Annotated in this window: 50 protein-coding genes and 1 tRNA gene (2 of these 51 running past the window's edge); 9 read left to right on the forward strand and 42 right to left on the reverse strand. The window is 36.4% G+C overall.

What is annotated here, in order from left to right; genetic code table 11:
* On the reverse strand, positions 1-964 hold the 5' portion of the coding sequence (nadB, locus tag ACMAYS_RS07965; RefSeq protein ID WP_103218746.1) for an L-aspartate oxidase. Its footprint begins 602 nt before the window's first position; 964 of the gene's 1,566 nt are visible here — the first part of the coding sequence; its start codon is at positions 962-964; the stop codon falls past the left edge of the window.
* 4 nt (positions 965-968) lie between these two features.
* Positions 969-1,817 (reverse strand): carboxylating nicotinate-nucleotide diphosphorylase, encoded by an 849-nt coding sequence (nadC, locus tag ACMAYS_RS07970; protein WP_158246921.1) that lies wholly within the window; start codon positions 1,815-1,817, stop codon positions 969-971.
* Between the two features lie 111 nt (positions 1,818-1,928).
* Here nadC and ACMAYS_RS07975 point away from each other — a divergent pair, with 111 nt between their 5' ends.
* Positions 1,929-2,888 carry a ComEC/Rec2 family competence protein gene (locus ACMAYS_RS07975; RefSeq protein WP_412463070.1) on the forward strand — a complete coding sequence of 320 codons (960 nt, stop codon included), beginning with the start codon at positions 1,929-1,931 and terminating at the stop codon, positions 2,886-2,888.
* On the opposite strand, the gene ung is transcribed toward ACMAYS_RS07975, so the two are convergent.
* The 4 genes from ung to ACMAYS_RS07995 all read right to left on the reverse strand — a co-directional run bounded on the left by ung (position 2,823) and on the right by ACMAYS_RS07995 (position 8,116).
* A complete protein-coding gene (gene ung, locus ACMAYS_RS07980; protein ID WP_412463071.1) occupies positions 2,823-3,494 on the reverse strand; it encodes a uracil-DNA glycosylase in 672 nt (223 codons plus the stop codon). The two genes, ACMAYS_RS07975 and ung, sit on opposite strands and share 66 nt — an antisense overlap.
* A gap of 17 nt (positions 3,495-3,511) precedes the next feature.
* Positions 3,512-5,689 carry a thiamine pyrophosphate-dependent enzyme gene (locus ACMAYS_RS07985; RefSeq protein WP_412463072.1) on the reverse strand — a complete coding sequence of 726 codons (2,178 nt, stop codon included), beginning with the start codon at positions 5,687-5,689 and terminating at the stop codon, positions 3,512-3,514.
* A 116-nt stretch (positions 5,690-5,805) separates the two neighbouring features.
* The gene (locus ACMAYS_RS07990) at positions 5,806-6,897 is read right to left on the reverse strand and encodes a hypothetical protein (protein ID WP_103218741.1); all 1,092 of its coding nucleotides are present in this window, start codon (positions 6,895-6,897) and stop codon (positions 5,806-5,808) included.
* 112 nt (positions 6,898-7,009) lie between these two features.
* Entirely contained in the window at positions 7,010-8,116 is a 1,107-nt protein-coding gene (locus ACMAYS_RS07995; protein WP_021265862.1) for a Glu/Leu/Phe/Val dehydrogenase dimerization domain-containing protein, read from the reverse strand.
* Between the two features lie 117 nt (positions 8,117-8,233).
* Here ACMAYS_RS07995 and ACMAYS_RS08000 point away from each other — a divergent pair, with 117 nt between their 5' ends.
* Positions 8,234-8,542: a 2Fe-2S iron-sulfur cluster-binding protein gene (locus tag ACMAYS_RS08000; protein WP_103218740.1), complete on the forward strand. Its 309-nt coding sequence runs from the start codon at positions 8,234-8,236 to the stop codon at positions 8,540-8,542.
* On the opposite strand, the gene ACMAYS_RS08005 is transcribed toward ACMAYS_RS08000, so the two are convergent.
* The 6 genes from ACMAYS_RS08005 to ACMAYS_RS08030 form a co-directional block, all read right to left on the reverse strand.
* Positions 8,520-9,260 (reverse strand): hypothetical protein, encoded by a 741-nt coding sequence (locus ACMAYS_RS08005; RefSeq protein WP_103218739.1) that lies wholly within the window; start codon positions 9,258-9,260, stop codon positions 8,520-8,522. The two genes, ACMAYS_RS08000 and ACMAYS_RS08005, sit on opposite strands and share 23 nt — an antisense overlap.
* A gap of 182 nt (positions 9,261-9,442) precedes the next feature.
* Complete coding sequence (locus ACMAYS_RS08010; protein ID WP_392990522.1) at positions 9,443-10,444, reverse strand: NAD(P)/FAD-dependent oxidoreductase; 1,002 nt, start codon at positions 10,442-10,444, stop codon at positions 9,443-9,445.
* A gap of 102 nt (positions 10,445-10,546) precedes the next feature.
* Positions 10,547-11,893: a hemolysin family protein gene (locus tag ACMAYS_RS08015; protein ID WP_103218737.1), complete on the reverse strand. Its 1,347-nt coding sequence runs from the start codon at positions 11,891-11,893 to the stop codon at positions 10,547-10,549.
* A gap of 207 nt (positions 11,894-12,100) precedes the next feature.
* Entirely contained in the window at positions 12,101-12,580 is a 480-nt protein-coding gene (locus tag ACMAYS_RS08020; RefSeq protein WP_103218736.1) for a hypothetical protein, read from the reverse strand.
* Positions 12,577-13,353, reverse strand: coding sequence for a hypothetical protein (locus tag ACMAYS_RS08025; protein ID WP_103218735.1), 777 nt, complete (start codon positions 13,351-13,353; stop codon positions 12,577-12,579). The genes ACMAYS_RS08020 and ACMAYS_RS08025 overlap by 4 nt, the downstream gene beginning before the upstream one ends.
* Complete coding sequence (locus ACMAYS_RS08030) at positions 13,346-13,759, reverse strand: NUDIX domain-containing protein (RefSeq protein ID WP_412463073.1); 414 nt, start codon at positions 13,757-13,759, stop codon at positions 13,346-13,348. The genes ACMAYS_RS08025 and ACMAYS_RS08030 overlap by 8 nt, the downstream gene beginning before the upstream one ends.
* Before the next feature lie 81 nt (positions 13,760-13,840).
* Here ACMAYS_RS08030 and ACMAYS_RS08035 point away from each other — a divergent pair, with 81 nt between their 5' ends.
* Entirely contained in the window at positions 13,841-14,842 is a 1,002-nt protein-coding gene (locus tag ACMAYS_RS08035; RefSeq protein ID WP_412463074.1) for a tRNA dihydrouridine synthase, read from the forward strand.
* Here the strand turns inward: ACMAYS_RS08035 and ACMAYS_RS08040 are convergent.
* The 5 genes from ACMAYS_RS08040 to ftsY form a co-directional block, all read right to left on the reverse strand.
* A complete protein-coding gene (locus tag ACMAYS_RS08040; protein ID WP_146037893.1) occupies positions 14,760-15,224 on the reverse strand; it encodes a hypothetical protein in 465 nt (154 codons plus the stop codon). The genes ACMAYS_RS08035 and ACMAYS_RS08040 overlap by 83 nt on opposite strands.
* 72 nt (positions 15,225-15,296) lie before the next feature.
* Positions 15,297-16,850, reverse strand: coding sequence for a ribonuclease Y (gene rny / locus ACMAYS_RS08045; protein WP_368667189.1), 1,554 nt, complete (start codon positions 16,848-16,850; stop codon positions 15,297-15,299).
* 15 nt (positions 16,851-16,865) lie between these two features.
* On the reverse strand, positions 16,866-17,471 hold the full coding sequence (locus ACMAYS_RS08050; RefSeq protein ID WP_146037892.1) for a 5-formyltetrahydrofolate cyclo-ligase: 606 nt from the start codon (positions 17,469-17,471) through the stop codon (positions 16,866-16,868).
* The gene (gene zapA, locus ACMAYS_RS08055; RefSeq protein WP_103218729.1) at positions 17,443-17,748 is read right to left on the reverse strand and encodes a cell division protein ZapA; all 306 of its coding nucleotides are present in this window, start codon (positions 17,746-17,748) and stop codon (positions 17,443-17,445) included. The genes ACMAYS_RS08050 and zapA overlap by 29 nt, the downstream gene beginning before the upstream one ends.
* A 42-nt stretch (positions 17,749-17,790) precedes the next feature.
* Entirely contained in the window at positions 17,791-19,011 is a 1,221-nt protein-coding gene (ftsY, locus tag ACMAYS_RS08060; protein WP_412463075.1) for a signal recognition particle-docking protein FtsY, read from the reverse strand.
* A 76-nt stretch (positions 19,012-19,087) separates the two neighbouring features.
* Between ftsY and epmA the strand changes: the two genes are divergently transcribed.
* Positions 19,088-20,056: an EF-P lysine aminoacylase EpmA gene (gene epmA / locus ACMAYS_RS08065; RefSeq protein ID WP_392990509.1), complete on the forward strand. Its 969-nt coding sequence runs from the start codon at positions 19,088-19,090 to the stop codon at positions 20,054-20,056.
* Here the strand turns inward: epmA and ACMAYS_RS08070 are convergent, their stop codons facing one another.
* Entirely contained in the window at positions 20,057-20,833 is a 777-nt protein-coding gene (locus ACMAYS_RS08070) for a hypothetical protein (RefSeq protein WP_103218726.1), read from the reverse strand. It lies immediately after the preceding gene.
* A 206-nt stretch (positions 20,834-21,039) separates the two neighbouring features.
* Here ACMAYS_RS08070 and ACMAYS_RS08075 point away from each other — a divergent pair, with 206 nt between their 5' ends.
* Entirely contained in the window at positions 21,040-24,831 is a 3,792-nt protein-coding gene (locus tag ACMAYS_RS08075; protein ID WP_412463076.1) for a hypothetical protein, read from the forward strand.
* A gap of 4 nt (positions 24,832-24,835) precedes the next feature.
* Here ACMAYS_RS08075 and rimO read toward each other — a convergent pair whose 3' ends face one another.
* Positions 24,836-26,221 carry a 30S ribosomal protein S12 methylthiotransferase RimO gene (gene rimO, locus ACMAYS_RS08080; protein WP_158246919.1) on the reverse strand — a complete coding sequence of 462 codons (1,386 nt, stop codon included), beginning with the start codon at positions 26,219-26,221 and terminating at the stop codon, positions 24,836-24,838.
* A gap of 143 nt (positions 26,222-26,364) precedes the next feature.
* Here rimO and ACMAYS_RS08085 point away from each other — a divergent pair, with 143 nt between their 5' ends.
* On the forward strand, positions 26,365-28,320 hold the full coding sequence (locus ACMAYS_RS08085; protein ID WP_412463077.1) for a transglycosylase SLT domain-containing protein: 1,956 nt from the start codon (positions 26,365-26,367) through the stop codon (positions 28,318-28,320).
* Here ACMAYS_RS08085 and ACMAYS_RS08090 read toward each other — a convergent pair.
* Positions 28,301-28,894: a LolA family protein gene (locus ACMAYS_RS08090; RefSeq protein WP_103218722.1), complete on the reverse strand. Its 594-nt coding sequence runs from the start codon at positions 28,892-28,894 to the stop codon at positions 28,301-28,303. The two genes, ACMAYS_RS08085 and ACMAYS_RS08090, sit on opposite strands and share 20 nt — an antisense overlap.
* Complete coding sequence (smc, locus tag ACMAYS_RS08095; protein ID WP_412463078.1) at positions 28,894-32,577, reverse strand: chromosome segregation protein SMC; 3,684 nt, start codon at positions 32,575-32,577, stop codon at positions 28,894-28,896. Before smc ends, ACMAYS_RS08090 begins: the two co-directional genes overlap by 1 nt.
* A 229-nt stretch (positions 32,578-32,806) precedes the next feature.
* Here smc and ACMAYS_RS08100 point away from each other — a divergent pair, with 229 nt between their 5' ends.
* Positions 32,807-33,940, forward strand: a complete 1,134-nt coding sequence (locus ACMAYS_RS08100) for an HD-GYP domain-containing protein (RefSeq protein ID WP_392990502.1) — start codon at positions 32,807-32,809, stop codon at positions 33,938-33,940.
* 34 nt (positions 33,941-33,974) lie between these two features.
* Here ACMAYS_RS08100 and ACMAYS_RS08105 read toward each other — a convergent pair whose 3' ends face one another.
* Entirely contained in the window at positions 33,975-34,568 is a 594-nt protein-coding gene (locus tag ACMAYS_RS08105; RefSeq protein WP_103218719.1) for a LysE family translocator, read from the reverse strand.
* 74 nt (positions 34,569-34,642) lie between these two features.
* Between ACMAYS_RS08105 and ACMAYS_RS08110 the strand changes: the two genes are divergently transcribed.
* On the forward strand, positions 34,643-35,095 hold the full coding sequence (locus ACMAYS_RS08110; RefSeq protein ID WP_392990498.1) for an Lrp/AsnC family transcriptional regulator: 453 nt from the start codon (positions 34,643-34,645) through the stop codon (positions 35,093-35,095).
* 16 nt (positions 35,096-35,111) lie between these two features.
* Here ACMAYS_RS08110 and ACMAYS_RS08115 read toward each other — a convergent pair.
* From ACMAYS_RS08115 to rph, 3 genes are all read right to left on the reverse strand, one after another.
* Positions 35,112-35,188 (reverse strand) — tRNA-Pro (locus ACMAYS_RS08115).
* Positions 35,189-35,258: 70 nt separating this feature from the next.
* Positions 35,259-35,834 carry an RdgB/HAM1 family non-canonical purine NTP pyrophosphatase gene (gene rdgB / locus ACMAYS_RS08120; protein WP_412463079.1) on the reverse strand — a complete coding sequence of 192 codons (576 nt, stop codon included), beginning with the start codon at positions 35,832-35,834 and terminating at the stop codon, positions 35,259-35,261.
* On the reverse strand, positions 35,834-36,541 hold the full coding sequence (gene rph / locus ACMAYS_RS08125) for a ribonuclease PH (RefSeq protein WP_103219299.1): 708 nt from the start codon (positions 36,539-36,541) through the stop codon (positions 35,834-35,836). Before rph ends, rdgB begins: the two co-directional genes overlap by 1 nt.
* Before the next feature lie 44 nt (positions 36,542-36,585).
* Between rph and ACMAYS_RS08130 the strand changes: the two genes are divergently transcribed.
* Positions 36,586-37,254 carry a biotin--[acetyl-CoA-carboxylase] ligase gene (locus ACMAYS_RS08130; RefSeq protein WP_412463080.1) on the forward strand — a complete coding sequence of 223 codons (669 nt, stop codon included), beginning with the start codon at positions 36,586-36,588 and terminating at the stop codon, positions 37,252-37,254.
* Here ACMAYS_RS08130 and ACMAYS_RS08135 read toward each other — a convergent pair whose 3' ends face one another.
* From ACMAYS_RS08135 to dnaK, 17 genes are all read right to left on the reverse strand, one after another.
* Complete coding sequence (locus ACMAYS_RS08135) at positions 37,255-38,487, reverse strand: response regulator (RefSeq protein ID WP_412463081.1); 1,233 nt, start codon at positions 38,485-38,487, stop codon at positions 37,255-37,257.
* A 73-nt stretch (positions 38,488-38,560) separates the two neighbouring features.
* Complete coding sequence (locus tag ACMAYS_RS08140; protein ID WP_103219296.1) at positions 38,561-39,304, reverse strand: PP2C family protein-serine/threonine phosphatase; 744 nt, start codon at positions 39,302-39,304, stop codon at positions 38,561-38,563.
* A complete protein-coding gene (locus ACMAYS_RS08145) occupies positions 39,301-41,544 on the reverse strand; it encodes an FHA domain-containing protein (protein WP_103219295.1) in 2,244 nt (747 codons plus the stop codon). The genes ACMAYS_RS08140 and ACMAYS_RS08145 overlap by 4 nt, the downstream gene beginning before the upstream one ends.
* On the reverse strand, positions 41,525-42,529 hold the full coding sequence (locus ACMAYS_RS08150) for an FHA domain-containing protein (RefSeq protein ID WP_103219294.1): 1,005 nt from the start codon (positions 42,527-42,529) through the stop codon (positions 41,525-41,527). The genes ACMAYS_RS08145 and ACMAYS_RS08150 overlap by 20 nt, the downstream gene beginning before the upstream one ends.
* 6 nt (positions 42,530-42,535) lie before the next feature.
* Positions 42,536-44,107, reverse strand: coding sequence for an FHA domain-containing protein (locus tag ACMAYS_RS08155; RefSeq protein WP_412463082.1), 1,572 nt, complete (start codon positions 44,105-44,107; stop codon positions 42,536-42,538).
* Positions 44,095-44,433, reverse strand: a complete 339-nt coding sequence (locus ACMAYS_RS08160) for a DUF192 domain-containing protein (RefSeq protein WP_103219292.1) — start codon at positions 44,431-44,433, stop codon at positions 44,095-44,097. Before ACMAYS_RS08160 ends, ACMAYS_RS08155 begins: the two co-directional genes overlap by 13 nt.
* The gene (locus ACMAYS_RS08165) at positions 44,433-45,617 is read right to left on the reverse strand and encodes a type II secretion system F family protein (RefSeq protein WP_158246955.1); all 1,185 of its coding nucleotides are present in this window, start codon (positions 45,615-45,617) and stop codon (positions 44,433-44,435) included. Before ACMAYS_RS08165 ends, ACMAYS_RS08160 begins: the two co-directional genes overlap by 1 nt.
* 97 nt (positions 45,618-45,714) lie before the next feature.
* Complete coding sequence (gene nagZ / locus ACMAYS_RS08170) at positions 45,715-46,776, reverse strand: beta-N-acetylhexosaminidase (protein ID WP_103219290.1); 1,062 nt, start codon at positions 46,774-46,776, stop codon at positions 45,715-45,717.
* Complete coding sequence (locus ACMAYS_RS08175; protein ID WP_103219289.1) at positions 46,777-47,604, reverse strand: ABC transporter permease; 828 nt, start codon at positions 47,602-47,604, stop codon at positions 46,777-46,779.
* Positions 47,604-48,500, reverse strand: a complete 897-nt coding sequence (locus ACMAYS_RS08180) for an ABC transporter permease (protein ID WP_412463083.1) — start codon at positions 48,498-48,500, stop codon at positions 47,604-47,606. Before ACMAYS_RS08180 ends, ACMAYS_RS08175 begins: the two co-directional genes overlap by 1 nt.
* Positions 48,497-49,252 (reverse strand): hypothetical protein, encoded by a 756-nt coding sequence (locus ACMAYS_RS08185; protein ID WP_103219287.1) that lies wholly within the window; start codon positions 49,250-49,252, stop codon positions 48,497-48,499. Before ACMAYS_RS08185 ends, ACMAYS_RS08180 begins: the two co-directional genes overlap by 4 nt.
* Before the next feature lie 3 nt (positions 49,253-49,255).
* Positions 49,256-50,047 (reverse strand): hypothetical protein, encoded by a 792-nt coding sequence (locus ACMAYS_RS08190; RefSeq protein WP_103219286.1) that lies wholly within the window; start codon positions 50,045-50,047, stop codon positions 49,256-49,258.
* Between the two features lie 19 nt (positions 50,048-50,066).
* Complete coding sequence (locus ACMAYS_RS08195) at positions 50,067-51,107, reverse strand: rod shape-determining protein (protein ID WP_021266421.1); 1,041 nt, start codon at positions 51,105-51,107, stop codon at positions 50,067-50,069.
* A 21-nt stretch (positions 51,108-51,128) separates the two neighbouring features.
* Entirely contained in the window at positions 51,129-52,208 is a 1,080-nt protein-coding gene (locus ACMAYS_RS08200) for an AMP nucleosidase (protein ID WP_103219285.1), read from the reverse strand.
* Between the two features lie 318 nt (positions 52,209-52,526).
* Complete coding sequence (locus tag ACMAYS_RS08205) at positions 52,527-54,530, reverse strand: penicillin-binding protein activator (RefSeq protein ID WP_103219284.1); 2,004 nt, start codon at positions 54,528-54,530, stop codon at positions 52,527-52,529.
* 127 nt (positions 54,531-54,657) lie between these two features.
* Positions 54,658-55,803: a molecular chaperone DnaJ gene (dnaJ, locus tag ACMAYS_RS08210; RefSeq protein WP_103219283.1), complete on the reverse strand. Its 1,146-nt coding sequence runs from the start codon at positions 55,801-55,803 to the stop codon at positions 54,658-54,660.
* Between the two features lie 63 nt (positions 55,804-55,866).
* Positions 55,867-57,671, reverse strand: partial view of a molecular chaperone DnaK gene (gene dnaK, locus ACMAYS_RS08215; protein WP_103219282.1) — the 3' portion only. The gene runs 112 nt beyond the window's last position; the window shows 1,805 of its 1,917 coding nt (coding positions 113-1,917); its start codon lies beyond the right edge, outside the window; its stop codon occupies positions 55,867-55,869.

A 57,671-nucleotide genomic window follows, 5' to 3' on the forward strand; every position in this document is an offset into this window, starting at 1 on the left:
CTCCATCTTTATGTGAAATATCGAGATAAACACACTCGTGTCTCGTCTCAATAGTTTCTTCCATTATTGAACGAGCAACAACATCACGTGGAGCAAGTTCCATCTCTGGATGGTATTTGCCCATAAATCTTTCACCATTACAGTTAACAAGAACTCCACCTTCTCCGCGCACAGCTTCTGAAACTAAGAAGCGTCCATGTGAAGATGAATCATAGAATGTTGTTGGATGAAATTGAATAAATTCCATATCAATAATATCTGCACCAGCTCTCTTTGCCATTGCAATCCCATCACCACGACTTGCTCCAGAGTTTGAATGATGAAGATAAAGTGCACCAACTCCACCTGTGGCCAAAACAGTCTTCTTTGCCATGGCCTTAACAACATTACCCTTTTCTTGATTTAATAGATAAGCACCAAGAATTTTTCTTTCCTCATAACGCTGAGAAATTGAAATACCATGATGGGAAGCTGTAATTAAATCAATTGCAGTATGTGCTTCTAAGAAGTGTACTGTTGGATAGCGTTTTTGATCTTTTAGTAAATTTAAAAGACTAATTTGAATTTCCTTACCAGTGTAATCACCACGATAAAGAATTCTCTCAATTGAGTGGGCGGCTTCTTTTGTATATTTTAATGAGTTATTCTCATCTCTTTCAAAATTAGCATTTGCTTTCTCTAATAAGAGTTCATCAATCGCTAACTTTCCAAAATTTCTTAATGTTTCAATCGCTTGCGGATTAGAAGTATTAGAAGATGCTACTTGAATATCTTTTCCTAGAGCATCATCACTTGCATTTGGATAAATGATTCCGCCTTGTGCCCAGTATGTATTCGATACCTGAGGATCCTTTGCACGAGTCACAATTCCTACTTTTAAATTACTCTCTGCAAGCTTTGCAGCAGTAGCAAGACCTGCAATTCCACAACCTAAAATAAGAACATCGAAGTCGTAACTATTCACTTCTCTAACCTCTCGCGTACTTTAGCGATAAATCCACAGCAGGAGCATCGTAAGTAAGAGCGCCTATACTGATAGCGTCGACACCTTTTATCAGATAGCTTTCTAATGTATTTAAACGAACACCACCAGAAACTTCAAAAGTAACACCTTCTGGCTTCTCTTTTACAGCTTCTTTAATCTCTTCAGGAGAGAAGTTATCAAGCATGATATGTCTTACACCTTCACCTAGTGCAATCTGTAGTTCATTAAGATCATGAATCTCAACTTCGATTGGCGTATAAAATGAGTTCTTAGATTTGAAGAAATCAATCGCCTCTTTTACACCACCAAAGAATGACTTGTGATTATCTTTAACCATCCACATATCACTTTGACCGAAGCGGTGGTTATATCCTCCACCAGTTACTACTGCGTACTTCTCAAGTGCACGGTATCCAGGAAGAGTCTTTCTTGTATCGAGAATTCTTACGCCACTATCATGTGCAAGAGTTGTAAATTTATTTGTGTATGTTGCAATTGAAGATGCTCTTTGAATTAAGTTAAGAGCAATTCGCTCTCCTGTTAGAGCAATTGAGAAAGGAAGTTTAAATTCAATTTCGGCCATTTCATCCTTTGTGAATTTTTGACCTTCAAACTTTTTAAAGTTTTCATAATTTAAATTAGCACCTAGGTAGTTAAAGGCTTCAATAAAATAAGGCAGGCCACAAAGAACCATATCATCTTTAATCTTTAACTTACATTGAACTTCATCATTTGGAAGTGATTGAATATAGTTCAGGTTACGACTTAGATCATCCTCTTTGAAATAGATCTCTATCGAATCTTGTAGTGCTTTATTTACTAATAAATTCATTTCTTTCTTACTCCGTTTAGATGTTTTTTCTACCATTTTCAAATGAGAAAAAAAACTCCCGAAACCCCCAAAAATCCTGATAATTGCTCAATTTTGACTTATATAGCTGCAATGCGTTTCAATATTATCTTTCTCTTTGCATTTCTACTCATTAATCCACTTTTCTCAAAAGATGACAACAAGCAATATAATCGTCCCCCAAAAATAAAGCTTCCAATTAAAACGAAGGCAGCTTTTCACAAAAAGTCTGAGTTTTACTTCTACCGTTCAGTTTTAACAGGACAAAAATGGGGACTAGATAAAGAATTCAGAAGAAAGCTATCTCACCTAAATTTGCTTCATCTCATGACTCCCTCAGGACTCCACTTAAGCTCCCTCTTTCTCATTTTTTATCTACTAAGAAGAAAGTATCCAAAGGTATCCAATTTTATTGAACTTGTCCTATGCTTAGGATTCTACTTCTTTCTTCCAGGTTATTATTCATTTAGACGAGTGGCACTAATTCGAAGCTTCTTTATTTTAAATAAGATGAGAGAAACAAACTATTCTAAGTTACAAATTTTTATCTTCTTTCTTGTAACGGATTTCTTTTTTGGAACTTATCGATACTCTCCACTATCATTTTACTTAAGTACACTATTTCTTGCTCTCATCTTTTCAATTAAAGAGTTTCGTCTTTATAAAATGTATCTACTCTTCTTTGTGGCCCAACTTTTTATAGCTCATAAATTTACGGGTATAATCTATCCAGCAACAATCGTTCTCTCACCGTTACTAACAAGTATTTTCACACTCATTTATCCTATTCTCTTTCTTAATTTATTCTTTATTGATTATTTTAATTACGCACAATGGTTCATTTCAGCATATACGGGATTAATAGAGATAAGTTACGATTTAGCGCAAGCACTCGGCTTTATTCATGTAAACTTTCTCATTTTAATTGGAGTAATTATTTACTCTCAAAGAACAAAGAAGCATGCCTTAGCACTAGTAACAATTGGCCTAATTGCGAACTTCCCAAGAGATAGTCTCGCGATTCTTTTGAGCGAGATAGGCATTGGCCTGTGAAAAAGGCTTAGAGCCAAAGAAACCACGATATGAAGATAATGGTGATGGATGAACTGTCTTAATTACTAAGTGTTTTGATTCATCAATATTCTTACCCTTCTTTTGAGCAGGAGAGCCCCACAGAATAAAGACAACATTTTCACAGTGATCATTTACGACTTCGATAATCTTTGCTGTAAACTTCTCCCAACCTTTCTTTTGGTGAGAGCCTGCTTGTGCCTTACGGACACTAAGACAATTGTTAAGAAGTAGAACTCCTTCTTTTGCCCAGTCTTCTAGAAAGCCATGCTGGGGAATTTCAATTCCTAGATCTTCATTTAATTCTTTATAGATATTTCTAAGAGAAGGTGGAATTTTAACTCCCTTCTTTACAGAAAAACTTAGCCCGTGGGCCTGTCCTTCACCGTGATATGGGTCTTGCCCAAGAATCACAACTTTTACCTTATCGAGTGGAGTAAGATTGAGAGCTGCAAAGAATTCATCCTGGGAAGGATAAACGTCACCCTCTTCTGAATCTAAGAATTCAGCGAGCTCTACCATATAATCTTTTTGGAATTCGTTTTCTAAGTGAGAAAGCCAGCTCTTATCATTTAAATAATTAATCATAAGAGCTGGCCTCGGTATTAGTAATTTAAAAGTTTGTTAAGTTGTTCGTATACGTCTGCAACTTGTGGAAGAATGAAATCCTCTGAAGTTGGGCAGTATGCAACGTGAGAGTCTTTTGCAGCAACACGAAGGATTGGAGCATCAAGGGCCTCAAAACATTCTTCGTTAACACATGCAGCGATCTCACCAGCAAAACCAGAAGTCTTAGTTTCTTCGTGACAAATAAGAAGACGATTTGTTTTCTCAAGTGACTTCTTAATTGCATCCATATCAAATGGAGCAAGTGTACGAAGATCGATTACTTCTACAGTCTTACCTGTTTCCGCTTCGATTTTCTTAGCAGCATCAATTGATTTTTGAACAAGTGCACCCCAAGCGACTACAGTTGCATCAGCACCTTGTTTTGCGATACGAGCTTTTCCAAATGGAATCATATACTCTTCACCTGGATCTGCAGTACGGTTATAACCTTGGTAGTAAAGGTGCTTGTGCTCTAGGAACATAACAGGATCATCTGATCTAATTGCAGTTCTTAAAAGCCCAGCTGCGTCCGCCGCATTTGAAGGGAAGACAACTCTAATACCTGGAACGTGAGTAAATAGTGACTCTCCACATTGTGAGTGATAAATCGATCCACCTCTTAGGTATCCACCGATTGGAACACGTACAACCATTGGACACTTGAAGTCTCCACCTGAACGGTAGCGAGTCGTCGCCATCTCATTCTTAAGTTGCATATATGCAGTCCAGATATAGTCAAAGAATTGAATCTCAACAACTGGCTTAAGTCCTCTCATCGCCATACCGATTGCACGACCGATGATATTTGCCTCAGCTAGTGGTGAGTTAAACACTTGTCCTTCTAAAGATGCTCTTTGAACACCTGAAGAAACTTTAAAAACACCACCCTTACCTTTAAGGTCTGGGTTATTAAGTCTTTCAAGATCAGAGAAGTCTGCAACGTCTTCACCAAACATTCTTAGTAATGGGTTCTTAGAGAACTCAGAACGTAGAACAGCATTGATAGCTGACGCCATTGGAACATCATCTTTTCCTTCAAAAGTACCTTGAGTTTCAAAGTCTGAAGAAGTTGGATCAATATCGTGTGAGTATAAGTGATCAAGTGCTGTTTCAGGAGCTGGCCATTCAGTATCAACTGCTTCTTTCATTGCACGTCTAACTTCTAGAGAAACTTCTTCAAGAAGATCATTAACTTCTTTCTCAGTCATCACACCAAGTGCGATAAGAGTTTTTGGATATGAGTTAAATACATCAACTTGTTTTTCCTGCGCTAACTCGTCTTTCGTACGATACATTGATTGATCATCAGAAAGAGAGTGAGAGTATGGACGAGTTACATGAGAATGAAGAAGAACTGGCCCCTTCCCTTCTCTAATATGTTTAGCTGCTTTTTCAGCTGCTTTGTATGATTCAATTGGACAATTACCATCACATTCAATGATTTTTAAACCTGGGAATTCATCAAGTGCTTTTGAAATTGATCCACCTGGTGTTTGCATTGAAGTAATTGTTGAAATGGCATAACCATTATCTTCAACGTGGAAAAGAACTGGAAGCTTATTAGCACAAGCAGTTGTAAGTCCTTCCCAGAACTCACCTTGAGCAATTGTTCCATCACCACATGAAGTATAAACAACTTCAGCATCTTCAACTAAGAATTTTGAAGTATCAAATTTGTGTTTTTCTTTTAGGTCCTTAAGTGCAAGTCCTGCTTCAGCAACACCACATGCTTGAAGGAACTGAGTTCCAGTACATGAAGACTTTTGAACGATATTTAGTTTTACGTTACCCCAGTGAGCAGGCATCTGACGCCCGTGAGTTGCCGTGTCTCCGATATTTCCGTTAGCTTGGCAAAGCATTTCATATGGAGTTACACCAAGACCAGTACAAAGTGCTCTATCACGGTAGTATGGGATAAACCAGTCGTGCGCAGGCTTTAGAACTTTTGCAAGAGCAGATAAAACACCTTCGTGTCCTGCACCAGAAATTTGAAAGAACGCAGTCGACTGCTTCTTCATTGTGATCTCTGCATCGTCTAGTTTTCTTGAAACGAAAACGTTACGAAGCATCCAAATAAGATCTTCTTTCGAAAGATTGTATTTTTTAATAATCTCTTTTTTCTTATCTAAGTTGGTAGAACCCACATTTGATCCTTTTGCAGTTTTATCAAGCATTTAACGCCCCTTTTTAAGTGGAGCTAGATTACCAATTTTAGTGCAAAAGGTGCACATGCTGTGCATTAAATTTTAAAATAATATTTGACGGATTTCAGCTATTTAGAGGTATTTGGCTAGAAGCCACTAGAAATTCCTAAAACATATCGACGATCGACCTTACCTCTGAAGTCAGAATCTGTTGTATCAACAGCATAAGTTGAGAGATCGAACTCCATTTTCTTAGTGCGAATACCAATTCCACCAGAACCGAAGCCATCGCCGTAGCCCATTCTCAAGAAGAAGATACGACGTAGATCAAACTCAAGACCAAGCCCAAGCTTTCTTTTGAAGTCCACTGTATCATGAGCATTTAAAAAATCTTTATAATCTACTTCTAAGTGAACGCGTACAGTTCTACCAAGTTGTGGCGTAATAGAAAGCCCAAGGTCATAACTTTGTTTAACTTTATCAGGGGCTCCAGCACCATTCATTTTTTTAAAACTATCACCTGTTGTATTGTGGCTAACAACAGCAAGCGTAGGGATAAAGGCCGTTGGAAGAGTTATTCTCATTCCAGTTGTTAGATATAGCATTCTTCCGCGATTATAATCATCATCCGCCAATGCTAGTGGAGTATTTGGGTCCGATTGTCCAACAGCTTCTTTACGAAATAAATAAGTAGCAGAAGCACCAAATTTAAAAATTCCTCCAAAGAGAGAAAAGTTAAAGGCTGCATACGGACCAGTATCTGTTCTTTGGGCGTATTCAAATTGGTCACCAACCTGATCACCGATAAATGTTCTTTGCTGAACTGAATACATATAACCAATCGTGAAATATCTAGTCGCAAAATTTGGCATCATTTGAAAACGGCTGTGAGCAACTGTTCCCTTGTTTTGATTAAGTAATTTTCTAGCACCTTCAAGTGATAGGGCCTCAAATAAATCACCTGCATTACCAGTTACATCTCCACCAAAAAGCGTTTCCATCCAACCTTTATTCGTCTCAAATTGGAAGTTAGAAAGATGGAAATGACGGCCTCGATAAGTACCAAGTCCGGCAGGGTTATAGAATGCCGCTGAAGCATCATCGACTTTACCAATAAAGGCATTTCCCATGGCAAGTGCACGGGAAGACGTAATGAGTTCTGGAAAAACTGCATCCTCAAACTGTATTGCAAAAATACTTGAGTGAATTAATAGGCAAAATAAAATCAACTTCTTCACAGGCTAATTTTACCTTAAGAAGCGACTGATTTTAACTCGTGGCACAAAGTGCCTCTAGGCATAAAAAAGGCCCGTAAAAACGGGCCCTTATATCGTAAAATCTTGATTGAAATTAACGCTTTTTTCTACCTGGGAATCTATGTCCAACGTGACCTAGGAATTTCCCTTGGATATTCTTGATTGACTCAATTCTAGATTCAGCAAGGATATCTGTCGCTTGGTAAACTGGAATATCTTGTTCTTCAGAAATATTGAAAACTTCTAGAGTTGTATCATAGATTGAATCAACCATTCTGATTGCTTTATCTTCTGACCAACCTTCAAATTCGATTGAAACGTTCATAACACCACCAGCATTGATTAGATAATCTGGAGCGTATAGAACACCTCTTTCCTTAAGAATTTTACCGTGACGGTTTTCTGCAAGTTGGTTATTTGCAGCACCAGCTACGATTTTACACTGTAGACGATCGATTGTGTCATCGTTGATTGTTGCACCAAGTGCACATGGAGCATAGATATCCATTTTAACGTCATAGATTTCATCGATCCCAACAACTTTTGCATTTGGAACTTTTTCCTTGAAAAGCTCAAGGTTCTTTTCATTGATATCACATACGTAAACTTCTGCACCTTCATTGTATAGGTACTCACCAAGGTAGCGTCCAACAGAACCTGCACCTTGAAGTGCTACTACTTTACCTTTTGGTGAACGGTTTCCATAAACTTTCATACATGCTGCTTCAATACCTCTGAAAACACCACGTGCTGTCCATGGAGATGGGTTACCTGAACCACCGTGGATTTCAGCAACACCAGCTACGTTATTAGTTTCAGTAAATACGTGCTCAATATCATCAACACTAATATTTACGTCTTCTGCAGTAATATAACGACCGTTTAATGACTCCATGAAACGTCCATAAGAACGGAATAGAGCTTCTGACTTATCTTTTTCTGGATCACCGATGATAACAGCTTTACCACCACCAAGGTTTAATCCAGCAACAGCATTCTTATATGTCATACCTCTCGAAAGTCTTAGAACATCGTTAAGTGCTTCTTCTTCTGATTCATATGGCCACATTCTTGTTCCACCTAAAGCTGGTCCAAGTACAGTGTTGTGAATCGCTACGATTGCCTTAAGGTTACAACTTGGATCACTAAAAAAGATAACTTCTTCGTGTCCGTCTTTGTATAATCTCTCAAAACTAGGCATTGTTTTTTCTCCTTAGAAAGTTTGCAATAATTACCTGAATTTACGCAGGAATTAATGATGCTAAAATAGTGCTATTAGAGCTGAAAAGAACAATAAACTTTCAAGGATGAAAACTGTATGCACAGAGTGTCACTAATTGGAAATGATGAGCAAGTAACTGAATTTACAATCGAAGAAGGTCAGACAATTTTTGACGCAATACAGGATCAAGGTCTCACTCTACCCCATGGATGTCTAAGTGGGTCATGCGGCTCATGTCGTATTCAAATTATCGAAGGTAGTTGCAATCTACAAAAGCCAGGAATTATCGAGGAAAACACAATTGAGGCCATCGCTCCCGAGCACACTGAAGTTGCAGAAGGTAATATCCGTCTAGCTTGTCGTGCAAAAGTCACAGGTGATATTAAAATTTCGATTCTAAAATAAGTTGAAGAATTGCACGAAAGTGTTGCTTGCGATCAAATCTCCAAGATTCATTTTCACCTTTTAGAAAGTCCATATTTTTTTGATCTAGCACTGTTGTTAAGTGATCCACGTCGTTAATGATCACATGGCGATAAGGTTTTAGTAATGAAGATCTTAAATCAACCATTCCATCGTTGCGCCCAACTCTTTCAAAAATAAAGTTACGACTAATCTCTAGTGATGTCTCTCTTCCTTCTTGCTCGTTGATGAATGTAATAAATTGAAGAAGGTTAATATTTTCAAGTGCCGCTTCAATTTTAGCAGCATTGGCCTGCATATAATCAGAACGAATTTTTGTTCCAACTGATTCCATTCCGCTAACATCACCACCAAGCAGCGCAAATAGCCACCCCATAACAGTTTTCTTAAACGAGCTCTGAATAAAATAATCCGCTAAGACCGAACCATGATAAGGCGATTGCATTGAAACCCAACCAATAACTCTTTTAGAAACCTGCGGATTATTAATAAGTACATCCAAGAACTCGAGTCCACCTTTAGAATGACTGACGACGAGTATTGGGCCATTTATCTTATCAATCTCATTTTTTATAAATTTTGAATTCTTACTAACTGGATCTTCTGACTCAACGACTATTCTTTTGAATTTTACTTTATGTTCTTTTAATAGATCCATATAGTCGCGAAAGTAATCACCTGTGAAATACGAAAGATTCACGATCTGACCTGAACCCTCTATTGCTGATTGCGAGAGAATTCCAGGAAGGAAAACAACAGTTAGATTTGAAAGATTCTTTAGTTCGGCTTCTGTTAAGCCTTGTTTTGATTGATAAAGACTTCGGTATTGAGTTGTCTTATTTTGTGCCCTGACTACTACTGTAGTCAGGACAATTAATATAATTAAGCTAAACCTTGTGAAGTTAATAACGCTGCCCTTTTCTTTCTTCTGATTTTGGCGTTGATATCATCAAGTGAGTCAACGGCCATATCCCAAGCTGTGTAGATTTGCTTCTTACGGTTGGCCCTTAAATCACCTGCAACATAAAAGTTTTCAATATTTGTTTCACCTTTATCATTAGCTAGAACATAGCCTCTACCGTCAATTTCAGCACCAATAGCTTTGGCAAGTTCATTATAAACGATTGTTCCAAGCGAAACAAAAGAAAAGGCAGACTCTAGCGTTCTTCCGCTAGCAAACTTATAACCCTCGATTATTCCGCTCTTGCGATCACCAAGAATATCAACAATGGCTTCAGTGAACACTTCAATCTTATAGGCTTTGATTAATTTTTGAGTCTCTTCATCAAATTGTGGAGTCTCACCATTTGTTAAGATCGACATTGAAGGCGTGTTGTAGCGTTCTTTAAGCATCACTGCAACCCAGGCTGCACCAGAAGTGTGACCAATAATTGAAGTATGCTTGTCATAAACATGGTGGCCATCACAACGCAGGCAATAGTCAACAGTTTGAGCGTTTGCAAAAGGTAGAATTGGTTTGATGCTATCGTTAAAATGAGGCTGAACATCCATTATTCCAGTACAAAGCACAACATACTCTGCTTGATACTTTTCACCTGCACTATCGATTAACTCAAAACTTCCGTCACTTAACTTTGTTACTTCAGTAACACCCTTTCCCTTAACGAAAGTCAGATTATCTTTAAATTCAGATTGTTCAATCCACTCAAGAGTTTCTTTGTTAGGCTCTTCAATACCTTTTTTATATTTATGAGTACCAGGCATATTTTCAACTTTATATACCCATTTCTCACGAGAACGTTTCTTATCCTTAGGTGTTCCAGGAAAAAGAACAACTGAATCATTATTTAAAACACCGCGTAGAGTGGCCATCATTCCGGCCGCGCCACCACCGATTACTGCAATTTGAAATTTATTAGACATAACTACTCCATGACTAGTTCATATTTAGTATAGTCTATCAGAAAGAGGGAATCTAATAGATTCCCTCTATGTAAGCTTTAGCTAAATTTATGTTAATTTGGATTATTTAACAGGAATTTCTAACAGATCGTCAGTATTCTCAGTGGCCTCTTTGGCTTCTTTCTTAGAGAAGAAGTGCTTCTCCCCATCAACATCTTTAATCTTAACTTGCTTGATTTCATAGTCAAAGACTTCAGTTAATTCAAAGCTATAGCCTTCCCAGATAATAATCTGACCTGCTTCAGGAAAGTTATTCCCAAGCATATCAAGTAAAAAGCCAGCAAGAGTCGAATAATTATCATTAAGTGGTATCTTAATATCGTAATCGTGATCAAGATCTCTTAGATTAGTTGCACCATCGATATCAACACCTTCAATAAGATCACTCTCTTGATAGTCCTTTGTAATTTCATCAATATCATCATCGTGTTCATCTTGAATCTCGCCAAGAATCTCCTCGATAATATCCTCTAGTGTAATGATACCAACAATTAAACCGTTCTCATCTTTTACCAGGGCCATGTGAACTTTCTTACGGTTCATATGGTCGAAAACCGCTTGAATTTTCATGTGCTCATAAACAAAGAATGGGTCTCTTAAGTGGTTAACTAGAGTAAAGTTGTCACGTTCAGACCTCTTTAAAAAAGCAAGCTCTTTGACGTGAAGGAAACCTTCTATATTATCAATCTCACCATCAACAACTGGATAACGTGAGTGAATTGATTCTTCAATTTCACTAATTACATCTTTATATGAGCTATTAACTTGAATACTCTTGATTTCCTTACGAGGAATCATAATGTCTTTTACTTTAATCTTTGGAAATTCAAGGATTGAGTTAAAAAGATCAATTTGCTTATGATCAATCGTATTTTCTTTCTCTGCTTTTTGAATCATAAACTCAAGGTCATCCTTCGTTACAATTCTTCCTGTTAGCTGAGCATTCTCACCAAGAACAGTGTGGATAAGCCAAACCATAATTTTAATAACAGGATAAAGTAGATAATAGAAAATTTGTAGAACACGGATAACAAAAAGAGATAAGCTTTCAGCGTGCGTTCGTGCAAATGTCTTTGGAATAATTTCACCAAAAATTAGAATGACAAAAGTTGTCGCCCCGACTGCAATACCAATGGCATCATCCGCAAATAAACGGGTGGCAAGAACTGTCGTTAATGATGAGGCAAAAATATTGACGACGTTATTTCCAACGAGAATTGTCGTTAGAATCTCACTTGGGCGATCAATCATAAATGCAATTGCTCTTCCCTTTGCACCACCTTCTTGAATAAGCTGGCTAGCACGATCGTGAGGAATCGAAAGTAGGACCGCTTCTGAACCAGAAAAGAAACCTGAGCCAATAAAGCAGATTATTAATAGGACAATCTCAAGGCTGCTTACATCAGTCATTGCCTTGTCCTTGTTTAGTAAATTTCGTTGAGATTTTTTTTAAGAAGTAACAACAATAAAGCGGAGGTTCTATAAGGAGTTTCCTTGTTACGGGTAGGAATCTATATTGAGCTACCCCTTCGTTTAGATATAAATATTTTATCAGTAATTCTGATATGATTCAATACATCATAAACCAACAAATTTCAAGGATTTGAGCCACAAACCCTAGTGATGATCGAGTTGTTCGCCCTTGAAGTCATGATCCGAGTAAACAATACGATCATTCATTTCATGGTTAAAATCATATATCTCATTGATATTACTGACCTTCCTGAAGATTGTATGACACTTATAACAAATAACAACAGGAGGAAGTCTCTTAAATAGTGCAAAATCAAATACATATAAAATAATAAAAGGTGCCACAGAATATGGGGCATATTGAGTTGTTGCCACATATAAAGTCGCTAAGGCAGCAATTACAAAGAGCATTACCCCAATTTTTCGATTAAAGTCTTTTTGTTTGTAAAAATCCTTTCTTTCGCAACATGGGCAATCCTTAAGAATACCCTGTTCGTGCTCTTCATTCATCTTCACAGGAGCTTTGGTATGACAAATTTGACACTCAACTTCTGTCACCTCTTTATTAGGGTGAAAAGAAACAGCTGAACCACATTCTTCACAAGTTAAAGTAATTTCCATCATAGTAGTAACCCATATGTATAAAATAAATAAATCGCAATCATTTCACCAATAAAGACAAAGATTGTCATGGCATAGAAAATCCCTGTCGCACTTTGAATACTTCGCATACTAACAAGCTTCCACCCAAAGACGCTCATTCCAAAAATAACCAAGTATCCCCAAACATCACGCATGATAACCATTAGCCAATTGAAAGCATAACCGCCACCAAGTTCAGTTCCAGTAACTAAGTAAGGCCCAAGTTTAGTATGCTCAAATCCAGACCAAACAAGCTTAACAGCAAGTAGTACCCACATAGCGAGGGTAGCCTTTTTAAGAGGAACTTCCGAAAGCTTTGGTGTAACAAGATACCAGTGACCTAAGATCATGGCATAAGTAATAGCACCAAGATAGTAAACAGAAGAGCCAATATATAGGTAATTCACTAAGTTCTTATCTTGAAAAAGATAGAGAGCGTAAAAGCCAATTAAAGTTGGGATCGCATATAAAATCCAAAGAGCAGTATTCTTCTCATCATAGTGATTATGCAACTGATGATGAAAAAGGATGCATATTGTACTGATATAAAGAAGGATTGCTTCTAAGTCTGTAGCACTATTTCCAGTTACAATATGAGCAATGGCCGCAAAGAATAAACTCACAAGACAAGTCGTTGATAAAAGCTTTTGAAAGCCTCCACCTGTCATTTTAGAATTTGCTACTGGTGCGAAAGTAAAAACTCCAAAGCCCAGGGCCAAGAAGAAGTACTTTGCCATTTCAAATGTATTACTCATTCAAATTACTCTCTCGTATAAAATGCTCAACTAAGCGCATGATAATGATTTTATTTGCTGCTGGAATATTAAGGTTTTCTACAACATTTTGAGCGTTTTCAAAAGGTATCTTTTGACTGATCAGACTCATTTCTTTTGTATATTCAGTAACATAGACATATAAGAAAACACTTCGGTCTGAATATTCATGTTTGAGCTGAGTGAAGAGATTAATTTTATTTAATTCAAAACCAACTTCTTCCATAAACTCACGACGAGCGGCTTCTTCAACACTCTCGCTAGACTCGACCTTTCCCCCTGGGAATTCAATCATGCCATCGAGTGGGCCATCTTCTTTTCTAACTTGTCCCCAAAGAACAAGCCCATCATTTTCAAGTGAATATGGGATTACAATTGCGATTTCCATAAATAAACTTTTACCCTAAAAATTTTGAAATGTTAAAAAAGCAACGTAGCTTTTTGCGCCTTTATTGTTTATAAACCAAGGGTGAGTACATTACCCTTTAAACAAAATTCAATCATATTCGCTCCGATGGAAGGTGTGACGGATGGCCCATATCGTGAGGTCATTCAAAGAATATTTGGCGACTGGGATTATTACTATACTGATTTTTATCGAATACCATCTGTTGGTAATGTTCACGCAAAAACATTAATCAAACACTTTGGTGAGCCTTATCTACAAAAAAAGGCCCATACTAATCAAACGGCTTACCAATTTCTCACTTCTGAAATTGCACAAACTGAGCAGGCCATCTCACTTATCAGCGAATTGAACTATCACCATATCGATTTGAATCTTGGCTGTCCTTCAAAAAAGGTGAATTCAAATAAAGGTGGTGCCTATCTTTTGTCTGACCTCAAGGCCCTTGAAAAAATTATTAAGCAAATTAGAGAAGGTTTTAAAAATACTTTTACAGTTAAAATTAGAATTGGATATCGCGATGATAGTCTCTATCTTGATCTCTTAAAACTTTTTGAAGATTGTGGCGTTGATGGAATCACAATTCATGCTCGTACAAGGGACCAGCTTTATAAAGGCGTAGCTGACTGGAGCTATATCGAAAAGGCCGTCAAAGTTTCCAATCTTCCCATCATTGCCAATGGAGATATTTGGACTATTGAAGATATCAATCGAATCTTTGATCAATGTAATCCATATGCTGTCATGTGTGGTCGAAGCGCACTTAAGACACCATGGCTTGCTTCAATCTATAAAGAGTATCAAGGCAATTTAGATTTCATCAGTGACGAATTTCTATTAAAGGTACGCGCTCAAAATCTAGACCTCTACTTTTATGAGTTAGAAAAAGAATATCGAAAGTATGGTTTTGTCGATTCAACTATTCTTAAAAGATTTAAGGCATTTTGCCGCTATCTATTTGATGACTATGAAAATTTTGAAACTATTCGTGGCCGTTTTCTTCGTGCTCAGAACATTCATGAGTTTCGTGCTCATCTAGATCAATTTGTGGCGAGTTATTCTTAATAAAGAAATAAAATGTTATTTCAAAAAGAAGCACACCAACGACGTAAACAATTCGCGCCTGAGTTGAAATCCCAACAAGACCAACTAGCAAGAAAAATAAGAAACCTGGTAGATGTCTAAGGACGACATTTCCCCAAGTGTTATCAGGAATACGGTCTTCTAAGATCGTATAAAAGTTCATAACCGCATTGGCAAAGTTGAAGCGACTTGTACGTCCTTCAAAGTATTCGTCACGGTTTGGATGGCAGTAAAGACCTGCAAATGAAATGGCCGTAAAGAAACATATATATTCTTCAGTTGAAAAACTAAAAATAGCGGATGCAATAAAGAAAATTATCAATGCCGGAAGAAAATATAAATAATAACGAATTCCAATTTTCATCTCATCTCCAGAAGTTCCAAAAAAGAAAGGCACCATATCGGTGCCTTACTTATATTATAAATGGAAGTTATTTTACTTAGCAACTCCAACTGCTTTTGTCTCACGAACAACTGTAATTTTAATTGTTCCAGGGTAAGACATTTGCTCCTCGATTTGCTTAGCAATATTACGAGATAGCATAACAGTTTCCTCATCCGTAACCTTGTCATTTTCAACAAAGACACGAACTTCACGTCCACCTGAGATTGCGTAAGACTTGCTAACACCTTCAAAAGAATTAACAATTTCTTCAATATCAGTAAGACGAGATACATAAGACTCAGTAAGTGCTTTACGAGCACCTGGTCTTGCTCCAGAAATCGCATCTGCTGCTGCTACAATGTGAGCAAGGATTGATTCTGGTTTTTCGTCATCGTGGTGAGCACGGATTGCGTGAACAACGTCCGCAGACTCTCCATACTTTCTAGCGAAGTCAGCACCGATAACAGCATGTGAACCTTCAGCAGATGCATCAAGTACTTTACCGATATCGTGTAGTAGACCTGCACGGCGAGCTTGTTTAATATTCAGCCCCATCTCAGCTGCCATTGAACCACAGATAAACGCTGCTTCAATTGCATGCTGGTATTGGTTTTGAGTATATGAAGTTCTAAAGTTTAGAGCACCAACAAGCTTAAGGATTTCAGGGTGGATACCATGAACACCAATCTCCATTTGTGCTTTTTCACCTAGAGAAAGAAGCTTCTTCTCAAATTCAGCTTTTGATTTATCGTGGAATTCTTCAATCTTTGCAGGGTGAATACGACCGTCAGCAATTAGCTTCTCAATTGTATCTTTAGCAATCTCACGTCTAACAACGTTGAATGAGGAGATAACAACAATTTCAGGAGTATCATCGATAATTAAGTCAACACCACAGATTTGCTCGAATGCACGGATGTTACGACCTTCACGACCAATTAGTCGACCTTTAACATCATCAGATGGTAGGTCTACAGTTGAGATCGTCTTTTCACCAACGTGCTCACCTGCGTATCTTTGAATTGCAATTCCAACAATTCTCTTCGCACGAGTTTCAGCTTCTTCTTTAGCTTCTTCTTCCATACGAGTGATCATTTTAGAAAAATCTACTTGAGCTTCTTCTTTCATCGTATCAAGTAGTTCATCTTTTGCTTGCTCTTTTGTCATAGCAGCAACTTCAGATAATTTAGTTGCATACTCTTCTTGGCGAACAACAAATTTTTCTTTTTCTTTAAGAGCATCAAGCTCTTTTTCTTTTACGTCTTCTTCACGCTTCTCGACTTTCTTAGTCTTCTCATCAAGTTCATCCATTTTCGATTCAAGCTTTGCTTGTCTCTTATTTAGATCTTTTTCCTGATCGTTAAGTTCGCGCTTCACACGCTCGGCATACTTGTCAGCTTCCTTCTTTTCTTCTTGAGCTGCCTCTTTTGCCTCTTTTCTTGCTTTATAGCTAATGTCTTTTGCCTGTGCCTTGGCCTTTTCAATTATTTCGTCACCCTTCGCTTCTCTTTCAAGCACTTCTTTTTTAGCTTGAAGATTACGGATAACAAAACCAACTGCTAGTCCAACGACAAGGAAAAGAAGTGAAGCTAAGATTAAATCCATACTCATTTCTCTCTCCTATTTATTAACTTTAATCACTTCCCGATCAGTTACGATAAAATCCATTGCTTGATCATGTTCCTCAAAGACAACTTCATCACTTAACTGTTGATTAAAGCAAACTCCTATTTTTATAACTTTCTTCTTATCAATATTAATCAATCTATTAAGGTAAATGTCGTAATAACCTTTACCTCTTCCCAAACGATGGCCTTCATTATCAAAGGCAACCCCTGGAACTAAAATAACTTCAGGAAAAATTATTGAATCACTATCTCTAGGAACTCTAAATTCTTTTCCAAAAGCTTGAACTATTTCAAGTTCATTTATTGGTGTATTTCGAAAACACATCTGTGTTGATTCTTCACCAAACGAAGGGAAACTAAGTATTGCTTTCGCCTTCAAATTTAAACAATTAACTTCACCAGGAATTGGAAAGAAAACCCCTAGGTGCTTAGGATTTAAGTTTTCGGATTTTAAAAGAGAATCGATATTGGAACAGATTTTCTCAGACAGCTGTCTTTGATCATCTAAGCTTAAATTAGCTAATATTTCTAATACCTTTTTTCGAAGCTGTTTCTTTTCAAGACTCATCTTAATGAGTTTTTGGAAGTGCTTCTTCAATCAACTTTAGTGCATTATCAGAAAGAGACTTAACTTCGTTAATCTCACTTCTGTATTCCCTTTCTAAGGATAGCTTTTCTTTTGCCAACTCAAGTGCAACTAGAGCTGCTAGTTGTGAGTTAGAAATTGAAGGCGCCTTTTGGCGAATATTGCTTGCGATTGATTCAACATACTCAACAATTTCAGTTGCTGAAACAACCTCATCTTCATTAGACTCTTTGAGTCTAAAGTTATGACCTAAAATTTGATATTCTTTTACTTCCGTACTTATATCCATAGTTATTTAATTGTAGTCCTACAAAGGATTTCAGTCAATCAATCAATTACCTACTAGTGCGTCAAGATACTCATCTAAATTAAACACACTCAGGTCTTCGACATTTTCTCCAACACCAATATAGGTAATTGGAATTTGTAGACTATCAACAATGGAAATTGCACTTCCGGCTTTTGATGAACCATCACATTTCGTAAATACCAGACCAGTTAAATCAAGTGCCTTATGAAATTCCTCTGCTTGGCGAATTGCGTTTTGACCAGTGATCGCATCAATTACTAAGAGAGTATGGTGTGGCGCATCTGCCATTAGCTTCTTTAGAACATTCTTACTCTTTGTTAACTCTTCCATCAGGTTACCTGCAGTATGAAGACGTCCCGCAGTATCAAGAATACAGTAATCAGCTTTTTCATTAATCGCTGTTTGCAGTGCATCGTATCCAACACCACTTGGATTTGCCCCTTCTTTTGCACGAATCATTGTTGCACCTGCTCTCTCACACCAAACTTGAAGCTGATCAACAGCTGCTGCTCTGAATGTATCGCATGCACCAACAACAACTTTTGCACCCTGCTGAGTAAGTTTTGTTGCTAATTTTCCAATTGTTGTAGTTTTACCTGCACCGTTTACACCTACGATCATAATAACCTTAGGCATTCCCGTTGCATTTCCTTTAAATTCAAAAAGATCACCTTCGTTTCTTGATTGAACGTCGGCCATTTTATTCTTTAAGAATTCTTTGATGTATATTTTAAATTGAGCTTCATCGAAGTCAGCACTCTTTGCTTTCTCTTCAAGAGATTCGATCAGCTCACTTGTTGCCTTTGGCCCAAGATCTGCACCATAAAGAAGTTCTTCAACCTCCTCAAGCGCGTCTTCATCGAGACCACCAGCACCAAATAAACTTCCAATTTTTCCCCAAACACCATTACGTGAACTACTTAAACCCTTTGTTAGTCTTTCTTTCCAAGACTTCTCAGGAACAGGAGTTGGTACTGGTTGCGCCTTCGCTACCTCTTCAGCAACAGCAACTTCTTCGACCGCTTCAACTTCTTTAGTTTCAGAAGTAATCTCTTCTTTGACCTCTCGACCTGGAAGCTTTGATTGTGCCTTTGGCTTAAGAAGATAGAAAATACCAGTAAATCCACTGATACCTAGTGCTGAACATAGCGCGATAAATGCATACGCCATTTCAATAGTTATCGTCATATTTAGCTGGGCCTGATCTGCCCAAGACTGTAAAAGAGCAACGAGTTGCAACATAATATATTCTCCATTTTGTGTGTTTAAGAGATATGATATGTAAGCATAAAAATCAATATTTAAGGCGTAAATTGGCATGAAAATGACAAATAAGATCAAACTATTTCATCTACAACAAGCAATTCGAAACTTTTTCAATAAAGATGGTTTTATGGATGTGCTAACGCCGCCAATTGTTGAAAATCCAGGAATGGAAGTTCATATTCATCCCTTTGCAATTCACTCTGTGCATCAAAATAAAACTCATGACCTCTTTCTACATACTTCTCCAGAATTTCATATGAAGGAGCTACTTCAAGAGGGCCTAGAAAAAGTTTTTACAATGAGCTACTGCTTTCGTGATGAGCCAAATAGCTCAACTCACAGAAAACAATTCATCATGCTCGAATGGTATCGTGCCAATGAGAATTATAAAAAAATCATGGAAGATACAATAGACCTATATCGATTTTGCCACGACTACCTAAAGTCTAAAGGTGTTAGAGTTATCGAGTTAAATGACAAGATAAAGAAAGCAACTGTTCAAGAAATATTTTTAGAAGTTCTTAACATTGATATTTTAGAACTTATGGATCGCGATGAACTTTATCATTTAATTGATAAGAAATTTTCAAAAATAAGCTTATCAGGAAATAAAGATGATTACGCATGGGACGACCTCTTTTTTCTCCTTATGTATAATTATATTGAGCCTGAAATGGAAAAGTATGAATTTCTTATGCTCTATGAATTTCCGGCCCCACTTAGAGCACTCTCTACCATTAAAGAGGATGACTCAAGAGTATGTGAAAGATTTGAAGTTTACTGTCGTGGAATAGAGATTTGCAATTGCTTCAATGAGCTTACTGACTTAAATGAGCAAACTTTACGTTTTGAGAAAGATGCAGCATTAAAACAGGATCTTTATAAATACAATCTTCCTTGGCCTAAAAGATTTTTAAAGCAATTAGAAAACGGTTTACCAAGAAGTGCTGGCATAGCACTAGGAGTAGAGCGCCTCCTAATGTCCTTAACAGGAATGGAAGAAGACGCATTCTTTGATTAACTATTGTTTCTTTTGAAGTCGATTAAATAATAAGTGAGTCTTTAAGATAAATTCTGATTTTACAATATCAGGAGTCATCTTCATGGCCCAACGGTAGTGAACACCACTTTCCTTTGCCGAGCGTAACTTACTATTCCACATTGGAAATTCATTTGCTAACTCAGCAGAATAAACAGCATACCAGCGTGCAAACTCATCTTGCGAACGGGCCAATAATGCATCTTGTACCTCAATTGCATTTTCAACCAAGATTCTTTTCACTGAGTAAATATTTAAAGGATCAAGTTTTTTAATATCTAAATCCTTATTCAAATATTTTTTAAATATTGTAACTGTAATTTCCTTAGCAACTCTTGAAGTTTGTTGGTTATAATTTTCTAAGCGTTGGTAGTATTGCGATAGCACAAGTGAGCGATAAACTCCTTCACGAGTTCCCCCCTGCTCTAGAGTTGCATACCATTTTGATAACTCATCTCTATTTGCATCAAGTTCGCGCGTGGCCTTAATTAACTCATTAATAAATGATAAGTTATATTGAGACATCTGCTCTTTAGTGAAAGGTGATTTGTATTCCTTTTTAGAGTAAACACTTAGATCTTTAGCATCCTTTTTAACAATAGGAATCTCAGGAAGTTCGACTTCATCTCTTTCCCCCCAAATTTTATCGGCCAACGATGTCGATATATTCTTTTCTACAAATGGCCTTAAATTTTGCAAGAATGTTATCTGTGCAAAAGCAGAAGTTGAAATTAAACAAATTAGAATGAATCTCTTCACAAGTCTCCCCTGAAAATTCGAGTATTTATCAATATAAACACCATTATAATGGCGCTTCGAATTTTTAGGAAGTTAGCAAATTTTAGCCAACAAAATTTGTCAATTTTGTGTCTAGGTTCTAGGCAATTAATACCTCTAACTTCCGATAAACACTGACTAAATGAATTTTGGTAAAGATTGTTTAAGAATCATTCGATAATGAAGTTATGAAAACGTTAAAAGGTAAACCGTCTCTACATTTAATATTAATCCTTCTGCTCATCGCAACTTCATGTGTGCCTGATAGCTTAACGAAGTTCAAAGAAGATGGCGCAAGCAGTGATGATGCATCAAGTGCAGTTGGAGAGGTTGTTGATCCTCCAAGTGACTTTATCGACGAGGGCGGTAATGAGATTGATGGAAGTAAGATTACTGACCCGACTTCCGTTTTCTACAACAATGCAAGCAACTACATTTTTATCACTGGTGACTCTAGCTTAGCTAATTCAACGGCCGGTAAGAATATTGTTACATTTATAATTCCAGATGGTGAATTTGGAGATTACAATATTATCGACAATGATGGTTTTTTTACTTTATCAAATGCATCTAAGAATAACTTCCTAGATCCAATCACAAATCCTGGTTTTAATTTTGGTTCAGATATAACTACTACATATGCAGCGCACTTTACGACAAGTAATCAAAGTGGTCTGATCAAGCTAACAAATAGTTCAGTTTCTCCTGTTAGAAGTTTTACACTAGCACCAATTAATTTTAATTTTTATAGCCCTTCTACAGAATCGGCTCAAACATTAACAACAACATCTCAACCGAGAGTTTCAATTCAAGCACCAATTCCTGATAGGCTTACTTTTGAAACACAGCAGTCTTTCAATTGTACAGGTGCGGGAATCGGAACAACTCCTCCAGCAACCCCAACAATTGGTGACGTGTATCTAAGCGCAGGAACATGCTACTATAATTACGATGGAACAAATACAAACACTGTTGCATTTCCTTTTGTAGGACCTGTTTTTGTAGGATTTCAGCTAGATGATAATAGCGGATTCCTTACAAATGGTTTAACAAGCGAGACATTTACAACTGAAAATGGTGCAACAGGAACAATCACTTACAAGGATAGTAGTAACAATATTTACGGTACACTTACTTCAGGTACTCTATATACTGGCGACTTAATTGATAATGCTTTTCCATTTTCAAATAGAGAAGGAACAATTCAAAAAGTTAAATACTTTTTCCAACCAAATTCAAATATCAACTTAAAGTTGATTAATGATACATCAGAAGCTGTCGCAGAACATATCAGTTATAACAACAGTACTGATATTTCAATTACGCCAGACTTACCTTCTACATTAAGGCTCGTAAAAAATGTAGACAGTCCGCTATTTGGATACATTATTGATACATCTGGTGTAGGAGATCATAACTATCAATCTCCTATTGAATATACAATTACCGTTAAAAATGACATTTCAACAAGAACGTTCAAACTTGATCTTGGTATTATTAATCCTCCAGAGGATTTATCGTACTCACAACTTGTTGCGTTCAAAGTAAAAAATCTTGTTCAGACGACTTCAAATTTTACAGAAGGACAAGAAATTTCTGCAGCAACACTTCCACCACTAAGCAATGGTGCAAAAGGTATCATTAAAAGAATTCTTGATATTGATGGGAACGAAAAATACCTAATTGTTCAAGTTATCAGTGGTGAATTTGTGAAGGATATCTCAGTTGATAATTATAAAAACTTCCTAGATGAAGAAGCAGTAATTCAAACAACTCCAGTGTCTCTTACACATATTATGAGTCTTAACTCAACTGCTGCATTTACACCAGCTTACTTAGAAACAAGACCAGCTCTATGTATGAGATTTCCATCTGCACCGACAGACAGGTTTGCACGCGCGGTTGTAACAGGAAATCCAACAGATGCTGGACTAGCAAATATCATCTTTGTTAACCAAACAAAGAATGTTAACGACACTAATTCTAGTGAAGATTTTATTGCATCTAATAATGCACTTGAAGATTGTGGTAATGCTACGGCATACATCCTAAACGAAATTTGGACCCCTGTAATGAGAGCTACATTTACTGATGTATCTTCTCTTGTTAGTGGAATGGATATACTGACAAATACAGGACGAGCGAACCTTGTTGCTTCACAAATTAATAGTAGTGACAATACTGCTTTATTACAAAGTACAAATGGAGTGCCAATTACGATGACACTTCCAGGAGAATCATTCTCATCGGTTAGACCGTATAGTGCAAACGGAGCGACAATCAGTGATTTTCAAACTCTAACGACATTTGAATTACATCGTGGCGTTGATTCAGTCATCAAGTCAACTCTTCCAAAAGGAGAAGACATTGCATATAGCGTAAGCCCAGAACTTCCTCCAGGTTTAACATTAGATGAAGAGACAGGTGATATTATCGGTATTCCTGAAATTGCAGCCTCATCTAAGACGTATACTGTAACTGCTCAAAATATTCTTGGAAGCTTCTCAGCATCATTTGATCTATTGATCGAAGATTACTTTGAAGTAAATGTTGAAGTAGAAAATACTCCGAAGTTCTTCACTCACAAAGATGGTGAAGATAACTTCTTTAATAAGTGTCGAGTAAAGAAAAGAGATATCATCAGCAACCCAAGGGCCTTAGCATCTGATATTGAGGATGTAATCGATATTGATTGTTATGTTGATATTGGTGAAAATAACCTTTACTTTAGAGAGCTTAAGCTACAAGCAAATGTTGGCCCAGGTATTTGTCATAGTATTCGCTATAAGCCATTTTTCTTTTACAAGAAAAGACCAATGATGACACGTAGTTCAAATTCAGACATTGCATACAGTGCAGCTGCTCGCTATATCGTACAAGTTGTAACTGGTACTTCAACAGACGCTGTGGGAGTAGCTCCAGCCGATAATACTGCGACAGATGGGTTAGGAGGTGCAACTCCAGCAAATAGTTATTATGCAGATGGAATTTATGTCAACGGTGTTCTATTCGGTGGTCAACTTGATGATCTATGTTCAGGTAAATACCATGATCTAAATTGTGACAATGGTTCTTTTGAATATGCCGAGCTTGTTTATACATATACAGAAGCAAACGCAGACACTGGAGATCCAGCTTACTATAGAAATACTGTCGAGGTTTTAGAACATCAATGTGAGGGAAATGCATACTTATGTAGAAAGGGTGCAATTGAAGACGTCTTCACAACAGATGAGCTTGAGGATGGTTTTCAGTCGCTTGTTATAGAGGCATTTAGTGGTGCAAATTATGAGAGTATCTTAAAAACTCCACAAAAAAGAGGTGCGAGATCAAACCGTTCAATTGCTTCATTTGCACATGAAAACTCTTGTTATAATTCAATTAATAATACTGAATATTACTCAGAGGGTATAAAGCTTCACGCGGAAAGTGTAAGCCTTTCAGATGATCCAAACCAGATAGTTGATCCATTTATGGGGGCACAGCCTTACTATACATTCTCTTGTCTTGATGAATTCTCAGTTACTCAAGCCAGAATCAACTTACACATTAGAGATTGGGATAATAACTATGAGATGAACAATCTTGATAAGGTTACTATTGCGAGCATGGATGAAGGGACAAACCTAGATGTTTTTGATGAACCTCTAAACGAATTTAGTGATTGGGATGATTACACTAACTCAACAAATTATTCTGCCTGTACAGATGCGACAGCACCGACTTTAGGAAACTCATATACTGCTATTACAACAGGGAGTGGGACAGTTGGGTCACTATACTTTTACACAGTATCATCAAGTGATTTCTACTCAGGTATGAATGTTATTATTGGTGGACAAACTTATATAGTAAAAAGAGTTTACTCAAATGCAGTTCAGCTGACACGTCCGCTACATGCATCTTTTGGTGCAGGAACGGCAATTACTGGACGTCAGCTAATACCGTTCCCTTACAATGACTGGGAAGAAGAACCTTAGTAATCTAAATTACACGTCCAACTAAATCAAAATCTAATACATCGGTGATCTCAACTTTAACGAGGTCACCGATTTTTAAATCTCTCTCATTTAAGTCATTGATAATAACCTTACCATCGATATCAGGTGCCTGACCAAAATGGCGACCAACAATTAGAAGATCAGTATCTTCGTGAGTTCCTTCAACAAGAACTTCAACAGTTTCACCTAGGAATTCTTGATTTAATTCTCTAGCGATTTCTTTTTGAACTTCATAAAGACGATCAAAACGATCATCAATTACTTCTTGCGAATTTTTATCTTTTAAACGGTAAGCAGGTGTTCCTTCTTCATCTGAGTATCTAAAGATACCAAGGTGGTTGAAACGTGCTTGCTTGATACCTTCAAGTAATTTTTCAAAGTCCTCTTCAGATTCACCAGGGAATCCAACGATGATTGAAGTTCTAAGAACAATTCCAGGGATTCTTTCACGAAGCTTAGTGATACGCTCCATGATTTTCTCACCAGTAATCTTTCTATTCATACGCTTAAGTACATAATCTGAGAAATGTTGAACCGGCATATCAAGGTATTTACATACTTTCGAAGAAGTTGCCATTTTTTCAATAACTTCATCAGTAAGTTCATCTGGATAGAAGTAGAATAAACGTACCCAATCTACTCCATCAACAGTCTCAAGACCTGATAGAAGTTCGAATAGATTATTTTCATCACTCAGATCGACTCCATAATCAGAAAGATCTTGAGAAATAAGATTTAGCTCTCTAACACCAGTTGAAGACAATTGCTTTGCTTCCTCAACAAGAGATTCAACAGTACGAGATCTTAGACGTCCACGAAGAGTTGGAATAATACAGAAAGTACAATTTCTATTACAACCTTCAGAGATCTTTAACCATGCCGTATAGAACGGAGAAGTATTAAGTCTTGGATCAAATTCAGTATGAATAAATCTAGGAACTTCAACAAATGACTTCTTCTCTAATTTATTATTTTCAAGAGCAGTTAAAAGTGGAACGATTTTATTGTATTCACCAGTTCCAATGAACATATCAACTTCAGGCAAGCTCTTTTCAAGTTCATCTGAATATCTCTGGGCCATACAACCAGAAACAACCAGTGCCTTACAATTACCAACTTCCTCATCTTTATAGTCTGCAAGATCAAGAATCATCTCAATAGATTCTTGCTTAGCTGCTTCAATGAATGAGCATGTATTTACAACAATAACCTCAGAATCTTGAGGCTCTGTTACAACTTTAAAACCATTTAGTCCCATATGCCCGAGCATAACCTGTGCATCAACGAGGTTCTTTGAACACCCTAGTGAAGTAAAATAAACCGTGCGGTCATTAAATTTTTGGTTAACTTGAGATGAAATCTCAGACATATAATTCTCCATGTATAGCTAAAGTAGCTACTTATAGTGTTAAACCGACGTTTTTTCAATGCCTTATGTAATTTTTTTAGGAACAGAAATGCCTGTTTTCACATACTTGAAGGAAGTTACTTAAAGGCCTATCCTAGTAGTTAATGAGATTTACCTTACTAACTATATTTATTTTGGCCTTGTCTTGTACGAATTTATCAAGACCTCCTAAAACGAAACCACAAGATGGTGCTCTAACAAACTTACTTTCTAAAATTAGTAAGAATAATTCTGTTAGTTGTGACGAGTACCAAAAATTCTTGCATACACAATTTCCATTGTCCCCATGGTTAAGGGCCAATTATCACAAGAATTGTACTAAGAGCATTCAAGAATTAAGTGAAGAGTATAAAAATACAGAAGCGTATCCGTATTGGGCAAGAGAAGAACTAATTGATGCAATTATTTCAAAAACTTACTACACAGATGTCTATGCTAGTGCTGTCTTAAATAAGGTGGACTACCTCAATACTAAAGGTGAAGTTGAAAGGCTCTTACTTGATGCCATGAAGAAATTCGAAGATGGTAGTCAACAACAAGAACGAATCTATCAAAAATTAATTGATGTCTCTCCTCGCTTCATAAAAGAGCCGGAGCGAGAAAATTATCTAGATGTAGCCAAAAGCTTTGAACAAGATCGACAGTTTGTTAAGGCCCGTGAATATTACAAAAAAATAATTCGCGACAAAGATACTGTAAAAGAAGAAAAAGTTGAAGCTTGGTTTAGACTTGCAAACTCATATAAAAGGGAAAGAAAAAACGATAGCTTTAGAGACAATATTAGAAGCCTAGTTCTTTACCTTCAAAAAAACAGAGAAAGCCAAGAGCTAAAAGAAAAACATGCTGAATACACTATTAGGCTTGCTCGAATCTATTGGACAGAAGACAAATTACAAAGGGCGGTAAGAGTTCTAAGGAACCTCCTTCTCTTTAAGGAAGTCCCAACGGAGTATGTCGTTACAACTTACTACACGATTGGTGGTATTTTTGAGGATCTTAGAAAGTATGATCGCTCCATAAAATTCTATAAGAAGGCTTATGCTGCTGTTGAAGGAAAGCATGAACACCTTGAAAGTATTGTGTGGAATGTTGCCTGGACAAACTACAAGGCGGGCAACTATGAAGAAATGATTCAATGGTTTGATCGTTTTGAAGAAAAAAATGATGAGCCAAACTACCGATTTCTTTATTGGAAATTTGTTGGCCTAAAGAAGCTTAACCGCTTCGACGAAGCACAAAAACTTTTACTTAGAATTCAAAAAGAAGATCAATTTGGATACTATGGCCAAATTGCTCACATGAATCACACAAAACTTAAGCATATTGATTACAGAGAAAAGTTTGATATCTCGATTGATGAGCTTGCTTGGGCCGTTTATCTTGGTAACACAGACCTTGCGAAAAAAATTATTGATAGTAATGATAAGGTTAGCTTTAGTGACCTTTACGCTGCAAAATACTACAATATTATGATCTTTAAATTCTTCAGAGAAGATTCTAAGACGCAAGAAAAAATCTTAAAAGAAGATCCACAATTTGCCTTTCCTCTAGCGTTTAAAAAAGAGTTTCTTGAAAATAATAGATCTAAAACAGTAACGACACCACTACTGATGAGCATCGCTCGTCAAGAGTCTGCTTTTAATCAGTATGCGCGCTCACCTGCCGATGCTTTTGGACTACTTCAATTAATTCCAGAGCAAGGAAAGAGACTTTCTCGTCGCTACAAAATTCCATATGAAGGATATGAAGACTTATATAATCCTAATATTAATATTACTTTTTCAAGTCTCTTGTTAAATGAGCTTATGAAGAGAAGGGATAATAACTTTATCGACTTTGTTGCGAGCTATAATGCTGGAGGTACTCCTATTAAAAGATGGAGAAGTCGAATCATCCTTCCGGACTTAGAGTTTATTGAAGAAATTCCGTATAAAGAAACAAGAAAGTACGTAAAGTTAGTCGCACGAAACTACTTGATCTACTCTCGTCTTCTGAGCAATGAACCATTAACGCTAAAAGAAAATTTCTTTCGTGGTGGCTTTATTGATATGACACATTAGCATTCTTTGGAACGTTAAGGATGAAGTGCTTTGCTTGAAAGCTTTCGTTCTTAACGTTGCTAAGCTCAAGCTTAACAACTTTTCCATCAGCATAATTAATGTCAATTGAAGTAATATTAGAGAACTCTTTTTTCCCTTTCTTAAAAGTCAGCTTTGTTTCGACAACGCCTGTCGACTTAACTGAAGTCTCAGAAAAAACAAGTACACTATAATTATCACCGTCTTTAACTTTATAATTCTTATTTGATTTAAGGCCATTCTTTAGTAAATCAAAGAAGTTTGAAAGACCTTTATCACTACCCTTGTGAATAATAATTTCTGCTGGATCACCAGGCATGAAGCCATCTCGACTAATCCAAGTCGTTTTCTCATTTGTCACATAGACAAGAGCATCTGAACCCTTTTGTTCAAGCCTAAGCTTACCAGGGTATTCATAATCAAATCTTCCTGTTGACTCTTTTGGAGTACCAGTAAGCTGATTTTTTACAATTTGCTTATATTGAGTAGAAAAAGACCTTGGGACAAATCCCAAGGCCATATTTGAAATCATTAAAATAGGTAGTAGCTTTTTCATTACTGTAATTGTACCGAAACTGCCTTTGAAACACCAGGCTCCTGCATTGTTACACCATAAAGTGTATCATTTAGCTCCATTGTTTTCTTATTGTGTGTAATAAGAATGAACTGTGATTCAGCACTCATTTCACGAAGAAGTTCATTAAAACGACCAACGTTTGCATCATCAAGTGGAGCATCAACCTCATCCAGTAGACAGAAAGGAGATGGCTTAACTAGGAAGATCGAGAAGATTAGAGAAACCGCAGTCATGGCCTTTTCACCACCAGACATTAGGTTAATATTCTGCATTTTCTTTCCTGGTGGCTTAGCAATAATATCAACACCACATTCAGCATCATCAATATCACCAACGATTTCTAGACGTGCTTCCCCTCCACCAAAGATAATTGGGAATACTTTTCTAAATCTCGTATCAACTTCTTCAAAAGCGATTTTAAATCTTTCTTTTGATTTTTCATCGATATGATCAATTGCATTTTGAAGGTCTTCAAGAGACTTTCTAAGTTCAACTTCTTGAACTTTTAAGAAGTCATAACGAAGTTTTTGTCTATCGTAGTCTTCAATTGCTTGCCAGTTGATTTCACCTAGGCGACCAAATTCAGACTTGTAGTTCTTAAGTTTAAATCCTTGATCTTTAAGATCTTGGCCATACTTACGAACAAATTCATATGATTCTTTTTCAATTTCTTTTGGACCATTTTCTGTTTCCATAAAGTACATTGTCGAAACATCATTAAGTTTTTCAAAATCAGTTTCAGTATACTCAAGGTAGCGTCCAAGAGATTCGCGTAGATCAACACGGTATTTTTCGAAGATATTACGAACATTCTCTTCTTCTTCATTAAGACATCTTTCAAGGCGTACTTCTTTTTCAGCAACCTCTTTATCGGCCTTATTGATATTTTTAGAAAGTTCTTTAACCTGATCTTCTCTTTCTTGCATTGCAAGTAGAAGTTCAGAAAACTCATCTTTCATAATACTAAGAACTTCATCTTTGCTTGCAAGGATATCGGCTTTTTCGTTATTTGAAATTTCAAGTTCTTCGATTTCAACCTGCATATTTTCAAGCTCACCCTCTAGCTTAGTGATAAGCTCAGAGTTTGATTCTTTACGAAGGTTTTGTTTTTCGATTTGCTTTTCAATATCTTCTGATTGAGAACGTAGTGAATTCACACGTTGCTCAAAAGTTTTTGCTTCAACTTGCTTAGAAACATAAACCTCACGGTCTGCTTCATAAACTTCATTCATTTCATTATAACTATCGCGAAGGTCTTGAACTCTTTCACTAATATCAGCAATTGCCTCTTCAACCTCAGACTTATCTTTATTAAAAGATTCTTCTTTTTCTAGAATAGCTAGTCTTAGCTTTGAAGTTTCATCTTTACGATTCTTTAGAATTTCAAGTCTCGTGTTACCAGATTCCATAGATGCTAGCTTAGACTCAAGAGCTGAGTTTTTAGCAGCGAAATCGGCACGAGCTTCACTTAGTGTAAGACGAGCATTCTCTAGCTCATCTACTTTATTTCTTAGTAATTCATTTGAAGCTGTAACGGCTTCTTCAAGGTTTGCTACTTTTTCATTAAGACTTACTAATTCGTTTTCAAGTGCTTCAATTGTGTTATTTCTTTCAATTGCACTTTGCCCTTGTTCACCAGATCCTTTTACATGAAGAACTGTTGCATTTTGGCGATTACGTACTTGAATATTTCCACTGATATCAGAGATTCCACCAAAAGAGATTGAACTCTCTAGTGAAACAACTTTATCAAGATCAAGGCTTTCAACAATAAATAGGCTTGATAAATATGGAGTTAGTTTAGCTTTATATTCTTCTGGAAGTTCAATGATATCACTTAGAGTCGTTAATTCTACCCCAAGCTTTACTTGAATTCTTTCACGTGCCTCAGCAGAAATTACATCTGCAGACTTATCTGCAAGTAAGATCTCAAGTGCATTCTCATCATTTTCAGTTACCCAATTTTTAAGAAGTGAAAGATCACTCTCAGAAGTAACTAGAGACTCTAAGAACTCTCCAAGAAGTGCTGTTACGGCCTTAGTGTACTTATCGTCACATTTAATAATATTACCAAGTACAGTATATTTATCAGATTCTACTTCACTTAAAAATTTAGAAACACCCTCTTTAGCTCCTTCAAGTGAAGAGCGAATTTCTTTTAATGAAGATAGTCTTGATTGCTTAGTAATTTGTTCTTTTGTTAAATTCTTAAGTTCTGTTTCAAGATCACGATCTTTTTGCGTCAGCTCGTTTACCGTTTCCTTAAGTGTAACTTCTGATTCAGTTAACTCTTCCACTAAATTCTTAGCGGCCATAACATCATCTCTTTCCTTTGCAAGTTCACTTGAAACACCTGAGTATTGTTTTTCAATTGCTTCAATTTCAGTCGCAAGGTCTTGAAGAGTTGCAGCATATTCTTCAAGTTTTGAATTATTTTGGAAAGCTTGTTGATCCATTTTAACAAGCTCTTCTTTCTTAATTGATAGCTCTTCTTCAAGCTCACTAATTTGCGCTTGTCTATCTTCTAGCTCAGACTTTAAAGTTTCAAGCTTCTCGCTTGCTGCTTCATAATCGTAATCTTCTTTTGAAGAAGTGATAACATCGTTGATTTCAGTTTCAATTTCTTCTTTTTTAAGAAGTCTTTCTTCGATCTCTTGAGCTAGTTCATCAATCTCTTTTTGTCTTTGCTCTAGTTGCTCTTCTTTATCAGTTAAAGACTTACAAAGTGCATTCAGTCTTTCTTCAGCAGCAGCTAATTTATTTGAAACTTCATTTCTTTCTTTTTGAGACTCATCAATTCTTGCAGTCTTTTCTTCTCTTTCAAAACGCTCTTCTTCAAGAGAGATCTCAAGAGAATCTTTTTTCATGCTCCAAGCTTCAAGATTTGCTTTCTTCTCAAGAAGCTCATTACCTCCATCGCGAAGCTCACGAAGATCTTCGAATACTTTATGTGCAACAACAGAGATTTCAGTACGTTTAATTTTATCCTTAAGCGTACGCGCTCTTTCAGCTTTTTCAGCTTGTTTTTGAAGAGACTTTAGGTTCTTTTCAATTTCAATTGTTAGATCGTTTAGACGGTTAAGGTTTTGCTCAGTTGCCTCAATTTTTCTCATTGATTCTTTCTTACGAACTTTAAATTTCGTAATACCGGCAACCTCTTCAATCATTGTACGACGCTCAACAGGTTTTGCTTGTACAAGTCTATTGATTTCCCCTTGGGCAATAATTGAGTATGACTTTGCACCAGCACCTGTATCCATAAATACTTCTTGGATATCTTTCAAACGAGCCGGCTCACCGTTGATACGATATTCAGTATCACCGTTTCTATAAAGCTTTCTTGTTAATTGAATCTCTGAAGGATTTGCAACTTTCCCACCGATGTGGATATGCTTTCCATGAGTATTCTCAAGGACAAGTGTTGCCTCGGCCCATGCAGCAGGATTATATTTTGAAGAACCAGCAAAAATAAGGTCCTTCATTGAATTCCCTCTTAGGTGTTTAGCTGATTGCTCACCCATAATCCAAAATAAGGCGTCAACAATATTCGATTTACCACATCCGTTTGGCCCAACGATCCCTGTAATACCATCGTCAAAGTTAATAATTGTACGATCTTTAAAGGATTTAAAGCCCTGGATAATTAGTCTTTTCAGTTGCACTTTGATTCACTCCGTCAATTTATCTCTATAATGTGTGTTGTGTAGGCCTTAATGTACCATTTCAAGCACCTAATCGTACACTTTTAAAATTTCAGTTCCGCTAAATAAGAAATGCAATTTCAATAACTTAGACAAAGCAAATCCTAACAAGAACTAACACAATATTTTTACTTGTACGTATTTCGTACTAGGACTTTATCTGAACGGAGATTATGCCGATAAAAGTGCAATGGATAGCAACTCAAAAACAGTTTATTTTACGATCGACTTTCACCTCGTTGTTCGAGAAAAGCCGCTTCTATACAATATCTACATCAACTCTTCTACGATCAAAGGCAAGGATCACTATGTTAAAATAGTGCGACCTGGAGAAGTTCTCACCGATGATGATGTAGAAGGTTTTAAAAAGTATCAAAGGATACATGTTCTTGAATCTGAGCGTGGGCTCTACCTTCAGTCTCTAGCAGAAGATGAGAACATAGAATCGATTGATAAGGTTTCCGTTATCAAAGATTCAGCCGTGAAGCACCTTGATGATATTTTCAATCCAGGGAAAGAATTCAATACAGAAATTCTTGGTGAAGCACTCGATGGTTGTCATGATTCAATGAAGGCCATGGTCGATGTTATCAAAGACTATGATATTAATAGCCTAAAAAAACTAATTGGTGATTTATCATTCCATGATTTTTACACTTACGACCATTCTATTAATGTAAGTATGTACAGTGTTTTAATTTATAAACAATTAAAACCTAAGGCAAGTGAAGCTGATCTTGTTGCAATTGGACTTGGTGGCCTTTTACATGATCTAGGCAAAACAAAAATTTCGACAGAAATATTAAATAAAACAGGCAATCTTACTGATGAAGAATTTGCACAAATAAAAAAGCATCCTGAGCTTGGTGTTGAACTATTTAGAGAGGCAAACCCTGAGTTTCCTGGACTTAAAAAAGAGTCTATTGAAAAAGTAATTATTGAACATCATGAGAATATTGATGGCTCTGGTTACCCAAAAGGAATCAAGGGAGAAGATCATCATATCTTCTCAAAAGTCGTTTCTATCGCCGATTTCTTTGATGCCATCACGACGAAACGATCTTATTCACAGGCACTTCCAATAGAAGATGCTCTAGAAATTATGAAACGAACTGTTGGGAAAAAAATTGATTCAGAAATATTTGATTTCTTCGTTAAGAAAGTTTCTAAGGTCATCCTAACAGGAAAGACAATGATCGAACTACCGGTCGATTTTAATACAGAGATTGCACACGCAGAGCTTCCAATTCAAAAAGTTCAGCCTAAAAAACTTGGTGAGAATTTTACGAAAGCAGATGATAACCCAAATAAAATAACAAAATAAAAAGTAGAGGAAGTTCTTCCTCTACTTTTTAATATTACTTCAAAACTAAAACTGGAAATAAAGAACCAAAAAGTAGCACGGCCAAAATAATATTAAAAATGGCAAGGCGATACCCTTTCTCAAGAAAAGACTTAAGCTTTAAACCTGCAAAGACCCAAACAGAAATTGCCGGAATATCAACAAGACTATAAGCAAGAATAACTGCAACAACACCTAATGTATTACCATTTGTATAAATGGCAACAGCTGAAAGTGCCATTGTCCAAGCCTTTGGATTAATCCACTGAAACATCGCCGCTTCAATGAACGACATTGGTTTTTTAATCTGTGCTTCTTCCTTTGCAAAAGTACTAAATGCAATTTTAAATGCAAGTAATGCTAAATAAGTACCACATGCCATCTGCATAATTTTTTGAATGCCTGGATAAGTTTTAAAAATATCCGAAACTCCAAAACCAATTACCGCAATCATGAAGATAAAACCAAAGTAAACCCCAAGCATATGAGGGACGGTTCTCTTAAAACCATGATTGGCCCCAGAGGCCATTAGAAGAATATTATTTGGTCCCGGCGTTATGGCGGAAACAAAGGCAAAAGCTAAAAGTGCGTATAGATTTGTCGTGCTCATGTGGCACAGTTTACTCGATTTTAAGAATAAATTTATTGCAAAGAATCATGCATTTGAGAGATAATTTGCAACATATGAAGAAAATAGACACTATTGACGAAAGAATATTGCAAGAATTAGAAAATGACGGAAGAATCAGTAATTCTGATTTAGCCTCCATCGTAGGACTTTCACCTTCTGCATGTCTTAGAAGAGTACAAGAGTTAGAGAAATCTAAGGTCATCACTGGCTACCGCGCGCGAATCAATCGAGCAAAATTAGGAACAAGATTTACTGCTTATATTACAGTTGGATTATCTGTTCACACAAAGAAGTCACAAAAAGATTTTGAAATGGCGATTGCTGAATCACCCGAAGTAATCGAGTGTCACAACGTTACGGGAAGCTTTGAATACATTCTAAGAATTGAAACGACTGATCTTGTTTCATATAAAACATTTCACACAGAAGTTCTTGGAACACTTCCACAGGTAAATTCAATATCAACATACGTAGTGCTTGAGTCACCGAAAGATAAAAGAAAATAGAAAGGGATTTTAAAAATGGTCGGAGTAGCAGGATTTGAACCTGCGACCCCTTGCTCCCAAAGCAAGTGCGCTACCAAACTGCGCTATACTCCGACATTGAAATTTTGGGTAGGCTATTTATAAGTGATCTGAACCTTTTTGGCAACCCAGAAATTAAACCTTTTTAAAGTTCTTGAAAAAACTTTATAGCAGACACAACGGCCTTGGCCCTATGGGAGTTCTCGTTTTTCCACTCTTCTAATTGCGCTACAGTCTGATCTGGAAAGGCTTTTGGGCAAAATACAGGATCGTAACCAAAACCTCCTTCACCAATGTAACTATCTGAAATCTCACCTTCCATTCTACCCTCAAAAAAATATATTTCCTCTGGTGATAAATAAAAGCATAAGACACAAGTAAAGTAAGCATTTCGATTCTGCTCACCATTTAACTTATCTAATAATAGCTCGGCCCTTTGGCGATCTGTTAAACCTTCACCACCAAAACGCGCAGAGTATATTCCTAACTCTTGAGGAAGTGCTTCAACAGTAATTCCTGAATCATCTGCGACGACAGGAGTTTTAAACTCTTCAAAATAAGCTTGAGCTTTCTTAAGAGCATTCTCTTGAAAAGTATTTCCATCTTCTACAACATCTAATTTTGCAGAAGCTGCATTAATTGAAATATTCGTCTCTTTGAATAAAACTGCAAATTCTTCGGCTTTATGAGCATTTCCAGTAGCTAGAATAAATTTTTTCATTACTTTCCTAGTGCTTCTTTTTGTTTTGAGAAAACAACCTTAAGAGATTCAGCAGCACAATCCATTAGCGCATCCATTTGCTCTCTTGAGAATGCTTGCCCTTCAGCAGTTCCCTGTACTTCAATAAATTTTCCAGACTCAGTCATAACAATATTCATATCTGTATCGCAGCTCGAATCCTCTTCATAATTTAAGTCAGCAATGATTTTACCTTCGCCGTTAATTCCACAACTAATTGCTGCAAGAGGCTCTATAATTGGGTTCTCAGAAAGCTCACCACTTGCGATTAAACTTTGAATAGCAAGTTCAAGTGCAATAAAACTCCCAGAGATTGAAGTCGTTCTTGTTCCACCGTCTGCAACCATAACGTCACAATCAAGAGTAATCATACGCTCACCTAATTTTTTAAGATCGATAATTGCTCTTAAGCTTCGGCCAATTAAGCGCTGAATTTCTTGAGTACGGCCACCAATTTTTGAACGCTCTCTTCTTGATCTTGTGTGAGTAGAGCTTGGAAGCATTGAATATTCTGCTGTCACCCAACCTTTTCCACTACCTTTCATCCAACCAGGAACGCTTGATTCTATCGAAGCAGTGATATGAACCTTTGTATTACCAAATTCTGCAAGAACTGATCCTGCTGCATACGGGTTGATATTAATAGAAAATTTAACTTCTCTTGGAGTAGAACGTTCGATAAGTGACATATTGAATACCTCTGAATTTATTAGTATTGTTCGATAATAACATAATGAGAAAATCTATGAAACACCTACATTTTAAAGAAATTCCATCGACTCAAACAATTGCCATTGAAGAGGCACGTAATTATGACCAATTACTTATTAGTGCAACTGTACAAACTGAGGCAAGGGGCCGAAGACATAATAAGTGGGAAGATTTACAAGATAGTCTTTGTTTCTCTTGTAAATTAGAGGCAGGCCAAAAGCCAACTCTACTGGCTTTAGAAGTAGCAGTTATACTTAGTAATTATTTTAAAGAGCACAAGCTCCTCCTTAAGTGGCCCAACGATATCTTTAATGAGAATAGTCAAAAAATTATGGGGATCTTAGTTAATAAAGATGATGATAACTATATCGTCGGAATAGGTATTAACTATGGAGGTGTTCCACATGAGACATATGGTGTGCTTAAAGAAGGTACGAAATTAAGTGAGAATGATTTTGAAAGTATTCCGCTAGATATTTACAACTACTTACTAGGCAATCGTCTTACAGAAGAAGAAATTATAAAACAGTGGAATGACAGATGTTATCACCTAAATAAAGAAGTCGAAATCATCGACGAAGATTCTATTATAAAAGGTATTTTCAGAGGAATTGGGAACTTTGGAGAGGCCCTTATTGAGACTCAGGATAAAATAGAGAAAGCCTATACAGGCTCTCTCGTTATTAAATAATTATTCTGAAATTGATGTTAGAACTTGCTTACTGATATTTTTAAGCTCTTTCTTAATTAAGTTCTCGGCCAGATCAGGAACGATTTCCCAAATAATCTTTTCAATATTTTGCTCACAGTACTCGCGTGCAAATTTTTCAATAATTGGTGCAACTTCATTCTTTAGTTCGGCCTTAAGCTCTTCAATATTTACAGCCGGGGCCGTAGTAGCTGGAGCTGTAGAAGTTGCAGTATTAATCGATGCTGTCGTTGATGTACCAAATGAAAAGTCATCATTCATTTGAGTTACTGAAGAAAGATTTATCTCATGCTCATCTTCTTCTGGAGAAGAGAACATTTCACTAGACTCCTCATCAGCGTCCCATAAGTTCTCATCAGAAATCTCTTCAAAGTCATCTGAAAAGTCAGATTCAAAACCACTTTCCTCTGATTCAGTAAACACAGGCTCTACTTCTTCACTTTCTGAGTCCTCAAAATTTTCTTCTATTTCTTCTTCTTGACTAGGAAGCTCAAAGTCATCACCCAGCTCTTCATCAAGATTTCCAAAGTAGTTGCTAACATCGAGTATTGTCGAGCTAGGTTGCTCTTCTTTTGGAGGTAAATTTTCTATAACAGGAGGTAGAGTATCAAATTCTTTTGTTACATCACTTCCCTTTAAATTAGTAGGATCAAATCCCCAACCATCCAATTCTGACTCAAGATTATTATCTGAATCATCGTCATCAGTGAATGAATCGTGTTGACTCAAATCAAATTCTTGAGTCTTATCTTCTTCAGTTTGGGCAATTGAGCTATCAACATCCCAACCAGAGAAATTATCATCTTCAAGCTCATCTTGATTATCATCTGAAAAATCTTGTGTCGTATCTGTTGTTGAAACTTCACTTTCAATCAATTCATTACAAAGTGAAATAAATTTCTCTGTTTCAAATGGCTTAACAACTTTGTCAGAATATCCGCTACTACGTAGCTTATTTTCATCAACGATATCAAATGTTCCTAGCATCGCCAGAACTGGAGTTGTAGGGAACTTCTTACGCGTTTCTTCACCTAATTTATATCCATCATCTGAAAGACCAAAGTCTAATAAGATTAGATCAAAATCGTCATTTTTAGAAAATAATTCAGACTCATCAAGAGCTGAAACAATTTCAAAATCTTGATTTGCGAATGTAATACTAATTACTTTTTGGATTGTCTGACTGTCGTCAGCAACTAATACCTTTTTACTCATATAAAACCTCAATATATTGTTACGCAAAAAATCCAGCTAAGCAAGAGACAGTTTTAATGATTACGGTATGTTTCTATACGATTGAATAGATAATAGCTGACTGATTATCTAGATTACCTCGACGATTTGCACCGTCAAAAAGATTATCAATCTGAATAACTTCATCTTGAGTTGATTCTTGAATAATTCTTTTAATATCATGAAGGCTTAAACTTCCGTAGACACCATCACTTAAGACAATAATACGATCATTTGGTTCTACGTTTAACTCCCAAATTTTAGGGGATAAGTCTTCATAAAGGCCCAAAGCAACGAGAGGAAATGTACTTTTTTGGTGCGAGTTATCAGAAATTGAAATCTGTTTAACACAATCAGGTGTATTAATTAGAGATAAATCCCCATCTCGGTACATAAGAACCAAGCAATTACCACATGAAACGATTGATAAAATATTTTCAGAAAGCATCGTTAAAGCAGCAGAAACCCCACCTTTATCATTAAGAGGTTTACTCTTGTTGATATTTAGTAAGTTTTTATGAGCAATAAACATCGCATTCACTAGAGCATTAGTTTCTAGTACATACTGAGGTGAATAAAAGTAAGGCATTGTAGCATTCGGATCTCCAGACAACTTTGAGAAATAAAGATCAATTGACTGCTTAGCACTTTCTAGATTTCTATCAGAAATTCCAGAACCTCCAAATCCATCAAATATACCAAAAATTTTCTGTTTAAGATTAATAAAGGTATTATCCTCATTTAGATTAAGATATGGCCCTTGATGTGTTCTAGCAAAGAAGCTTTGAATTTCTCTCATAGATTTTTTAGCCTTTCACTCGCTTTAATATAATATTCATTATCCATAGGTGAGATTTGTTGCACCTCTTGAAACTTTTCTCGGGCATCCTCAAATGAACCTAACGATTCAGAGATTAAACCTTGACGATATACCTTACGGGCTCTTCTCGTTAACGTATCATTGATATCATCGAGTTCACTTTGTGCATCTAATTCATTAGGATTATAGCGTAAGACTTCCTTAAAAACTTCATAAGATGCCTTAAGATCTTCTGCTTCTTTAAGTGAACGGGCCTTACCTAAAAGTGGGCCAGTTATATTCTTAAGATTCTGACGTGACTTTTTAAGCATATCAATTGCTTTCTTCATTAGATCTTCATCCATTGATTTTTCACTAATGAATAACTCTAGAGCTCCAATTGCCTTATACCATTCTTCTTGAAGAAATAAAGTTTCACCCGGTTTAAGAGCATCTACCATACGCTGGCGTTCAGCTTTCTTCTGAGCTTCTTCAAGTTCTTTTCGATTTTTTTCCTTAATATAGGAATCCAGTTCTAACTCAAGGTTAGCAACATCATAATTATTAGGATCAAGTTCTTTAATCTGTTGAAATAGTCCACGAGACAAAGTGACATTACGCTCTTTTACCGCTTCAGTAGCTTTATCAAGAAGCGTCTTAACTTTTGCCTGAATTAATTTTCTCTTTTCTTCTGCACGTCTTTCAAGCTCTGCTTTTTCGAGCTCAGCATATTTATCCTTAGCCAACTGATAGAAAGTTTGGGCTTGTTTATAATCTTTTGTGATCATAAATAACCTTTCAAACTCAGTAATTGCTTCCGCAACATTACCCTCATTAGCATAACGTGTTGCTAACTGATATAAAGCTTCCGCTTTTTCTTGTTGCTCTTTTGTTAGCTTCTTATCAACCGAGGTAACAACCTGTTTCTTTTTTTGTTCCTTGGCCTGCTTATCTTTAGCCGTTGGTTTTGGTTTCTCGCCACTATCTGGAAATAAAAACATATAAAGACCCAATAATACAACAGTATAGATTAGGACTTTCTTACGCTTTTCAGGGTCATTAAGAATTCTCTTAATAATAGATTTTTCTTCACTAGCTGAAGGAGCATCAGATAATTCAAGGCCATCAAAATCTTCGTCATCATCAGATACTTCAACAATTTCCTCGACTTCAATTACCTGGTTATCTTCTACAGGCATCAGCATATCTTGCTGACTCTTTATAAAGTCACTAGCGATCTTAACTGTAAAAGTAGTTGAGCCAATAATAAATTCATCACCATTTGTGATCTCTTTTTGATTTATTCGCTTACCATTTAAAATCGTGCCATTGGCCGACTGTAAATCTTCTAATACACAAGTGATCTTATTCTTTTTAATTACCGCATGTACTGAGGAGACTTCAGGATCAGATAAGACAATCTGACATTTACTTGGATCACGACCAATATATGTTTCAGGCAGGTCTAAATTAAAATGATCATAAGGAACATCTTCACCAAATAACTCTAGAACAAAATTTGCAAAGCCAGAGAATACTTGAGTTTTATCCCCAATATCATCGTCTAGTGTATCGATGTCGTAAGATTCATCACCATAGTTGTCATCATAACCATCATCATAATTTTCTTCATAGTTTTCATCGAAGCCTTCTGAGAATCCTTCTTCCTGCTGTCCAAATTCTTCAAAACCACCTTCTTGAGAATCAAGAGGCTCTTCAGTATTAAACTCATTCTCGTTATCAGATGATTCCTCTTCAGTAGGTGCATCAAAAGCTTGAGTTTCTTCTTCAAAGTCAGATCCACCATCTATGATAGATGTTTCTTCTTCAATATCATTTTGTTCAGCGGCTTCAAAATCATCTTCAGGTAACTCTGGCTCAACGTTAACGATTTCTTCAACAGGATCATCACCAACTGGACTTTCAACTTCAAGACTTTCAAAAAGAACTTTAAATTCATTACAAACGAGGTAATAGCCACTCGATACTGGTATTTCCTCTAAAAACATTGGAGCGTTATTAACAAGAACAGTGTCATATGTTGATAATTTATTTAAAGTCCAACTGACACCATTAAAATTAAGGCTTGCTAATCGCCTTGAAATTTGTGGATCATCTAAGTGAACATGAGCTTCATCAGATCGACCAATAAGAAAGCTAGAGCTCTGCCCCATGATCACCTGATCATTAATCTCAATACGATTAAGAATTGTTCCATTTTTAGAAACAGTAATTATCACTCTTTTTCATCCCTAATTTTTCGGCCATATCTTCAACGTTCTTTTTAGCTTCGATAAAGCGCTCATCTGTCTTGTATTCAATTAAAAGTTTATAAATTGAGCAATATGTACCTAAAGCTCTATTATATTTTAAAGAATCTTTATTCTTTGTTGCTTGATTGAACATATCTTTAATTTTTTCATCAAGTCTCTGTTTTGCAATATTTAAGTGATAAGCAGCGTTACCATCATTTGGATCAAGTGTTAGAGCTAGATTAAATTCCTGCATTGCTCTAAAGTAGTTTCCTTCACGTGCTTCTCGTCTACCACGGTGAATATAAGCTTCAACTTTCTCACGTGTTTCAAGATCTTCAACATATTTACGGCCAGTATTACTATTTGAGGAATCAATAATTGAACTTCCTTCTTTTTTTACTGTTGCCTTCTTTGTTTTTGTATCACCACCATCCATAAAAAAGAACAGGCCCATAACTGCTACTGCAATATAGATAAGTTTCTTTCTCTTTTCCTCAGGTGTTGCAGGACCTTTCTTTTTCTTAGCTTTGGCTTTCTTCTTTACCTCTTCCTCTTCTTCCTCATCTTCATCATCTTCGTCTTCTTCAGGGTCCTCATATTCCACGAGGGCCTTTTCCTCTTTTACTTCGATGAATGAGTACTTAAAAACAGTAGAGCCAACAATAATCTTATCACCAGACTTAAGTTTATGTTGAGTCACTTTCAAGTCATTTACCATGACACCATTTTGAGACTTAAGATCGGTAAGAGTATATTCATTATTAACACGAGTTAATTCAATGTGTTCTCTTGAAGCTTGAGTATCAAGAATTTGAATATCATTAGAACTTAGACGACCAAGAACTACTCGATTACCGTTTAAGTAATAACAAATACCTTTATTCTTACCAGTCATACAAATAATACGATGGTACTGCCCAGATGATTCTGGGGAAGATAAATTCTTTGTCATTCTAATTGCGGCAACCATTTATACTTAGTCCTCTTTAATTAGTGTAACATAGAACGCCTTTGCAAAATTATCTCGCCCTATTAAACTCGTAACAAAAATATTATAGAAATGCCCAGAAAGCTCATATTCACCTTTCTGAGACGTTCCTCCATTATCCGCAGAGGCATCACATAACTCAATTATTGTCGCTGCAAATCCCTTTTCACGTGCCACATCTAAGAGGCTCATCCCTTCAGAAGAGCTACCTCTAATCGCCGTGATATCTTCTGCAAGCGTATTAATATGAGAAAGATTCTTTTGTGAATCTAGAACAAGGACAGCTCCCTGTGCCCCTTGCATAAATTCATATAAGCTTGAAACATAGGACTCATCACTTTCCATTTCATCAAAACTCATATCATCGTCAGTTTTCTGCAGCTCTCTAATTCTTTGAATCATGGAATTTATAGATGAACGTAATGGATCAATCTCAGACCATAAATATTCACTATCAACACTTTTTCGATTTCCTCTTAAGGCCTCTTCAATCTGAAACTTCATTTCATCTAGATGTCTAATCGTCATATAATAGACAATGGCAAAAAAGATGATTGAAGCAATAAATGACGTAATTAGTGCCTCGAGGTAAGCAACCCTACTTTTAGATGCCTCATCCGCAATTGATGCTGGTTTAAAACGTATAGCGATTACACCAACAACATCAAGGTTACCTGTCTTAACATTTGTTGCCTTAATCTTTTGACCGATTCCAATTTCACCATTTGACAATCGACTTACCATAGGAAGGTCACTAGAGTTCTTCATTGTTTTTTCGGCCCACTCTCTTACTTGAACAGAGAAAGGATCATCAATGTACATATTTAGCTTTGTTAGCGGTCTAACAATTCGTCCGTCAATATCAAATAGATCATAAGAAACAACACCGTTATTTCCTTGTTCCATAAACTTTGTATCAACACGATCAAGATCTTTTCTAGCTAATGCACCTCTATTTTGTCTTTTAATTTCATCCGCATAATGTGCACCACGCTTAGCAACTTCTAAAAGAAGTAGACTCTGAGACGTTTTCATTACTGGAAAAATAGTTAGAGTTACCGTCACAACAACGAAGATAGAAAGTAAGATACCAGTAAGAACACGCCATTCATATTCTTCATTAATTCCATGAACTAGTGGCATTAATCGATATTTAAAAAGCCAGATGATCTTTCCAAAGATATTCTCTGGCATTTCACCACCAGTGATATATGTTGGTTCATCATCTTCTTCAACAGTTTCAATTCTTTTTTTAATAATCTTCTTTTTCTCTTTTACAAAAACGACTTGAAGAATTGAATCAGGAAGAGCTATCTTGTCTCCATTTTTAACAGTGGCCCTTTTGACTGCTTTACCATTAACAAATGTACCATTTGAACTTCCAAGATCTTTAACAAAAGCTACATCTTGAGTAACAGTAACGGATAAGTGCTTCTTTGAAACACCATTTACAGGAAAGTGAACGCTACAATCCTCTGAGCGCCCTAGGGTATTTTCCCCTTCCTCTAAAATATATTCCTGTCCACGCAGTTTACCTGCAACAACAACTAATTTATACATAACTCTAGAGTATCCCCTTCCTTAATCTCTTGAGGCAATTGTCCATCTGCCAACTCTAGTACACGACTTGCACTAAAAACAATTTGCGTATGTCTCCATGGTTTAAGTCCACGGTATATTTTCTTAATTTCATTCTTACTATTAAAGAAGACAACATCGATTTTATAATTCATAAAACAGGTATGAATTGCATTTGTTCCATAAAAAATCATGCCATCAAAGCCATCCATGCTCTGAGAAAACATCAGCCCCTTTAGTTTCTTATAAAAAGAATCTGCAACAATGGCCTGCTTACATATTTCAATACCATTACAAGAAATCTTCATTAATTCCCTCCAACTAGCTCAACAACGAGTGGAGCAAAGATCATAAGAAGAACTGAAGGTACAATAAAGGCCATCATTGGAAAAAGAATCTTTGTTGCAGCAGTTGCACCTTCTTTTTCAATCTGCGCTGATTTCTTTTGTCTAATCTCAATTGAGAGTGCTTTTAGAATTGGTCCAATTGAAGCACCAACAGAGTCTGCAGCAATTAGAGTTGCACAAAATGACGAAATCTGAATTAAGTCCACTCGCCATGCCATATTTCTTAGTGCTTCTGCACGACTGGCCCCAATTTTAATTTCTTTAAGAAGAATTTCAAATTCTTGTGTAAGTGGACCAGGTTTAGCTTTATCTACAACCTTAGTCATCGCAGCAATGAAGTCTAGTCCTGCTTCAACAGATAGTGCTAGCATATCAACTGAAAAAGGCATTCCGTTGATAATATCTTTTTGGCGTTGTTCAATTTTTCCTTTAATCCAAATGTCCGGATATAAGAATCCAACAATTGCCATTACAGGAATAAGAGAAAGTTTCCAGTCTGCTTCAGTAAATTCTCTGACAGCTAAGAACATAATTGGGAAACCAATAATAAGAAATAACTTAAATGCGAAGAAATCCTCAGGAGTCATATCTTCAGTTAAACCAGCACTTGCTAGCTTTCTTTTATACTTCTCTTTAATCTTCTTCTTATTTTTCATAGAAGAAACAATTGGTGAAATATAGCGTTTAAAAAATGGTCTCGAATATTGAAGAATAAAGCCGTGCTTTTTTACGTTCTCAGCTTTCTTAGAACCACCTTCTTCTAATTTTTGCGCAGCTTGGAAAGATTCATTATCTTGAAACATCATCTGCGTGACAATATAAACAGCAATACCAATAAGAATAATTCCGGCCCACATTAGAAGCTGTGAACTTTCAAATAACTCCGCACCTTTTCGATAATCACAAGCGTTCTGCTCACCATTTTGACAGGCACTAATAATTAGCTTCTTACCTTCGGCAGGATAGTTAATTCCATCTTGCTTAAAGCTTTTATCAGTAAATGTTTGGTAAAGAAGTCCTTGCTCAAAACAACTCGATTGATTTCCTTTTTTACAAGAGACATCAAGTAAATTTGCATGATCGCGCTTTGAATAATTTCCGTAGCTCTGCGCATTTGCATCGAATGCAACGAGCAACGTAAACATATAAAACAATAAGGAAGTTATGAGACCTTTAGTCATAACATAAGAATATCAAAAATAATTGATTTCAAGCAGTTAGAGGCAATATTGGCCCTATGTGCTAACCTTGATTAACCTGCTCAACAATAGATAAATTCTCACGAGTACCAACCTTACCAGCAACATCTGGAATATAAGTAGGTGAGTAATTTGATAGGTATTTTTTCTTAAGCTCTAAGACACGTTCATATTTTTGAGAGATATCAACTTTATCAATATCACCAGCTTCAAAAGCTTGCTTCACATATGTATAGGCTTCACGACAAGCTTCAAAAGAACGATATTCCACTACATCCGCTCCAGCTGTTAGAGCTTTAAGAGCAGCTTCGCCGATTGTAATTTCATCTGAAATGGCCTTCATTTCCATATCATCAGTTATGATAACTTTTTTAAAGCGCAGTTCCTCACGGATTAGTTCATATGCTTTTTTTGAAAATGTACAAATATTTTCTGGATCAATTGCGTCGACTTTTAAGTGGGCCATCATGACAAAGTCCACTCTGGCTTTTACTGCTTTTACAAATGGAATAAATTCACTTTCTCTCAGTTCTTCTAGCGACTTATTAACAACAGGTAATTTAAAGTGCGAATCCTCTAAAGTATCACCATGGCCAGGAAAGTGCTTAGCGCATGACATAATCCCACTAGTTTGCTGACCGCGAATTATGGCCGAAACAAACTTAGTGACTTCGTCGGCGTTATCACCAAATGAGCGATCACCAATAACAGTATTTTTTGGATTCGTGAAAATATCACAAACTGGACCCAGATTAAGATTAACACCACAACTTAGTAACTCATTAGACATTAGCTGAGAGATTTCAAAACATAATTTTGGTGAATCTGTTCTTGCAACATCTAGCATTGGTGGGATTACAGTGAAGCCTTCACGAAATCTCTGTACTCTTCCACCTTCGTGGTCTGTTGCGATAAAGAGTGGATAATTATCTCTTAATGATTGAATATTATTAATTAATTCTGCCAATTGAGCTGGTGACTCATAGTTTTGTTTAAAAAGAATAACTCCACCAATATTTTCTTTTTGAATGAAATTTTCTTCCTCAGTCGTTAACTGTGTACCACTTATACCAGTAATAAATAATTGACCTAATATATTATTCATCTATTTGCCTTTACCTTTAAGTTTTGGATCTAAGTAATCTCTAAGGCCATCGCCAAAAAGATTTAACGAAATAATTAAACCAGTCATTAGTAAGCTCGTCACGATAACAACATGAGGTGCTTCTAATAAAACTAACTTCGCCATAGCAAGGATTGCTCCCCACGAGTATTCACTTGCCCCTAATCCAAGGAATCCTAAACTAGCTTCACTAATTATAACTCCACTTATTCCAAGAACAAAGTGAATGGAAATAACTGGCACAATACTTGGTAAAATTGACTTATAAAATAAACGAAATTCACTTACACCAATTGCTCTAGCACTTTCTACATATCCTAAATTTAAAACACGCATTGTCTCACCGCGAGCAATACGAGCGTAACCAGGCCATGAAGTAAAAATTAAACAAAGTACCAATCCTGTAAATGATTGCCCAGAAAAAGACATAACAAGAATGGCGAGTAAAATACTAGGAAAAATAAAAATTAAATTAGTAAACATATCCATTATTTCGGACACAAACTTTATTTTTATCGCAGAAAGATATCCAATAATTATACCGATTAAACATGCACTTGAACTAATAAGTAATGAAATACCTACTGTATAGATAAGACCGACACTTAGTACTTTAAATAAACTTCTACCATTAATATCAGTACCTAAAAAATAGTCATGTGAAAAAGGCTTAAATAATTCATGAGATATAATACTTGATGGAGTATAATCAAATCCATTCATTAGTAGCCACAAGACTGCCCACATAATATAAATTGATAGAATAAAGCCACCGAAGATCATTTCATTATTTATTTTCTTCTTTCTCATTAACCTATCCTTGGATCAATCTTTTCATTTAAGTAATCAACTAATACATAAACGAGCATATAGATAACTGTAGAGTATGCAATAATTCCCTGAACAAGTGGATAGTCACGATTATTTATTGCTTCAAATAAAAGAGAGCCTAAACCCGGAATATCAAAAATAGTTTCTGTAATAACCGTACCAGCAAGAACAACGGATAACTGAATCGCAACTACATTTAAAATCGTTGGCATACAAATTTTCACAAGACGATAGACTATTGCTGAATTAGATAAGCCTTTAGCATTTAAAACTAAGACCCATAGTTGTGACTCTTCTTCAAGATACTTATTCCTCATAACCCTTACAATTACAGATGACAGCGGTAATACTAAAGTTGTAACTGGAATAATCATATGCTTCATAGAAGTCCATTGCGAAACTGGGAATATACCGAGTTTGATAGAAAAAACTAAAACCAGTAGTGGCGCAAGTGAGAAGATTGGAAATGAAAGTAGAGTTAGTGTGATAACTCGAATTGCTGTATCAGGTAATTGAGATTTTTTTATCGCAGAGATAACACCTATGCCAATTCCTATAGGAGTTGATATTAATATCGATACTAGTGCCAAAATAACTGTTGGAGGCAAGTTATCTTTTATTAATTTCACAACAGGATCTTTCTTAAAGAATGATTTACCTAAATCTAAAGTAATAATACCTTTTGCAAAATCAACGTATTGCTCAACTAAACCTTTATCTAAGCCAAGTTCAGCACGGTACTTTTGAATTTCTTCTACTTTTGCCTCAGGGCCAAGAAGTCTTTCGACTGGATCCCCGGGAGTTAATCTCAACGCGAAGAAAATTGTCGTGATAGCAAAGAATAATGTCAAAAATGACTTTAAGAATAATTTCATTTTACCAACTCTTTTGATAGACCTTGAGATGCCCAGTAGTGACCAACAACATCTAAACTCTTATTTAATATATATACTTGTTCTTGTCCGCCAGCTGATAAAAGAAAACGATAATTTCCATTCTTATCGAAATCATCAAAACTCAATCTTGCTTCAGATAAAATCTCTTTTGGTATATTTAAATATTGTTCTTGGAAATATGGAAAGCTTTCCCAAAGAATATGAAAATTCATGTCTCCATTCTTTTTATCAATGGCCTTCTTAATAAAGCCCGAAACCTTTGCACACTCAACAATAGATGCATAGAAACATATGGCCTTAACATTTTTAGGAACATCATACTCACGCTGTCCAAGCCACTTATATTCAGGAGAATTCAGATTATAAAAAATCTTTCTACTTTTTAAATCAATCTGACCACTCACGGTGTAAATATCATTATTCAAGAAAAAAGTGGATTCGTATTTAATTGGAACTAAAAAGAATACATCCTTAGCAATCTTCTTTTGCTTAGAGATTACAATTGTCTTTTCATAAACTTTGGATTTATTTACAGGTGAAATGATTTGAGTTTTTCGTACATATTCACGATTCTTATTGAATCCTGACATTGTATCAACAAGATATTCACCACTGACTTCCAATTGCTTATACTGATTAGCACTGGCCGATAGCTGATCATTAATATCTTCTTTCAGTATACTACATGAAGTAATTAAAAATAAAAAAAGCACACCAAGAGGTCGCAACATAAACTACTCCTCTATTTGTTGATTAATATACTTATTAAATTCCTCATCAAGTGAAGTTAAAATTATAGATTTATCATCAAGCTCTTTTAAGTATGAATCTAAATCTCCATTACTTTCAAACTTAATCCCAATTTTCTTCATCGGAATATTATCAAGTCTGAAATTTACATAATCAATATCGTAAACTTTTTGAATATTTGAAATATCATATGAGTTTTTCTCTAAAACTAGAGTTCCCATTGAAAACTTTTTGTTAGAGAAATTTTTAAAGTCTTGAAGAGACATTACAAAAGAAGCACCATTACTTGAGATATCAATTAATTTTGCACCTCTTAGCTCTGGAAAATCATTCATCGAATAAGAAAAGTCTTTAATGAATGAGTCCTCTTTATTTTTAGATTTATTGAATTGAAGTACATTATCTGCAGACGGTGTATCTTCTTCGACTGCATCAAAATATAGATATGAAGATGTCATATATGAGACATTAAATCTCATATCCCCTCTTCTTTCACTTCGATATACTTTCCCTTCGATTTTTAGATTACCACCTTCAATGACACCTTTAAAAAAGTAGCTCATATAACGAAGGCTAAAGTTCGCCATCACGACTCCATCAAGAGCGTGATTATCATCTACAATAAGAGTATCTTCTTCAATCGCAAAAATCTCAACAGAAGCTACCTGCTGTGAGTTAGTCCAAATTTTTAATTTACTCTTTGTGGCAATGAGCTCCCTGATTTTTAGTTTTATATCAGAGAGCTCTAATTCGATAAAAAGATTTTGAGAATTCAATTGTAAACCTATTTTCGACTTATGATAGAGTCGCTACTTGTTTTAAAAGATCGATTGACTCTAGTGCCTTACCACATCCACGAACAACACATGTTAATGGATCTTCAGCAAGAGCAACTGGAAGACCAGTTCTTTCTTTAATTAAAACATCTAGGTTTGCAAGAAGAGAACCACCACCAGCTAGAATGATTCCGTTATCAACGATATCGGCAGCTAGTTCTGGAGGAGTTTTTTCTAATGAAGTCTTAATTGCTTCAACTACTTCAGCGATAGGATCAGAAAGTGCATCTCTGATTTCGTCAGAAGTAACTTCGATAATTTTAGGAGCACCAGCAACTAGGTCACGGCCCTTAACTTCATATGTTCTTACTTCATCATCAAATGGGTATGCATTACCAATCGACATCTTGATTTGTTCTGCAGTTCTTTCACCAATTAATAATGAGTATTTTTTCTTGATGTAAGAAGCAATTGCTTCATCAAACTTATCACCTGCAACTCTTTCAGATTGAGAGTAAACGATACCACCAAGTGAAATGACTGCAACTTCAGTTGTCCCACCACCAATATCAACAATCATATTTCCTGAAGGTTCAGTAATTGGAAGTCCTGCACCAATTGCAGCGGCCATTGGCTCTTCAATTAAGTAAACTTCACGAGCACCTGCTTGTTCAGCAGATTCCTTTACTGCACGTTTTTCAACTTGAGTAATACCGAAAGGAATACAAATAATGATTCTTGGCTTTACTAGCTTTGAACCTGATAGTGATTTTTGGATGAAGTACTTAAGCATGGCACCAGTTACTTCAAAGTCTGCGATTACTCCATCTCTCATAGGACGAATCGCTTGGATAGACCCTGGTGTACGACCAAGCATTTGCTTAGCTTCCGCACCAACAGCTAGAACCTTTGATCCAGTACCCTTATATCCTTGGTGTACCGCAACTACAGATGGTTCATTCACGATGATCCCTCTGTCCTTAGCGTATACAAGAATATTCGCTGTACCTAAATCGATCGCGAGATCGTTTGAGAAGAAATTAAAAAATTGCTTTAACATTTCATATTCCTTTATAAAATTTTACCAATGATAGTGTCTGATATTCTCACCACGCTCAGCAATGTCTGCCATAGCTTCAATCCCTAATTCGATGTGAATATCTGTATATTTCTTGAAGACAGACTTTGCAGACTTCTTCGTTTTAATACCATCCTTAGTCATTGGACAATCAGAGATTAAAAGTAATGCTCCGATATTTACCTTACTCACAAAGCAAGAAACAAAAAGTGCTGCTGTTTCCATTTCAACTGCAAGTACCCTTTGTTCGATTAAGCGCTCTTTAAAACGATCATCAAATTCCCAGAATCGGTAATCTGTAGAGTGGATCGTTCCAGTACGGTAATCATGCCCATGCTCTAATAATATTTGAGAAACAAATTTTTGTACTTTAAATGTTGGAAGGGCAGGAACTTCCCTAGGAAGAAAGTGCTCAGTAACACCTTCTGCTCTAATTGAAGCGATAGGAAGAACGAAGTCACCCACTTTTAACGATGGATGAACAGCACCTGCAAGACCTAAGAATAGTACTGCTTTAGGATGAATTACTGAAATTAGCTCACCGATAAGCGCGGCCATGGCAGCACCAACACCAAACTCAATAATCGTTACTTTTGCTTTCTTAGAACTTGAAGCTTTAAAAGCTGAACCTTGAGTATAAACATGGTCATCTAATAATGCGTTGAATCTCTCAACATAGTAATGGAAGTTAGTAAGAATAATTTGTTGTTGGAAGTCCCTAAAGTCGTGACCCGTGTAGCGCTCAATCATATCAATTGCAATCTTGCGCTTATCTTCATTCCAGTGAATACGGCGTGCTCTTAAAGCAGCCTTTTTCATTTCAAGGTTAGCACCTAGCTCTGGAGATTTAGATTTATTATTTAGTGAAAGTTCATCAACAAATGCAGTTGATAAGCTTGCATGAGAAGCCGAACTTGTCTTACGTAAAGAATTTTTCTTTGTCGCTTTCTTTGCAACTTTCTTCACTGACTGCTTTGCAGCTTTCTTGCTGGCCTTCTTTTTAGTTACTTTTTTTGTAATTTTTTTCGTCGTTTTGCTCGCAGCTTTCTTCTTAGCTGCTACTTTTTTCTTTGCAGCGCACATTCCATTATACCTTTTGATTAGCAATCCGTTTGCTTATATATGTAAAATGTACCATTTAGCTCATTTTATTGACAACCATTAATAACAGATTAAACACCGCGCATACCTATAAATATGACTTGGCCCTTGTCAAATTCGATATTTTTTTCTAGTATAACGAGACTATTTTCTAACACTACGCAAAAGGAAAGATTATGGGTGCAGGTAGAAAGAAAACTATTGCTAAAATGAGTAAGAGAAAAGCTCAACTTAAGAAAAAAGCAAGAATTTTACGCAGAATCAACGCTGCTAAGAAGTAATATAACTGGCGCTTAAGCGTCAGTTACTTACTTCCTCTTCAACTGATTTTTCATTCGGTTTTTCACTAGTCAAATTCACTTTATTTAAGCGACCACGGTATAAGCTCATGAGATTCATGTCCTTCATCCACACGTCGTCTTCTAATCTCCAAGAACCAGTAATACCAGCAACTTTCTTAGCATCAACTAACGTTTTCTCCAGTTCATCGCGGCTTGTAAAATCACCTAACGATAGAACATTCGCTGCTAGTGCCATACCTTCAAAACCAAGAATTTCAACAACACCTGGACGTTGGCCATAGCGTGACTGATAACTTGATACAAATCCAGAATCACCTTTTGGTACTTCTGAGTCGACAAAGAATAGTTTTCCAAGCTTAGAAGTTTCTCTAGAGATTCTTCTAGAGCGCCAATTAGGTCCACCAACTAAAGTTACATTAAATGCATCATAGTAATTAAAAGATGGGATTAACTGTAGAGCATCATTTGGTGCCGCTGGAAGTAGAACCCAATCGAAGTCCACAATTGGACCAAGTGTTTGTACTCGTCTAATTGATGTATTGCCTTCTAATTTATGAACAGACTTTAGAAGTTCAAACTCCTCTTGTCTTTCACGTGTAAAGTATAGACCAAGAATTTTTGCTACTGTTGATCTGTGGTCAGTCTGATTAGTATCAAATGATTGAATACTAACAATTTCAGCACCTGCTTTTTCGGCCATCTTCCATGCCGAATCAACATATGAATAACCAGTATCTGTATTTGGATAAATGATAGATACTTTGTTACCAAATTTTGATAAGTACTTTTCAGAGAATAATAAAGAAACTTGTGATTCTACTGAACCAGGAACTTCAATTAGAAGGTGGCCTTTATCATCTTTACTCGCATAGATTTGAGAAAGAGAAATAAAGAATGCACCATACTTTCTCGCAGCTTCATATTCTGCTTTAGCTTCATCTTTTAAAAGTCCACCGATAATAATTGAAGAATTCTCTCTTTCAATCATCTCACGAACCTTTTCCTTACCTACAATTGCACTTCCCATACTATCAAAGATTTTAATTTGAATAGGTTGAAAATTTGGTTTCTTAGCATTCTGTTCGTTATACTTTCTAACAGCGTGATCGATACCTGCAAGTGCTCTTTTACCAAATTTACTTTTATCACCAGTAAGAGGAAGAACAACACCAATTGAGCGAAGGTTAATTTTGCTATATTTCTTAAGGTTTTCAAAACGTGCCATTACAAGAGCAATGACTTCAGGAAACATATTGTAGTTAGACTTAACCCAGTCTCCAACTTCTTGTGCCTTTCCCTTATTTCCTTGATTGATAAGTTGCTCAATTTCTAAATAAGAAAGATAAGCACAAACAAAATCTTTTCCTTGTTTAAAGTCCTGAACTAAACGCACTCGCTCAGCTTGATCCACGATGAAGTATTGTGTAACAAGTTGACCATAGAATTTTTTCTCTTTTAATTCATCCACAGTATTGGCACCAGAATTTAGCCAAAGTAGAGAATCGAGTGCTACTGCTTGAAAATCAAGCTCCTTTGAAACGCGATAACGTAATTTATGAAAATTTTCTAAATCACGATTAAGAAGCCATCTTGAGTCAGTCCCATCAAGAGTTTTGAATGTATTTTCTAGATCTCCTAACTTATAGTAACTGCTTGCTAGATTTAACTTAATTTGAGCATTAAGTTGCCCATCTTCTCCTGAACTATTTAAAGCAAGATTAAATTGAAATATAGCTTGTTCATAGTTTTGATTTGAATAATTAATTACACCAATCAGATTTGTTTTTGTTGCAAGTTCCGCCGGCCTTAACTTTGCATCTTGAATTGCATTAAGTTGTCCTAGCGCTAATTCCTTATTCCCATCAACGAAACTCTTCTTTGCAACATCAAAATCTTTTAAAAACTTTTCTGTATAAAGATGTGAAGTGTCTCGGTTGATCATTTGGATACCACCGCAACTCACAAGTAGTGTGATTAAAATTAGAGAAATATACTTAAACATAGTCGACCTTTTTTAATTTTGTATGGTCTATTTTATTTGAAATATAGATAGATGAAAACAGGAGAAATATTAGGATTTTATAAACATGGGAGACTAATTCACTCAGTCTCCCCTGTATATATTAGAATTAGCTAAATAATTCTTTAACTTTATCGATGAAACCAGTACTCATTGGATGACACTGCTTACCTTCTAGCTTAGCAAGTTGCTCAAGTAATTCCTTGTGCTCTTTCGAAAGCTTAGTTGGTGTCTCAACATGTACAGTAAGAATTGCATCTCCTTGGCCATAACCACCAAGTTTTTGAATTCCCTTACCTTTTAGTCGCATCTTCTTACCAGATTGAGTGCCAGCAGGAAGATCAACAACAACTTTTCCATCAAGAGTTGGTACTTCAACTTCAGCACCTAAAGCTGCTTGAGAGAAGCTGATTGGTACAGTGTAGTGAACATTAAAACCTTCACGTTTAAAGATTTCATGTTCTTTTACATCAACAACTATATAAAGATCACCATTTGGTCCACCTTGAGCACCAGCATCACCTTCCCCAGAAAGCTTTAGACGCTGACCATGGTCGATACCAGCAGGGATTGTAACCTCTAGTTCAACTTTCTTCTTCTTACGTCCTTGTCCGTGACAAGTTCCACAAGGATCTTTGATCATTGTTCCAGAACCCTGACATTTTGGACAAGTCGAAGCAACAGTGAAGAATCCTTGTTGACGACGAACTTCACCTGCCCCGTGACACATATCACATGTAGTCGGTTCAGATCCTGCTTTCGCACCTGAGCCTGAACAAGTTTCACAAGTAGTTTCTTTATTGATAGAGACTTTCTTTTTGGCGCCAAATGCTGCTTCCTCGAATGTCACACTTACCGTCATTTGAAGGTCATTTCCAGGAATTCCAGAACGACGTCTTCCACCACGACGGCCGCGTCCTCCGCCACCCATCATGTCACCGAAAATATCACCAAAGATATCTCCTAGATCGCCAAAGTCACCAAATCCACCTTGGAAACCACCACCGCCAAAGCCACCTGCTTGACCGTTTACCCCAGCATGTCCAAATTGGTCATAACGCTGACGTTTTCCATCATCTAGTAAAACTTCTGCAGCTTCAGAAGCTTCTTTAAATTTTGCTTCCGCTTCTTTGTTATCAGGGTTGCGGTCAGGGTGATATTTCATGGCCATCTTACGATAAGCTTTTTTAATTTCAGCCTTATCAGCACCTTTTGCTACGCCTAGAATATCGTAATAATCTCTTTTATCACTCATATTTAAAATTCTCTATTAACGAACAAAGGGAGCACAGGGCTCCCTTCAATTCTATATTTCTAATTAAACTTCTTTAAAGTCAGCATCAACAACATCGTCGTCTTGCTTATTCGCACCAGCGTTTGCTCCTGCATCACCTTCTGGTCCAGCTTGCTGTGCACCTGCTTCAGCACCTGGCTGTTGATACATTTGTTGAGCAATTGCATGAGAAGCATTAGTTAGAGCTTCCTGAGCTGCTTTTAACTCATCAAGATTCTCAGACTGAAGCTTGCCTTTAGCTTCATTAATTGCTGCTTCTAACTTAGACTTATCGTCTTCAGAGATTTTATCAGCACTGTCTTTGATCATTTTTTCACAGCTTAAGATAAGTGCATCTAGATTGTTTCTTGTATCAACGATCTCACGTGCTTTCTTATCAGCTTCTTTATTAGCTTCAGCTTCTTGTACCATTCTTTCAATTTCTTCATCTGAAAGACCTGAACCAGCAGTAATCTTAATCTCTTGAGATTTACCAGTAGCTTTGTCTACAGCAGAAACGTGAACAATACCGTTAGCATCAATATCAAAAGTAACTTCGATCTGTGGAACACCTCTTGGAGCTGGTGCAATTCCACTTAGGTCAAAACGTCCTAGTGACTTATTATCTTTAGCAAATTCACGCTCACCTTGGCATACGTGAATTGTAACAGCTGGTTGATTGTCTACAGCAGTTGAGAAAGTTTGTGACTTCTTCGAAGGAATAGTCGTGTTCTTCTCAATAAGTGGAGTCATTACACCACCCAGAGTCTCAATCCCTAGAGTTAGTGGAGTTACGTCTAGTAGTAGTACGTCTTTTACGTCACCAGCTAGTACACCACCTTGGATAGCAGCACCTGCAGCTACAACTTCATCAGGGTTAACACCTTTTGAAGCTTCTTTACCAAAGATTTCTTTTACTCTTTCTTGAACAGCTGGAATACGAGTCGAACCACCAACAAGGATTACCTCATCAATTTCACTCTTCTCAAGACCAGAGTCTTCAAGACAAGTTAAACATGGCTTAGCAAGAGCAGTTAAGTGGTCAGCAATTAAAGCCTCAAACTTAGCTCTTGATAAGTTTACGTTTAAGTGTTTTGGACCAGAAGCATCTGCAGTGATAAATGGAAGGTTAACATCTGTTGAGTTAACGTTCGATAGCTCATGCTTAGCTTTTTCAGCAGCTTCTTTTAATCTTTGAAGTGCCATTTGGTCTTTTCTTAAATCAATTCCGTCTGACTTTAAAAATTCATCAGCTAGAAAGTTAATGATATTTTCATCAAAGTTTTCACCACCAAGGAATGTATCACCATTAGTTGCTTTTACTTCGAATACACCGTCTGAAGTAATCTCTAGAATTGAGATATCGAAAGTACCACCACCAAGGTCAAATACTGCAATATTTTTATCTTGCTTAGATTCTAGTCCATAAGCAAGTGCTGCAGCAGTTGGCTCGTTGATAATTCTTTTTACTTCAAGCCCAGCAATTTTACCTGCATCTTTAGTTGCTTGTCTTTGAGAGTCGTTAAAATATGCTGGAACTGTAATTACAGCTTCTGTCACTGTCTCACCTAAGTAATCTTCTGCCGCTTTCTTCAGTTTTTGAAGAACCTTCGCAGAAATTTCTTGAGGAGACATTGCTTTACCGTCTACTTTTACCCACGCATCACCATTATCATTTGCATAAATTTCAAATGGAGCTACGTCAGCGAATGACTTTGCTTCTGGAGTATCAAATTTACGACCAATAAGTCTTTTGATCCCGTAAAGTGTCTTTGAAGGGTTAGTTACAGCTTGTCTTTTTGCAACTTGGCCAACCAGAGTTTCACCGTTGTTTGCAAAACCAATAACAG

Origin of the sequence: Halobacteriovorax sp. RT-2-6, assembly GCF_047085025.1 — a bacterium.
GTDB lineage: Bacteria > Bdellovibrionota > Bacteriovoracia > Bacteriovoracales > Bacteriovoracaceae > Halobacteriovorax_A.

What these genes read in the sequence shown, in the direction of transcription:
- nadC (WP_158246921.1), bottom strand. Translation starts at nt 1,817, where the DNA reads ATGAATTTATTAGTAAATAAAGCACTACAAGATTCGATAGAGATCTAT.
- ACMAYS_RS07975 (WP_412463070.1), top strand. Translation starts at nt 1,929, where the DNA reads ATGCGTTTCAATATTATCTTTCTCTTTGCATTTCTACTCATTAATCCA.
- ung (WP_412463071.1), bottom strand. Translation starts at nt 3,494, where the DNA reads ATGATTAATTATTTAAATGATAAGAGCTGGCTTTCTCACTTAGAAAAC.
- ACMAYS_RS07985 (WP_412463072.1), bottom strand. Translation starts at nt 5,689, where the DNA reads ATGCTTGATAAAACTGCAAAAGGATCAAATGTGGGTTCTACCAACTTA.
- ACMAYS_RS07995 (WP_021265862.1), bottom strand. Translation starts at nt 8,116, where the DNA reads ATGCCTAGTTTTGAGAGATTATACAAAGACGGACACGAAGAAGTTATC.
- ACMAYS_RS08000 (WP_103218740.1), top strand. Translation starts at nt 8,234, where the DNA reads ATGCACAGAGTGTCACTAATTGGAAATGATGAGCAAGTAACTGAATTT.
- ACMAYS_RS08010 (WP_392990522.1), bottom strand. Translation starts at nt 10,444, where the DNA reads ATGTCTAATAAATTTCAAATTGCAGTAATCGGTGGTGGCGCGGCCGGA.
- ACMAYS_RS08015 (WP_103218737.1), bottom strand. Translation starts at nt 11,893, where the DNA reads ATGACTGATGTAAGCAGCCTTGAGATTGTCCTATTAATAATCTGCTTT.
- ACMAYS_RS08020 (WP_103218736.1), bottom strand. Translation starts at nt 12,580, where the DNA reads ATGATGGAAATTACTTTAACTTGTGAAGAATGTGGTTCAGCTGTTTCT.
- ACMAYS_RS08025 (WP_103218735.1), bottom strand. Translation starts at nt 13,353, where the DNA reads ATGAGTAATACATTTGAAATGGCAAAGTACTTCTTCTTGGCCCTGGGC.
- ACMAYS_RS08030 (WP_412463073.1), bottom strand. Translation starts at nt 13,759, where the DNA reads ATGGAAATCGCAATTGTAATCCCATATTCACTTGAAAATGATGGGCTT.
- ACMAYS_RS08040 (WP_146037893.1), bottom strand. Translation starts at nt 15,224, where the DNA reads ATGAAAATTGGAATTCGTTATTATTTATATTTTCTTCCGGCATTGATA.
- rny (WP_368667189.1), bottom strand. Translation starts at nt 16,850, where the DNA reads ATGGATTTAATCTTAGCTTCACTTCTTTTCCTTGTCGTTGGACTAGCA.
- zapA (WP_103218729.1), bottom strand. Translation starts at nt 17,748, where the DNA reads ATGGATATAAGTACGGAAGTAAAAGAATATCAAATTTTAGGTCATAAC.
- ftsY (WP_412463075.1), bottom strand. Translation starts at nt 19,011, where the DNA reads ATGTTGCAACTCGTTGCTCTTTTACAGTCTTGGGCAGATCAGGCCCAG.
- epmA (WP_392990509.1), top strand. Translation starts at nt 19,088, where the DNA reads ATGAAAATGACAAATAAGATCAAACTATTTCATCTACAACAAGCAATT.
- ACMAYS_RS08075 (WP_412463076.1), top strand. Translation starts at nt 21,040, where the DNA reads ATGAAAACGTTAAAAGGTAAACCGTCTCTACATTTAATATTAATCCTT.
- rimO (WP_158246919.1), bottom strand. Translation starts at nt 26,221, where the DNA reads ATGTCTGAGATTTCATCTCAAGTTAACCAAAAATTTAATGACCGCACG.
- ACMAYS_RS08085 (WP_412463077.1), top strand. Translation starts at nt 26,365, where the DNA reads ATGAGATTTACCTTACTAACTATATTTATTTTGGCCTTGTCTTGTACG.
- ACMAYS_RS08090 (WP_103218722.1), bottom strand. Translation starts at nt 28,894, where the DNA reads ATGAAAAAGCTACTACCTATTTTAATGATTTCAAATATGGCCTTGGGA.
- ACMAYS_RS08100 (WP_392990502.1), top strand. Translation starts at nt 32,807, where the DNA reads ATGGATAGCAACTCAAAAACAGTTTATTTTACGATCGACTTTCACCTC.
- ACMAYS_RS08105 (WP_103218719.1), bottom strand. Translation starts at nt 34,568, where the DNA reads ATGAGCACGACAAATCTATACGCACTTTTAGCTTTTGCCTTTGTTTCC.
- ACMAYS_RS08110 (WP_392990498.1), top strand. Translation starts at nt 34,643, where the DNA reads ATGAAGAAAATAGACACTATTGACGAAAGAATATTGCAAGAATTAGAA.
- rdgB (WP_412463079.1), bottom strand. Translation starts at nt 35,834, where the DNA reads ATGAAAAAATTTATTCTAGCTACTGGAAATGCTCATAAAGCCGAAGAA.
- rph (WP_103219299.1), bottom strand. Translation starts at nt 36,541, where the DNA reads ATGTCACTTATCGAACGTTCTACTCCAAGAGAAGTTAAATTTTCTATT.
- ACMAYS_RS08130 (WP_412463080.1), top strand. Translation starts at nt 36,586, where the DNA reads ATGAGAAAATCTATGAAACACCTACATTTTAAAGAAATTCCATCGACT.
- ACMAYS_RS08135 (WP_412463081.1), bottom strand. Translation starts at nt 38,487, where the DNA reads ATGAGTAAAAAGGTATTAGTTGCTGACGACAGTCAGACAATCCAAAAA.
- ACMAYS_RS08140 (WP_103219296.1), bottom strand. Translation starts at nt 39,304, where the DNA reads ATGAGAGAAATTCAAAGCTTCTTTGCTAGAACACATCAAGGGCCATAT.
- ACMAYS_RS08150 (WP_103219294.1), bottom strand. Translation starts at nt 42,529, where the DNA reads ATGGTTGCCGCAATTAGAATGACAAAGAATTTATCTTCCCCAGAATCA.
- ACMAYS_RS08155 (WP_412463082.1), bottom strand. Translation starts at nt 44,107, where the DNA reads ATGTATAAATTAGTTGTTGTTGCAGGTAAACTGCGTGGACAGGAATAT.
- ACMAYS_RS08160 (WP_103219292.1), bottom strand. Translation starts at nt 44,433, where the DNA reads ATGAAGATTTCTTGTAATGGTATTGAAATATGTAAGCAGGCCATTGTT.
- ACMAYS_RS08165 (WP_158246955.1), bottom strand. Translation starts at nt 45,617, where the DNA reads ATGTTTACGTTGCTCGTTGCATTCGATGCAAATGCGCAGAGCTACGGA.
- nagZ (WP_103219290.1), bottom strand. Translation starts at nt 46,776, where the DNA reads ATGAATAATATATTAGGTCAATTATTTATTACTGGTATAAGTGGTACA.
- ACMAYS_RS08175 (WP_103219289.1), bottom strand. Translation starts at nt 47,604, where the DNA reads ATGAGAAAGAAGAAAATAAATAATGAAATGATCTTCGGTGGCTTTATT.
- ACMAYS_RS08180 (WP_412463083.1), bottom strand. Translation starts at nt 48,500, where the DNA reads ATGAAATTATTCTTAAAGTCATTTTTGACATTATTCTTTGCTATCACG.
- ACMAYS_RS08185 (WP_103219287.1), bottom strand. Translation starts at nt 49,252, where the DNA reads ATGTTGCGACCTCTTGGTGTGCTTTTTTTATTTTTAATTACTTCATGT.
- ACMAYS_RS08195 (WP_021266421.1), bottom strand. Translation starts at nt 51,107, where the DNA reads ATGTTAAAGCAATTTTTTAATTTCTTCTCAAACGATCTCGCGATCGAT.
- ACMAYS_RS08200 (WP_103219285.1), bottom strand. Translation starts at nt 52,208, where the DNA reads ATGTGCGCTGCAAAGAAAAAAGTAGCAGCTAAGAAGAAAGCTGCGAGC.
- ACMAYS_RS08205 (WP_103219284.1), bottom strand. Translation starts at nt 54,530, where the DNA reads ATGTTTAAGTATATTTCTCTAATTTTAATCACACTACTTGTGAGTTGC.
- dnaJ (WP_103219283.1), bottom strand. Translation starts at nt 55,803, where the DNA reads ATGAGTGATAAAAGAGATTATTACGATATTCTAGGCGTAGCAAAAGGT.